The sequence below is a fragment of the Moorena sp. SIO3I6 genome, assembly GCF_010672095.1.
Window position 1 is genome coordinate 1 of the sequence record NZ_JAAHHU010000049.1, and the last position, 42820, is coordinate 42820.

The window sequence follows — 42820 nt, forward strand, 5'->3', positions numbered from 1 at the left end:
AGCGACTGGTTATCAAGGCAATCATTAACACCAGATAAACCTTGTCTGCTAGCTGAGAGAAGACTTGACCACTCCATAGGGCTAAGAAGTTGGAATTTTTTAGAACTGGTATAAATCCTTTATCCGGCGATGAATCCAGTTCCTGATCGCTTAGCTCATCACTGCTCGATGAGGGTTTTGCCACCAAATCAGACTTGGTGAAATCAGACGTGGGGTCTGGGGAGTGTTTTTGGTTTTTTCCAGTCTCCGATGATTGCATTCTGGCTTTTCTTGGATAGGCTTTTTTTTTACCAATAACAACTTTTGTCCATCGTCATACTGTTACTATGAATGGATTATTAAATCGGTAATTGGTAATTATTAACTGGTAATTGGTAATTGATAATTTAAGACCTTACTATTGCTGCTGTTCAACACCACAATTAGATTTTAATTATCCATTAACTATTATTTATTACCCATTATATATCACCTATTACCTATTAACTATTACCTATTAACTATTAACAGACACTCATTATTAGTATTAATTAACAGACGACAACGCATCCACTAAAGCCGCTGAGCGAATTGAGCGACCAAAGTGATACTGAGCGTAGTCTCTTAAAATTCGCTCCAACTTCACCCATAGTGAATCTACAGACTCAGCCGCCTTCCACCCTCCCAATTGGTCTTTTAATAGTGTAGTCAGCTGAGGTAATTCAGCAGCTGCCAGTTGTTGAAGCAGGGTTAACTCCAGAGCATTCAGCTGATGATTTACTCGTGGAGGAGGGGGTAGAATGACATCAGTATCAGGGTTGCCAGTGGTTTGAGTCAAGCTGTTTGCTTTATTCGGAATAGTTCGATTAGGTAAATGCTTCCTATTGGACTCATGACTGACTAAACTAATGGTGCCACCTGCTTCTACGCTAAAACCAACCCGCCAATTCGGATCAGTTAAATCTGGCCTTAAACTGTGTTGTGTGATACAACACAGTTGCACTTGAGGTGCTATACCGGCCAGGGCAAGCAGGTGAAAGACGCCGTGGGACAAATGAGCTAACACTAAAGACAACCCTGAGGGATTAGCCGTAATTTTAGGTAACTGCTCAAGACGCCGTAGATGTTCATTAAGTAGTTCGTAGAGTTCTTCCTGAGGCTGCTCACTCAAAGCATGACAGAGAACTAATTCTGCCAGATACTGGCTAGCTGCCAGTTTACTGAGATCCTGACTCAATCCTGGGTAAGATTCGGTAGTTTCTGCTTGGATAATTTTATCTAGCGATCGCCCTTTTGCCAGCAGTAGTTGATTGACCACAAACAAGCCACTCCTACCACCTAACTTCGATTTCTGCTTCCTTGCCCCTGGTGCCACTACCCGAATCAGACCCAACTCCCTAGTTAAAATTGTCACCAACCTGTCCGCTTCCCCCAGCGGTATACTTTTCAGATTAATTCCAGTGGCTTTGTAGGTTTGACTCATTAGTCATTATTACTTGCTAATTTTTAAGTTTAATTTTTAATTCTTAATTCTTAATTTTTAATTTTTAATTCTTAATTCTTAATTTTTAATTTTTAATTCTTAATTCTTAATTTTTAATTTCCAGGTTATCCCGTTGTCGCAGCAAGTCAGGACCACGGGAGGTGCCTAATCTAGTTGCTCCAGCAATGACTAAATCGAAAGCTTGCTCGATGGTTCGGATACCTCCTGATGCCTTGATTCCAACTTGTCCCTTAGTCACTTTTTTCAACAATCGGACATCATCAACTGTGGCACCACCATTCCAGCCAGTGCTGGTTTTGATAAATTGCGCCCCAGCATCCATACAGATTTCCGCAGCAAGACGTTTTTCCGTATCACTGAGCAGAGTGGTTTCCAGGATGACTTTGACGGTTTTACCCGTTTCTTCACAGATTTGGGCAATTTCTTGGTAAAGTTCCTCTGTTTTGCCCGCTTTCAAGCCACCGAGGTGAATCATTACATCTAGCTCTGTCGCTCCATTTTCCACTGCCTCTTGGGCTTCGTAAAGCTTAGCAGTGGGGGTTGTGGCACCAATAGGAAAACCAATTACAGTACAAACCTTTGGTAATCTACTGTGGAGGAGTTCAGCCGCTTGTTTGACGTAAACTGGCGGGACACACACTGTAGCAAACTTATATTGGTCTGCCTCTTGACACAATTTTTCCACCTGCTCTGGTGTAGCCATGGGAATAAGCAGGGCATGGTCGATTAGGGGAGCAATATCAATGTCTGGATAGTCTATATCCATCGCTAGGCTTTATTTGAGACTCCTATATCATTATTTATCAAAATTTATCAAAAAATTAAGATACTTAAGGAAAAATCAACCGTAAGTATTCAGCGGTCAGCGGTCAGCCGTTGGCCAAGACCACGCTACGCGGCTGATAGCTGATAGCACCATCTGTAACGGATAAGCTGATATCTGAATCCTGAATGCTGATAGCTGAATGCTTACAATCAACCAAAGCACAACTCTAACAGTTAACCGTCAACGGTCAACTGTCCCCAACCTGATTCAACCGTCCCTTCTTGATGCAGCATTGCTGCATGCCTAACAAGGCTGCTGTCACCCCGTCAGATTAAAAACTTATCCGTTGCTTCGATCAAAGCACTGCGAATACCTGGTTCTGCCATGGAATGACCGGCATCAGGTACCACAATCAACTCAGCTTCTGGCCAAGCCCGATGTAATTCCCAAGCTGATACCATCGGACAAACCACATCATAGCGTCCTTGGACAATCACTCCAGGGATAGATTTAATCCGATCTACATTCCTCAGTAACTGGTCTTCTCGTTCAAAAAAGCCTTTATTGACAAAGTAATGACACTCAATTCTGGCAAAGGCATCAGCAAATTCACCCTCACCAAACTTTTGGATTAGGGTTGGGTCTTGGAAGAGTTTACTAGTACTTGCTTCCCAAATTGACCAAGCCCGAGCTGCTGAATTGCGGGTTTGAGGATCCGGACTGGTCAACCGTCGATAGTAAGCAGAAATTAGATCATGGCGTTCTGCTTCTGGAATCGGCTTGATATAGTCTTCCCAAGCATCAGGAAAAATATAGCTTGTTCCCTCCTGATAGAACCAACGAATTTCCTTTTGCCTGAGCATAAAAATGCCGCGCAATATCAGTCCTAGACAGCGTTCAGGATGGGTTTGACTATAGGCTAAAGACAGAGTACTACCCCAACTACCCCCAAAAACTACCCACTGCTCAATACCCAGTTTTACTCGCAGTTTTTCGATATCACTAACTAAATCCCAGGTAGTGTTCTGCTCAAGTTCAGCATGGGGGATACTTTTACCACAACCCCGTTGATCAAACATCACAATTCGCCATTTCTGTGGGTCAAAGTATTGGCGATAAACCGGTTGGCTACCACCTCCTGGTCCTCCGTGTAACACCACTACTGGCTGACCTTGTGGGTTACCCGACTCTTCAAAATAAATGGTGTGTAGGTTAGAAACTGTTAGGGTTTGCTGGTTGTAAGGTTCGATGGGGGGATAGAGTTCTCGCATAGTTGTGCCTTGGGGTTACAGTTACGATTACATAAAGTACATACAAAAGCAATGATCTCCAAACCTCTATGGTGAAAGTAATATGCTATTAATCCGGCTTAGCTGAGTGTTAGCTGTTCACAGTCAACCGTCAACCGTCAACCGTCAACCATCAAATGATCAAAGAGTTTCTCAAGCGGAACAAATCCCTTCATCGCAGGGTTAAGCTCTATAAGCGTAGACAGCGCATTATTCGAGATCAGCCAAGGTGGGATTTGGTCTTGAAAGGGTCTCTAAACCAATGGCAAAATGCCCTAAAGGCTGCCCAAACTGGCACTAAGATTCTGGTAGCTACTAGTGTGGGTGGGGAAATTCATTCCATCACTTTAGAAAGTCTACTAGCAGTAGGGTTAACCCTCAGGGGTGCTCAAGTTCACATTTTGCTCTGTGATGGTATTTTACCAGCTTGTTTTTGGTGTGATGTCAGTTTTTATCCCAAACAGGACTTGTTTGTAAACTATGGTCCTAAACGTGACTTGTGTAACGACTGCTTTCCCCTAGCCGATGGGATCTATAAGCCCCTAGGATTAACTATCCATCGCTACAGTGACTTTCTCACAGATACAGATTACCAACAGGCCAAGGATATAGCTAGCAGTCTCACCATTGCTGAAATTGAAAAGTACACCCTAAATGGGGTAGCTGTGGGGGAACACGCTTTAGCAGGAGCTCTGCGATTTTATGCTCGTGCTTCCCTGGAAGGGGAACCCAATGCTGAGCCGATTCTCAAGCGTTACTTCCAAGCGGCAATCCTGACCACTTGGGCGACCCGTCGGCTGCTGCAAACCGTTAAGGTTGAGTGTGCTGTATTTAACCATGGGATTTATGTTCCTCAGGGGTTGACTGGTGAAGTAGCCCGTCAAGAAGGGGTGCGGGTGGTCAACTGGAATCCTGCTTATCGCAAACAGTGCTTTATCTTTAGTCACCATGAAACCTATCATCACCAGCTGATGTGGGAGCCAGTAAGTAATTGGGAAACTATACCGTGGACTTCCCAGATGGAACAGCAGTTGATGGACTATTTGAAAAGTCGCTGGCAAGGAACTCAGGATTGGATTTGGTTCCATGAAAGTCCTCAATTTGACCTGACCAAAATTACTGATGCGGTAGGAGTAGACTTTTCTCGTCCTTGTATTGGGTTACTGACTAATGTGATGTGGGATGCTCAACTCCATTACCCAGTTAATGCTTTTCCTAATATGCTGGAATGGGTATTGACAACTATTCGGTATTTTGCTAAAAGACCAGAGTTACAGTTGTTAATTCGGATCCACCCAGCAGAAATTCGAGGGACTTTGCGATCGCGTCAACCCTTGTTTGAAGAAATTCGTCAGGTTTTCCCCACTCTCCCTCCAAATGTGTTTGTGATTCCCCCAGAAAGTCCCGTTAGCACCTATGCTGCTATCCTCCAATGTAATGCTGCTCTAATCTACGGCACTAAAATGGGTGTAGAGTTGACTAGCATGGGCATACCTGTAATTGTTGCAGGAGAAGCGTGGATTCGTAATAAAGGCATCACTATGGATGCCAGTTCTGTAGAGGAGTATGTTCAGTATTTAGATCAGTTACCCCTAGGGGATGGCTTACCTGAGGCAATCATAAAACGAGCAAGAAAGTATGCCTATCACTTTTTCTTCCGCCGCATGATTCCTCTAGAGATGACCACCGAAGCTAGTAATCCATCGGAATTTAAACTTCAGGTATCTGATGTCAATGAATTAATTCCTGGTAAAAGTAAAGGATTAGATGTTATCTGTGACGGCATCTTGACCGGAACAGAGTTTATATATACTAATTAGTTAATTACCAAGTACAAATTATAATTCTACTTGGTAATTAACTAATGATTACACTATGATCAAAATTGCTGTTGATGCTACACCAATCCGCCATAGGTTAAGTGGCATTGGGATGTATGCCTTAAATTTAATTCAGGCACTCCATAAGCTACAAGGTCAGGAAGACTTTCAGTTAAGCCTCGCCTATCAACCAAGTGTAAGAAAATGGTTATCTCGTGATTGGTCATTTCTTGAAGTGCTAACTAGGCATTTAGAGATTCAAAATCTAGAGATTAAAACTATACCGTTACCGGTTACCCTCTCTAGTTTACTAGCTACTATACCTAATCCCATCTTACCTTATTGTGAGCAATACTTAGGCAATCCTGATATCGTCCATGGTACTGACCATGTCGTTTATCCCTGTCAAAAAAGCTTGCGGTTGATGACGATTCATGACCTAACCTTTATTAAATATCCTCAGTATGTTAACTCAATTGTTAAAAGCTATACTGCTCGGGTAAAACAATGTTTAAGGTGGACTGATTTAGTAATTACTGTTTCCCAGTCTACTAAACAAGATATCGTCAATTACTTAGGAGTGAATCCTGACAACATCCAAGTTATTCCTCAAGCTAGCCGTTACTCTACTCTAGATTTACCGAATACACTAGATTTACCGAATACCAAGGTGGAGTCTTTGGTGACATCAGTTAATTACGACTTCGCCCAACCCTATATTTTATTTGTGAGTACTCTTGAGCCCAGGAAAAATATTAATACTCTGATTGCAGCATTTAATTATTTAAAACAACGGCATCAAATTGAGCATCAGTTAGTACTGATTGGGCAAAAAGGATGGTCTTATGAATCTATTTTTGCCGATATTGCTAGCTCCCCTTGGAAACACCATATTCATCATCTGGGCTACTTATCGGATCAACTGGTAGCCTGGTTTTACTCAAATGCAGATGTTTTTGTGTATCCTTCCTACTATGAAGGGTTTGGTCTACCTGTCTTAGAAGCGATGACTTTGGGTGCCCCTGTGATTACCTCTAATACTTCATCCCTGCCTGAAGTAGCGGGAGATGCCGCAATTTTAATTGACCCTAATCAGCCTATTGAATTAGCAGATGCTATGGTCAAGGTGATCAGTAATTCTCAATTGCGGGAGGAATTGATTAGAAAGGGTAAGGAAAGAGCAATGCTATTCTCTTGGGAGAGAACGGCAAGGGAAACTCTAGCAGCCTATAAATTTTTGGTAGGAAAGGGAAGAGGCAGAGGAGTACTTTAGGGATCGAGCTTTGTAGATAATTGTAAGAGGATGTTTGAAAAGTGATGAGAGGTCAAATTTTATGCCAAGCGGCGAACCATGATCCGTATCATGGCAAGATTTATGAATGTCTCTGATGTTTCAGGCAACAACTCATAGTCTCTGACCAATCGACGGCATCCCATCAGCCAACCAAAAGTGCGCTCCACTACCCAACGCTTTTTAAGCAGTACGAAGCCAATGGTTATGTTGGGGTCGGAGCACGACTTGTACAATCCAACCCCAGACATCCATGACCCACATGATGAAAGGCTCACAACTATTGCCTCCATCAACCCAAATCAGATACAACCGTGAGACCGCTTTGCCCATCTGTTTGACCTTGTGGAGCACTCGTTTACCCCCAAATCGTTCCGTCGTACTTGCTGCAGTGACCCAAACACGCAGCGATTTTTCCCAAAGTATCCACTGTGATAAACCGCTTACGACCTTTGATTTTCTTGCCTGCATCAAATCCCACAGCTTGAGTGACCATTGCTGCACTCAAGACACTTTGACTATCAACTGCCGCTTCCGATGGACTTGGCTGTCGTTCCTGTTCGATTCTCGTCCACTCTCGCAAACGGTCGTGGATTTGTAACCACGTCCCATCACGCACGCCAGTTGCGGAAATAGGTATACACTGTCTGCCACGGAGGAAAGTCTTTCGGTAAACCTCGCCATCTGACCCCTTCAACTGGACCAATGAAAATTCCGTTGAGCACTTGCCATATATTGACGCGGGCGGTGGCGACCACCAGGTTTGGCTGGAGGATAATGGTCACTAAGGAATTCATACTGGATGCGGTAATGGTCACTAGGCTAAACTTTAGTCATGTGTCTCTCTCGGTGCTTGTATTTTGATAATTTTTACACTCAGAGAGTTTTTTTACTGCCCAACCGACTTTTCAAACATCCTCTGAGACAAGTTTACCAGGAGGCGGCTCTAGACCTTGCGATTGATTATTCAGTGCAGCCTGTTCCAGCGCTGAGTGAGAGTGATTTTCAGTGGGTGCGATCGTTGATGGAATCGTAGGACAGGCTCTCTATATTGCTAATTGCTAGACTCAGTATAAAGCAGTTTTTTGTTGACGCTGTTGACGCTTTGGATAGTCTTTGCCATACCCCTTTACGTTGGATTTTATTTATATTTCTTAATTTCAACCATTGGTAACAATAAAGTATCTTGTATCCTTTTTCGTACTTCAAGACTCACGTAAAAATCGCTGTTCAAGCACTCTAATAAAAACAAATTGGCATTGTAATACTGCTTCAGTACTTTTTCCTGTTGCTTAGTAAACACCCAAGTTTGACCAATAGAATACTGATTCATCACCGCTTTTAATTGGGTAGCCCAAGCACTACCCTGAGTTCTCCACCATTGATTCCATATATCCTTAGTCTCAGTGATATCTGGCATTTGTGCTTTAAGCTGCTGAAGTAATTGTTTTAGTTTAGGTTCAAGGTTAAGATTCAAGGCACGATTTAGGAAAAGAGTAATATCAGTCTCAATGTCAATGTCTGTGGTAAGCAAAACACGGTTGAGAGTGCGGTCAAAGGCACGATTAAGAACATGATTGAGTAGACGGTCAATGTCGAAGTCTTCATTTAATTGAAACTCTTTGCAAAGAAGAAAGCTCAAATCTTGGTCAATGCTAAGTTCATTAGCCAAAAAAAAGGCACGCATAACTACTGGTTTGTATGAACCCTGAATCAAGATAGCTCTACGGTTTACTGATTTGAGGAATTTCTGCAAGTTGTGACTGCGAGCTACAAGCTTATCAACCTGCTGTTTCATCAATTGCAGCAGACTGTCAGCACTTGGCAATATCCCAAGCGCTAACAAAAAGACTTCGCGCCATCGTACCTCAGTTATATGAGTAGCAAGATTTTGCATAGCTTGCTCTAGTACCTCTGGATTAGAAGTAGTGACAATTTTTCTTGCTGTAAAATATTCTTGAAATGTTAGGTGAGAAAAAGAGTAAATACCTCGCGCTCGTTCCACCAGTAACCCATGCTGTGCCTCAATCGATTTTAGCACTGCTTCACTATCTAGCTGTAGTGCCTCTGGATCAGTTTTGGCATCAGGTAAATTACAGATGTAATCGGCAATATACTGCTCAACTTCGGTCTGCCTAAAAAAATAGTTCTTGCGCTCAAATGTAGTAAGGGCAATTTGGCTGAGTAAATCTTCCTTACGTGGAGAGGATAGCTTTTTGTAGACCTGATCTCGCTTAATAAGGCGCTGCCCATCCCATTTTTTCAATAATATTGCTATACCTTCTTTATATAGTTCTGAACGGTTAGAGGGGAATTCAGCTATTTCTTGAAATACTAAACATAACAAAGTCAGTAGCAGAGGATTTGTCGCGAGTTCTGCTATCGGTGGAGCTGATTTGAGCTGTTGCATGAAGATTTGAGATGGATTTGGTTCTCTATCCTGAAACCATTTATGTACGAAGGTTTCAATTTGCTTTTCATCAAAATCAGCAACTTCGACTTCTACGAATTTCTCAAACTTTTCTTCCCTGGCAGCAATTCTACAAGTAATAACGAAGCTATTTGCATAACACCTTTCTGGATACTGATAATGAAATAATTCTACATAATCTTCAGGTGGTGATTTTTTCAGTAAATTTGAAAGTAATTGCATTAACTCAGAAACGCGCTTATCTTGATAATGGTAAAATAATTTCCTTAGATTTTTGCTGAGTTTACAAGTATTTGGAAAAGTATCAAAAATCCATTTAAGATAACTGTCAATAAATATTCGATTAGAATAAAGATTAGATAAGAGCGAATTTTTAAATACAATAGCATCGTATTTTACCTCTTTATTTATGAATTGTTGTAATGATTTATCAAATGAATTTCTCAAGTTTTTGTGTTCTTCATTGGGGTGCTTACCAAGGAAAGATTTGATGTATTTAAGAAGTTTATTTTTTTTGCGGAAATTTTCACTTTCGAGCCATTCTAGATATTCATAACGACGCAAATTCTGGAATTGCTCCAAAAGTGATTTCTTTAATTGAATAAAGTATGTTGTTAAGTTGGTATCTTTAAGTTCATCTATATCTAGGTTTTGGATATGAGTATTTAAGATTTCAAGTGAATAATTATTTTCTTCACTCAAGAAAACTTTTAATAATGACCTAAGTTTATTTAGAGTAGAAGTCCTATCAGCTAAATCATTATTGAAACTATTGAGGCATTTTAAATAAGTATCGCAAAATAACTCTTTGAACTTGTCTAAAAGATTCTTTATCAATTTATCAGAGTCTTCTTTTAAAAAACGAGAATAGGAAAACCGATTTGTAAATTCACTAATTTGTCGGATAACTCTTTCACTATCTTCTTCTTTTACTTCATCTAATCCATCTAGTAAAAATAATAATCTTCCATAAATTAATAGCTGAGAAATTTGTTCATGAGTCACTCCTTGTTCAGCTATAAAGGAAGATATGAATGTCATTATATCTTCCTGACTATAATCTTCTGCAAACTGTTTTAAAGTAATAAAAATAGGCACTCTATTAGCTTGAAAATCACCGTCAATACACTGAATGGCTAAATATTTTAAAAAGGTTGTTTTTCCAGCCCCTGGTTTACCTAAAATCATTAGTTTAGAGTAACGCTTTACAGCTTTGATTCCTGGAACTCGCTTTTCAGTCACTTGTCCTAGCCCATAGCGGTTAAAGTCTTCTGAGTTTGGATCAAATCTTTGCACAAGTTCAGGAAGATCTATCCTCCTACGACCAGTAATTTTCTCCAGAATATTAACGTCAGTGTAAATATCGTTAAGTCCGATAGGTTGGGTCATATCTAACACACGCATCGTGCCACAGCGCTTTTTAATAGTGTCGCGTATTTTCTCGCGTATATCTTGCACCAATACATCAATATCTGTACTTAAGTCCTGCTCCTCAAAACCTTGCTCTTGTAGCTTATTATCTGCTGTTTCAACTAAATCGCTTGGCTCAGCAATATCTTGCCAATTTAACTTTAGGTTGTCACAAATTTTTTTAAAGGAATCATACTCAAGAGGTTGCTTGTTAAAGAACTTTGTAACTGTAGTGCGACCTAAACCTACAGATTTTGCAAAGTTAGCTTTTGAACCATATCCCATTCTTAAGATGGCTTTTTTAGCTTTGCTCACCCCTTGAAGACTGGCTTTGATAGTTAACCTTTCCTTGCTCATATTTTAAAGACACATCTTGATATAAAGTATCAGCAGATGCACCGACTGAAAACTTTGGAACACCCAGCTTAGAGACATCACTGGAAATGCACTAATTCATACATTGCAGACATACTGCCCGTAAAGCGACAAGTCTCATGTCAAAAGCATCGGTTTGAAAGAATGGGCAACCACCCCCCCCTCCAAACACCTTTGGGTGCAAAAGCCCCACCAGTAGGCAGATGTCCAATTGGTGCACGACGTTCAAATATGAGGTCATTGTGATTGACCCATATCTCATTATTTCTTTCCGAGACGTTCAGCCAACCGATGTGAGATACAAAATCTTCCAGATCTACTTGTCCTGTTTTCCAAAGTCGCGTCTGGGCGCTGAATCCAAAACGCCCATTGCTATGTTGCATCCATAGTGTATCTATGGTACGGAGGTCAGTGCAGGAGAACCGCTTCACACTCTCTGGATTAAGCGTTCCCTCCTTTTCACGATTGGCTGCCCATAACAACAGGTGCGTGGTTTCGATATCAGCCTCTTTGAATTTTCCAGAGACTAGCAAATACTGGAGTTTATTGTAATCGGCACCGTAATCTGTCTTTAAAGTGACAGATAAAGGATGACTTGATGGTTCTAAGCCAGTTAAATTTCTAATCTCTGAAGTCATTACACCCACCCCAATGCCAGCAACAGCTACTAGCACTCCAACAATACCAATTATATCTGAACGACTCAGGTTGTTGCTCTGCTTACTCATATTAGGTCTCCTCAATTGACTCTTTCAGTATCAAGCCAAGTTTTGGAAACCTTGATTACACGATGATTTTGCAATGACTGTTTTATGTATAACCTTTGATTGTGTAGATAATTGTAAGAGGATGTTTGAAAAGTGATGAGAGGTCAAATTTTATGCCAAGCGGCGAACCATGATCCATATCATGGCAAGATTTATGAATGTCTCTGATGTTTCAGGCAACAACTCATAGTCTCTGAGCAATCGACGGCATCCCATCAGCCAACCAAAAGTGCGCTCCATGGCACTGGTTCCGCCGAGTGAGAAGCGAAAAGTTTTGCCATTAGTTGTTTACAGAGCATATCGAATCGTGAATAACTCGGACCAAGAGATGCCTACCTGGATGCGGTAATGGTCACTCGGGTAAACTTTACTCATGTGTCTCTCTCGGTGCTTGTATTTTGATAATTTTTACACTCAGAGAGTTTTTTTACTGCCCAACCGACTTTTCAAACATCCTCTTAGATCATTAATTAAAACATTAATCAGAATGCGATTGACCTGCATGTCACGCTATGCGAATGCATTTCTGTTGAACCTGATTACTCCAGAAGCTCCGGGTCAATGCCCATCGCCCTTAACCGCTCTGCTAGCCGCTGTGACCGTTGCCGTTCTTGTTCTAATAACAACCGTGCCTGTTGGGCTTCTTGAGCTTCCCTTTCCGTCGAGGTCGGAATCCAGTTGTCTTGAGCATCATACCAACGCAACCATAACCGCTCAATCCCCTGGAAGAAACCAAGCCATACTCCCAACCCCAACTCTAGAGTTGGCATCCATACCCTCGGTTGATTCAGACTCATTTCCCGATAGTAACCGTCAACCCATTCAAAAGCTCGCAGTTGGTCTGTATAACGGTCAAAAACTACATAGTAAGGCACTCTCAGAATCTGCTCGTAAACCTGCCACTTCGTCGGAGGCTCATTAAGTTCCTGTCGTGTCTGCCCTAAATCCTCTTTTTCCGTACCTGGTGACAGCAGTTCTACCACCACACTAGGGATTACCCCTTCTTGCCAGATCACATAACTTAAGCGTAAATCCCGCTGCTGATATAACTGAGGCACACCCACCACCCCAAACCAGTCGGGACGTTTATACCACAACGGATGACTCACATCATAGTAAAGGTTCATGTCACTAGCCATAAATACCCATTCTGGTGAGTAAGTCGGCGGACAAAATGTGTCGCGCAACAGTTGTGGTTGTAGCTCGTGGAATTGGTCGGGCAAGCCCGGTTCCTCCGGATCTTCACTCTTGAGATCATACATCGTCGGGAGGTACTCTTTTGGTGAACGGGTTGGGTCAGTTTGGTACATAGAATGTGAAGTCTCAAGTGTGAAATGTGAAGGTTGGGTTGTTTATTTGTTCACCTTTGGCCTCCCTGATCCTTCACAAGAATGAAACAGCCCTAGAGGCTTCAGCCGTGGGAGGATGTCAAATACCCATGTTCTAGGAGAAATTCCGGGGACATTTCATCCATCGCTTCAGCAGCTGGTACTCGATTACCCAGCAACTTATCGACATATTTCCCTAAAATGTCACTTTCAATATTCACCCAATTGCCAGTCCGTAAGTGGCTAAGATTGGTATGGGTGTAACTATGGGGAATCACCGCTACTTTGAACCAACTGCCGTTGGGGTCACACTCAGCAATCGTTAGGCTGACCCCATTGACAGCAATGCTACCCTTAGGAACAAGATAACGGGCTATCTTATGCTGCCACACATCCGTCAAAGAAGCTGGTGCTGTAAAGCACATTTCCCAGGAGTTTGGTGTTTGTAAAGATTGCGTTAAGCAGCCAATACCGTCAATGTGACCCGTGACAAAATGACCCCCTAGCTTGCTACCCACACGCAAAGACGTTTCCAAATTAACGTAGGAGGTTGTCTGTAGCCGTTGTCCGAGGGTGGTGCGCCCCTGAGTTTCATCAGAAGCAGTGGTCGAGAAGCCTGTGGGCAAAACTTTCTCTACCGTTAGGCAAATTCCGTCCACTGCTACACTATCACCAGGTTCTAAATCCTGTAAGATAACATCCATAGCATCAGAGGTACCGGAGACAATAAAGCGATCGCTTCCGATTGGTCCAATTGTGCCGAGGGCTTGAATTAATCCTGTAAACACTGTTGTTTATACTGTTCTTCTGTAAGCGGATGAACTGGTGCAACTAGAATGTTAGTAGGAAAAGAGCTGGCATAGGTTTGTGTTTTTTTAGTGAAGTGGCCAAACAAATTTCCTGAGACTAAGGCATACTTGGAGAATACAATCTTGTTGATCTCACCGAATTGGATTCTCAAGGGCTGATCTTACCGTTGACCGGTAACATGACAAGAACAGATCTGGCAAGCGCAAGTTTCGGTGCCCGTCTGTACAGTACTAGTTTACCGCTTCGCTTTGATGCCCCTGATGCTGACCGTATTCTAGAGGCTAAGCTGATGATTGAAATGAGAGTTGCTGGCATTGCAGTAGATACTGTAACACGTAGCCCCATCGTGTTACTGAAAGATGTCTTAGATCGGCGTGCTCTGCCAATCTATATTGGGCAAGATCAAGCAAAGGCAATTATCAGTGCTTTGGAAAGACAAACACCACCGCGTCCCCTGACCCATGACCTCATGGTCAATTTTCTAGAGGAGTGGAACATAACACTCGATCGTGTTATAATACACTCCCTCCAGGATAACACGTTCTATGCCAGCCTCTGTGTTAGTCAGGGTGAGACAAAGAAAGAAATTGATGCTCGACCAAGTGATGCCATCTCTATCGCCCTGCGTACTGGCAGTCCGATTTGGGTGATGGAAGAAGTTATTGCCGATGCTTCGATACCTGTAGACCAAGATAAGGACGAAGAGGAGCGTCGAGCTTTTCGGGAATTTGTCTCTAATATCCGCCCAGAAGATTTTCTCCACCGTGGAGGATATAGCCGTGGTACCTAAAGCCAAAATAATGGGATTAAACGGGATTTAACAGCAACAATATTTCAATTTCTCTGAAAAAAATTATTGAGATGTTTCTGAAAGCCTTACCATTTAGCTGTTGGTGAGATTTTTTCTGATACTCTAATCCCGATGCTCTACCGCAAGTGAGCGTTGGCATAAATTGATATATCCCAAGCTATACCCCAAGCTATACCCGAAGCTATAACCGAATACAATCGATGGCCATCAACTGAGTTTTTTGCGCAACTGTTTTTTGGGCAACGTTTTAACCAAAGATTTGATTATTTCAGCAGTTGGGGAACATGCGTTATCGGCGGTTTGGTAAAACTAATCTCCAGCTTTCAGTATTTTCTTGCGGCACCATGCGTTGCTTAGCATCTGAGTCAAATGCTCAGAAGACAGTGCAACAGGCAATCGATCAAGGAATTAACCACTTGGAAACTGCCAGGGGTTACGGCAAGAGTGAAGAATACCTTGGTAATATCCTGAAAGCTGGATTGTCAGTACCACGAGACCAGCTATACATCACCACCAAGATTCCACCAACCCCTGATGCTGATTTGATGAGTCAGTGGATTAATGATTCCTTAGAACGTCTACAGCTCGACTATATCGATTGTTTAGCAATTCATGGCATTAACACTGAGGAGCATCTGTCCTGGGTAAAGTCCGACAGCGGCTGTATGGCAGCTGTCCAAAAAGCCGTAGCCCAGGGACGTATAAACCATGTTGGTTTCTCAACCCACGGTTCAATAGAAGTGATTCTAGGGGCAATTCAGACAGATTTTTTTGAATTCATCAACCTGCATTACTATTACTTCTTTCAACGCAATGCTGCGGCGATTGAATTGGCTAATCAGAAGGATATGGGGATATTCATCATATCTCCTGCTGATAAAGGAGGCAAACTCTACACCCCACCACCAAAGTTAGAGAAACTGTGCCATCCCTTCTCGCCACTGGAACTGAACTATCGGTTTTTATTAAGCGATCGCCGCATTACCACCCTTAGTATTGGACCGGCTAACCCAGATGAGCTGACCCTGCCTTTGAGTGTGGCTAACCGAGATGAGTCTTTGAGCCCAATGGAAGTGGCAGCATTCTCTCGTTTGGAAACCCAATTGAACAATGCTCTAGGAACTGACCGCTGTAGTCAATGCTATGCTTGTCTACCTTGCCCAGAAACCATTAACATTCCAGAAGTCTTGCGGCTGCGCAATCTTGCTTTGGCTTACGACATGACCGAGTTTGGTCAATATCGCTATCAAATGTTTGAAAATGCTGGTCATTGGTTTAGGGGGATGAAGGGAAACCGTTGTAGCCAGTGTGGTGAGTGTCTTCCCCGTTGCCCGGAACAACTGGATATTCCTTCCTTACTCTCTGATACCCACCAGCGTCTTAATGGTTCTCCTAGGCGTCGTCTGTGGGGATAAGGTTAGTTGGTTGTTCGCCCAAGGCAATTCGGTGTAGGGTAGGTTGAAGGTTGTTCGCGTAGCGTGGCCATTCGCGTAGCGTGGCCAATAGGCCAAGGCCAAGGTTGAAGGTTGAAGGTTGTTCGCGTAGCGTGGCCATTCGCGTAGCGTGGCCAATAGGCCAAGGCCAAGGTTAGTTGGTTGTTCGCCTTTGGCGTTCGGTGAAGGGTAGGTTATTTGGTTGTTCGCGTAGCGTGGCCATTCGCGTAGCGTGGCCAATAGGCCAAGGCCAAGGTTAATGGGTATCACTATTGATTTGACTGATGCTTTAGTGCATTCCTATGGATAAAAGAAACAACGTTACTAAAATAAATCCGTTTTACCTTGTGCCTTGTGTGTTGTGCCTTGTGTTTCTAGAGAGCTGTTTTCTGGTTGGTTGGAAGCCTAAACCAGTTTTAGCTCAAAAGACTGTAGGAGTGCAGCCGGACACAGAAGCTGTGAATTTAAATGTCCTGCAGCCAGAGAATCTTCCTACTGATGGCTCTGTGATTACTGCTGATACTATCTCTCAAACTAAGCTCACTACTCCGAGTTTCTGGTGGGCTGATGAACAGTTTGGCGGTAAGCTACTGGATAATTGGTTAGCTTATCCGAGTAAACGCCGGGTAGATTTGGTAGTGAATCGCCAACTCTGGAGTCTGCTTAACTATCTCGGTAGGTATGCTTTTATTAACAAAATGGGAAACGTTGCCAGAGAGTATGACTACAATACCAGAGTATTTAACCAGCGAGGAAAGCCTTTAGGAGCTTATACCTGTGATGGTAATTCCATGTGCCAGGTGGAGGTATGTATTCCTGGTCAAGTACCTTTAGCTGGCAAAGTCTCCGCCTTTTGCCAGTTATCACAAAACTAGAATAGGTAATTGTCAAGTACTTCGCATTTCTTTCCACAAGGATTCATACTGCTTTTCTGTAGACTCTGGTAAGGGATGGAGAAATTCACACTTGTCCAGAATTGCTGCTTCTGGCAGCAGTAGAGGATTAGATTGGATATCTTGTGGCAGCGTATTTCTTGGCATCTTAACCAGAATCGGGGAAGCAGCATTAGTCAGTAGAGAAATTTGGTTGGCTGATTTGCTATCCCAGCAAAATTCAATCCACTTGTTGCTTAAATCCGACCCAGAGTTACTTTCTGAGGACTCAGAAGCAGAGCTTACTGATACGGGTTTTACCCATACATCTGACCACAGGGCTGTTCCTGACTGAGGTACCACTGCCTCAATTTGGCGATCGCGTGTTCTTAGTGCCAGGATATCGGTAGACCAACCCACTGCAACCCAGGTATCCCCCAAAACTAGAGGTTTTAGGTAGTGATCCGAACTGTAGAATTTAACCTGTTTAGCCAGTTGTCGAAGTGCTGGTTTCAAGTCTTTGACTTGATTTAAATTCTGTTGATTATAGGATAAGCCTAGGTGTTTCAAGGTTAAACCAATCACTTCTCGGTGGTGGTCTAATACAGAAATGCGATCGCGTAAAGACTCACGCCACAAGTCACTCCAATCGGTAGGAGTCCAGCCTAAGGCTTTGAACTTGTCACGGCGATAGGCAATGACGGTAGCACCCCAGCGATAAGGAGCACCCCAAACTTTTCCTGAATTGTCTAGCTGACCAGTTTGGTCACGTTTGACGAGTTTCTGAGACTCTAGCGGCAGTTGTTTCCATCCTGACAACGTTTCTATGTTCAAAGGTTGGATCAATTCCTGCTCAATGGCTAACTTTAGCCAATAATCTCCTAAGGTAACTAAATCAGTACTTATCGGTTTCCTAAACCTAATCGGGAGCAAATCTAGGAGGGAGCGACCTTGGTTATTGTTGGGTTTGTCTTGCTCTTTCAAGGTTGTCAGGAGTTGGAATAAAGCAGATAGTTGTTTCTCCGGGTCAAAATTTAGGGTAGGCCGTGATTTTAACGTCTTACGAAATTCACCCAACAGCTGAACTGGGATTGAATTTTGCAACAGCCTTACCTTTAAAGAGGCTTGTTGTCCAGTACAACCAGATGCTAACTGACTAAGGGCTATGGTACTAGCACCTAGTATCAAGGAGCGTCGCTTCATAAGTATTTCTGAATTTCCTCTGGTTACCAACTATTTGACCTTAATTTACATTGGCTCAATAGCAACTACCATAGCTATTACCAATTAACTGACTTTTGTGACCTGTTAGGCCAACAACCATCTGCTAGATATGATAAATCTAATCAATTAACAACTACTCATAGTCTGGTTAACAAAACTAATCCAAGTCAAGGGCTAAGGCATCTGAATCTAATTTTACATCAATGTAACCTTACTTGATATCAATAATAGTTATACTGTTATTAATTTAAGTTTATTAAGAGTAAGCACGATCAAAAGAACGAAAACACCAGCTTGGTCTCCCTTTTCCTGCCTCTCCTCCCCCTGAACACACAGTCCTGTTTCAGAGCTAACTGTGACATACTCCCGACGTTGCCCTAACGGGACAACGCGGGCTTCTTGCCAACACCAGGTATCCCTTCGGTTGCTCGGCAAGCTTTACTACTGACGGAATGCCCTACCGCCAAATTTAATACATTGATCGCCGCATTCACATCCCTATCTGCTGTGTATCCACAATGAGGACAAGAATGAATGCGGTCTTTCAGTTTCTTTGGTACCTTTTTCCCACAATTGGAACAGTTTTGGCTAGTATTTCGAGGATTCACTGCAACTGTAAGTAACCCAGCATTTATGGCCGTAGGCCACGCTACGCGAACGGCTTTGGTTGACAGTATAGACAGGAATTGACCCCAGCCAGCGTCTAGTACAGACTTGGCGATTTTAGTCTTAGCCAAACCCTTAATATTTAACTTCTCATGAACAACTAGGTCGTGATTGTCTAGTAAGTTTTTCGCTGTTTTGAAGTGAAAATATTTTCTAGTATCGGCCACTTTTTTATGAGCTTTCCCTAGTTTAATAACAGCCTTTTTTCTGTTGTTGCTACCTTTTTTGGATCTGCTAACGGCTTTTTGAATCTTCTTTAGTAGTTTTTGAGCTTTCCGATAGTATTGAGGAATTGGCACCTCAGAGCCATCCGACTTAACCAGAAAGGACTTAAGACCCATATCTATCCCAACAGGACTAGAGGCGCTATCTACTGGGATAATATTTGGAACAGAATCATCCTGAATAGATAGTGTGACGTAGTACCCGTCAGCTTTTCGGGTTATGGTAGCCGTTTTGACTTTAAACCCTTCGGGGATAGGCCGATGGTAAATCATTTTGACCTTCCCAAATTTAGGAAGAGTCAAAATACTCCCAGTTATCGGGTTCTTAGAAAGAGCGGGGAAAGTCAACGATTTGTATCTATTTTTACTTTTAAATCTTGGCCTGCCACTTTTCTTTCCGTTACTGTCTCCTTTCAGGAAACGTTTAAAGGCTAGGTCTACCAGTTTAACGCAATCTTGCAAAACTTGAGACTGAACTGCCCCGTACCAATGTCTATCCTTTTTTAGTTGAGGTAAAGTCTTTTTCTGAGAAAAGTAATCAGGATTATTTCTTAGTTCTGGCAAGTGACACACCAAAGGACAGGAGTTTATAGAACAACGATTTTGCTCATACCAGCTAAACCTATCAGCCAATAAGTAGTTATATTGATGACGGAGCATATCCAACCATCTTTCTACTTCCGCTTCTTGTGGCTTTGTTAATCTTAACCGGTACTGATCAGCTGACCTCATTGTTGCTATCTCCTATTTTTCGACCTACTATAAAGGTAACAAATGTTGTAACAGGTGTCAATTCAAAAATCAAATATCAACGATTTGTAATCAGAATGACTAATTTTGAAAAACAGCAGTTAAAACAGGAAGCCGACCGAAGGGGGATGACTTCATCTGAGTTGCTAAGAAGTTTAATAGCTCGTTTCCCTGAGCCAAAAAATACCTAGTCGGCAATTCCGTTTCACTTCATTGCCCCGCTATCATCCCGACGCTCACCTTATCAGGTAGAGCGCGGGGCTTCTCGCGGACTAGCTAAAAAATCTAGATCTGTAAGATAGAGTGATCGGGAGATAGAAATATCCAGATCAAGCAGTTAATGCACTGATTGGTTATCTTGTCAACTTCGATTACTTGACCATCTCTCTAGGAGTTAGATCAGGTAATGACATGGGCAAAAATATCCGTACGTTATGTATTAAAAATCACTAATGCCAAGGAATTAATTCCGAAAAAACCGATTGTGCTAATTGTGGTGCGGAACTTGGGATAAAAGACAATTATTAATTAAGGTTGAATTAATCAGGGTAAATATCAAGATATACAGCGGCTATCTGGCATTTTTGAAAAAATTACTCTGGAAAACAGACTCTAAGGAGTTTAGAACTGATTTTTGACAGATTTTTGGCAATAGTTAAATAAATCAGCAATTCATCGGATTTTCATCGTTAAGTGACTAGGATAAAAAAGAACTAAGTTATGGCAGTTTAAAATCCTATGGATGAATATCAAAATCAAATCATGGCTCTAAGTCATAGAGTAGATACGCTGTGCGAAGCCATCGAAAAACTCAGTTTGAAGGTTTCAGAAGGTCTTTCTGAACTCAAAAATAGTTCAAGGCAGGAAACTGAGCAATCTCAGCCAACTGGGCAACCGATACCCCGGACCCACGAAAGTCAAAGTGCCATTAACCTACTGACCCAACATAAAGATGTGCTGATTGATAGTAACTCTGGGCTAGGTAGTTTCTCTAGCAATAGCAACAATAATATCTCTGCCGATATTCAAGTCCAACGCTTAACTGCCCAACTTACAGCAGCCTACAATCGGATTGCTGCCTTAGAAGAACAACTCCTAGCACAGCGAATTCATTCCTAATTGCCAGTCTTCTCCAGATTAGCCTCAGGGTTCAAGGTTAATAGCTAAAACAAATCAGTGCCTCTGCCAAGGATTTTCTAACTAACTTGGTCAGACTGTAAAGTGTTTTTTAACTGGCTCCAACAACAATCACCTCAGAGAAAGACCATATTGCTCCACCAAGTTTTCAATGGCTTGAAGTAATTCAGCCGAGTTCCAACCCTTATAAAGGTGGGCTGCGATCGCACATCCTCCAGCACCCACACCTTCCTTGACATATCCTTGCTCATATGCCTGTAGCTGAGGATAACGAGACTGGGTAAAACTCAATTGTGTTGCCAAAAGGGGTACACTCCCAATATCTTGTGCTAATCCAACCGTGTCACCAGTCGAGTCTTCTGCCACCCAGCGAGTTGTTCCCACAACTACTTGTGCTGGTTGCCATGCTAGGGAATTACCCTCAGTAATACTGGGGTAAGCTAAAACCGACTCTGCCAATGCCTGTGCTAAGGTATAAACCGCTAGCATTTGGGTACCACCAGCGAGTAAAACGCCACAGCGACGACTAGCTGCCATTGCCATACCTGCTGCGGCAATTTGCATCGGATCTCCCACCGCTGCCACTAGCTTTAAGTGATCAAGTGGTGAGGGGGTGAGGGGGTGAGAGGATGAGGAGGTGACGGAGTATAAAGGTGCGGGGTGGTAGGGGTGAAACGGTGAATTTTTCTTCCTAGGTTCGCTTTCAGGAAGCTCCCCGGCTCCCCTACCCCCTAACCCAGCTCGTTGTAACCCCAGCTGCACCACGTCCCATTTTTGACCATGATTGCACTGGGGATGGCTACTGTTAACCTTGCCAGCTGCATCAATCCCCAAGCCAGTGAGCAGGCTAAGTGCGGTGGTAGTTCCCCCAACCACACACTCACTAATAATCAGATAGCTATCACCAACCACACTTGCTAGCTTTTCTCCCCACTGTAAACCTTGCTCAAATAGTCGTTTGACTGTTTCCAGGGGCAAGGCATTGCCAGAAGTTAGGCAGTTAGCAGGAATACCACCTAAGTCAATCGCTGGTACTGTCGGAGGGTGAGGTAAACCAGCATTGAACAGATAGATCGGTAGGTTAAATGCCTCAACTACAGCACGGGAAATAAAGACAGGGGATACTCCCACAGTTAGAGGAGGAAGGGGATATTGAGGTTGGCGAGTAACTCCATTGACCAAAAACTCAGCATCTGCGATCGCAGTATACTGACGATCATCTGGGGTAGCACCAGCAGCAGAAATGCCTGGAATCAACCCAGTAGCAGTGAATCCTAAAATACAAGCAAATACCGGTGAGCATCCCTGATACTGCTGTAACCACCGTTTTCCCTTTACCTGCTGGGTATAAACTCGGATCATTAGTCCTTAATCCTTAGTCCTTAGTTCTTATATGAAATAGAAAAAACATACTACACTACAGATTAATTGTGGTTAAAGGTAACAGTTAACTTTGGATAAGTTAACAGAAGAATTTCCAAAAAGTAGCAAATAAAGTAGTAAATATTTAACTATTTAATAGTAATACTTTTTATTTCACAAAAAAATAAAATTAGCAATATAATTCCATAAATTTAGATTAAATAAAAGAACGATTGCCATACTTCCCACGGGCATAAACTGAGCTAAAGGTAATCAATCAAGCTTAAGCTGTAAGCTCCAAAGGCTCAGAGCTGATAACTGTTTGCGTAAAGCGTAGCCCCCAAGTAGCGCTTAATCTGACCGTTGAAAGTATAACAAACAGTCTCTTCGCAATTACAAGTGACCAATGACTAATAGCTCAATCGTAATCCAGCAAAACTTTTACCCAGTTTGGTGGTCTAGGAATCGGGTTTCCTAATCGGTCGAGCATTAGTAAAGCTACAATATGCACTACAAATAAATAAATGGCATTGTTAATAATAATCATTACTATAGCCAAAGTTTGAACTAGAAATAGACTGGGCTGAAATAGCAACCCCAGCTTGACAAACCACCAATCCAATAATCCTGTCACCTGGGTCATCACGTAAACCCATAGGTCTTCCCCCAATAGAATTGAGAACAACCAAAACCGAAAAAAGAAGCCTATTGTACCAATTAGCGTACCCATGCTAATGGAAAGCAGCCAGCTAGCTCGACGTTTCCACAAAGCTCCCAGTTGCACCCCCATCAGACCATAAGGGACCAAAAAGATAATACTGCGAGTTACTCCCATAAGCACTGATAGTAACAACCCCGAAACCAGTGCTGCCATCCAGGATGCCCTACTGCCCCTCCTTAGGTAGACTAAAGCAATCGGCACTGGGAAAAACATTTTGAGTATTGGTCCTAGAGGAAAGTAATAATTAATCAGCCAAATCAAGCTGGCGGTACTGGCCAGAAACGCTGTTTCTACCATGGTTATAGGTGTTTTAGGTCTAGGATTTAGACCATTAATCAGGTTAGGGGAGTTCGCAGAAGTGGATTGTTTGTAGACTGCCCTAGGTTCCCTCTTCTCTATTGGGTAATTTGGCTCCCCAGTTAATTGATCCCCGATCTCAGTTACATCAGCATTGCTCTTAGGGGATTCCATTGTTGATTTTGTGGGTTTGTGTTTAGATTGGGCAAAGAGATCTGGTGAAGCAGCTTGACCATCATCAAAAGAATCACTCATGCAAATTTAGGAACCTCTTGAGGAAAGGGACAGATGATAACAGAAGAGATACTGTTAAAGTACCCTTGCATCTTAGCCCATCTCAAATTTCTCCTCATTTGGAGATACCTTATATCTCAAGACTAGATAATCATCTTTTCTAGAGCAGGCAGATCACAGATAAAAAGGGTATCCTGATCCCGCATGATCAAGCCTTTCTTCTCCAGCTTTGTCAGGACTCGTGTGACCGTCTCCCGCGCCAATCCACTAAGGCTACTTATCTCTCGATGAGGTAAGTTAGGAATCTCAGTTCCTCTTTGTTTCAATTTGCCTTGTCCTTCAGCTAGAAACAACAAGGTGTCTGCCACTCGTGAGGTACTATCTGACTCCCGCAAGCGTAGGCGTCGGTTAACCTGACGCAGACGCTTTGCCATCAACTGAGCTAAGTGGACACCAGCCAAAGGTTCCGTATGAATTAACTGGGTAAAATCCTGAGCGGGTATACTACCAATGGTTGTAGGGGTTAAGGTAATCACATCTGTTGAACGAGGTACTTCTTCTAACGCTGCCATTTCACCAAAGATTTCTCCTTTCCCAAGAATATTGAGGGTCACTTCCTTCCCATCCATGTTATAGGTGCGAATCTTTGCCCAACCATCTAAGATGAAATAGACAGACCCCCCCCAGTCATTCTCAAGTAAAATCACTCGATTTGCAGGATGGCTACGGGTAACCATATTAATAATGGCTTTTTTGACACTAGAATCTGGTAAGCCAGCAAAAAAAGGAGTGCTAGCCATCGAATCATGAACATTAGAGTTAACTTCAGATGAATTGTATCGGTCTTCCATGGGATCATGAGCGCTTCGTAAACACCTTGAATAGATAAATGATCCGCTGTCAAATCAAGTGAGTCAGGGAGTTTGCCTGTGTCAACTAAAAGAAGCCAATGAAGCAGATCTGCTTAACCTCACCACCTTTGGTAGACCAACGAAAATGACTGATGTGAGTGAAATTGCCTTGACAAACAAAGATTCTACTGGAGCTAAACTACTTGCAGTGAGCTGAGGTAGGCTAATTCTGGTAGAGGGCTTGGCAATAATCACATCGGGTAAGTACAGTTATTATGCTCCATGATGAACAATTTGTAATAGTTTGGTGACTCTGGCAATTTAACATTAGACACAGGGGGCTGACTCTCACTCCTGTATGACTCAATTTGTTCTCGTCAAGGGTTTCAAAGTGACTGCTCAAACCGACATTCAATCTCTGATTGCTGATATTGACCACATCCTCCATAAGCCTGACTTTCCTCTACCATGGTTCAAGTCTGGTGACCTAGCGGCTGCACACCAGGTTTTGCGGAAAGTTCGTAGCTACCTAGTTTCCCAACAGCAAAAGCTAGGGGTGGAATCGGACAATACAACTACTACAGTAACCCCATCTCAGACGGGAGTACCCACATCTGTTCAGGAGGGAGTGCAGCAAATCCTGCAAGCGGTTACTCAAGAAATGAACCTTCTACGTACCGATTTCACGAAACCATTGCAGGTAGAGTTGGAGGCTCTACAGCAACAGCGGGAGTCTCTGGTACGAGAAATTCAGCATTTGGAGAGTACCAAGCAGCAGCTGGATTACTATACCAAACAACAAACTGCAAATGTGCAGTTTGCTTCAGACTACTTATCACAAGGGCTAATCAACCGCCTTGTCGAAAGCTTGACCCAAAAGCTATCTCAAATTTTAGCGAATTGGGAAGCTCACTTAAAACAGAATCCCACTAGTGATGACTCAATCAACCGATTGCCTTCAAATCAGGACGAGATTGTTGCTGTAGCCCAAAGACAAAAGGTCATTGAGCAACTACAGCAGCTTCAAAAACAATCTGATCAACTCATACAGAATATAGATGTTAACCAGCGGTTGATTTTTGAGACCCTACACAGAGATCTTCAAGGTTACCAGGAGTCTTTATCTGAGGAACTTGAAAAAATGCACAGCTTAGGCATGCAGGGAGAAATGTTGTTTGCTGCCTTTGTGAATCGTCTAGCTCAGCAGTTAGGACGAGAAGCTTCAAGCGTATGGTCTTCCTCACAACAACCACCGGATGTACAGGTTCAAGTTGAGGATAAAGATAGCTTTCAATTACATCCGGAAACCTTATTGTCCAAAAACTCTCTGACTATGACTGAGGTGGTGTCTGACCGTTCGCGTAGCGTGGCCAAAGGCCAATCAGATTTGAATCAGGAACCACCAATGGATTGGTTAACAGGAGAGTTGCCTCAATCGTGGGGTATAGGATTGTCTGAAGAAAATACACCATTGCGTTCGCGTAGCGGCTCGTACCGAGCATCGCGTAGCGTGGCCTACGGCCAATCGCACTTAGCCGATGGTACCCCAGAGTCCCAGAAGACATCTCGAACCAATGACTCCCTTGACCATTCAGAAGCCATTGCTACTATTAATGCGTTGACAGATTTGTGTGAACAGATGGTTGACACTCCCCGGTCATTAGACGCGGGGATTAGTTAAGAATCCATAAACGAATCTTACAGGCGTAGTCAAAGCGCCCCTACTGAGTTCTGTCAGTCACTTCAATCCCAACAGTTCCCGCTACTTTTCTTGCAAAAATTATGCTTTCGAGGTACTACCACGCTTGCCAGTTCGGTACGCTCTGCGATCTGCAATTATTTACCCGTTCACAAGAGGATTAGCGCAATGTAATCGTTGTTCGCGTAGCGTGGCCTTTTGGCCAGGGTCGGTATCTTTCCGGTACTAGAGTCGCTTCATCACGTAGGCGTCTGCCTTTACTCACATCATCATTATTATACATTTTTTTTGACGGCAGTGCGAGGGATTGCTCGCACTGCCGTGTCGCGTTTCCTCCCCGCTTTAAAAAGACGGGGCTACCACGAGGGGCGCGTATTTCCTTGTTCGCGCAGCGGGGCGTCAGCCCTTAGCAATCCGTGGGACGCTGTTAATAGACTCGGATGAAGCGCGTCTGTTCTGTTTTCGGTAAATTATTGAAAATTACTGCCAAGCTGGCAACATGGCTAAGCTATAGCCGTGTTTACTTATCTGTGATCTGAAATCCGCTTTTATAGCCCCTTTTTAGCCCAGTCAAGAGGGAAGTTGCGGCTAGATAAGTTTGGGTTTACCTGCCTTTCACCTAAGGCTTCGCCCCATGACTTGATTATAAAGGAGGTTTTTAACCTGGATTTGGTCTCAGAGGTAGTCTTGACGGATGTCTACCTAGCAACTTAACATCAATTGGATTATCTTTACCTCTAATCATTTCCATTCATTGCTTGATTCATAATAGTGAACTATTATTACCAAAATTCAGACAGGAAGTCAATTAATTCAACCCCAATTCACAATTCCTTCACGAATTCGTCCCTAAAATGTTAAATTTCAATGAAATGATACAAAATATACTACTCCTTTTTTGACAAACCAAAATACTATAATCAGAGGCTTCGATTAAAAATTATTAATAAGGCGGTCAATAAAAATGACAAGGTCATCTACCTATATATAATTTACTTTTTTTGAAAAAATATCGACATTAGCGGGAACTTTTAAAGTTTTCAGCGGTCTGGTTAATAGACTATTTAGTTTACAACAAAGACTTTAGGGTTAGTGGGTGCCTACCAAATATTTTAAAAAATGGCAGGAGACTCTTCCGTAAAGTTTGGGCAAAAACTACCTAAGCAAGTTAGCTTACTTGAGCATAACTGTTCTATCAGCCTGGGGATTTCAAGCAATTATTCCGTCGTTTAATCAACTTTAGATAACTAATATAAAGCCGTGATTATCTCCAAGTCTTCTGCTTATACCTCGGTTGATTCACAAATTTGGGATAAGAGAATCCCAAGTTGTTTATTTAAGCAAGAGGTTCATCAGTCTGCCAACAGTAATATCAAACGATTAATTGATATTATTGGAGCTTTGGTTGGATTATTAATTACCGTGAGCATTGCAATTCCCATTGCGATCGCTATCTCGATATTCGATCCCGGCCCATTATTTTATAGTCAGATCCGTTGTGGTCTAAATGGGAAACCCTTCCGAATCTGGAAATTCCGCTCAATGATTGTGGGTGCAGACAAACTCAAGCACTTAGTAGAAAACCAAGCTAAAGGTCATATATTCAAAAATGAAAATGATACCCGTATCAGTCGGATCGGAGGCTTTCTACGCCGCACCAGTCTTGATGAATTTCCCCAATTCTGGAACGTCTTGATCGGAGAGATGAGCCTAGTCGGAACTCGTCCTCCTACCTTTGATGAAGTCATGGGCTACAACCGCCATCACTACAAGCGTTTAAGAGTTAAACCTGGAATCACCGGTGAATGGCAAGTCAATGGTCGTTCAAAGGTGACTGACTTTGAAGATGTGGTTCTTATGGACTTGGATTACCAACATAAGTGGTCTATCGGCTACGACCTGAAGCTGATTCTGAAAACTATGATGGTAATCTTGAATAGGCATGGTGCTTATTAAGCTCAGTTTATAAGCTGTTAACCTAATACTACTAAATCTGGAGTATTAAATCGGGGTTGAACAGAATGCTTAAGCTAACCCAATCTACAATGTTTGATTGAGAATGTTTGATTGAGGTGGGGTTAGCTTAAGCCAATAAATACGTATCCTTAACATATTAATTAATTAATAACAGGATAACCACTGCTATTTTTAGCAGTCAAATTAATCCTATTTTGCCAAGATTTACCGAACCATGTTGATAACTGCTATAAACAGACCAATAAATACAGTGGAAGTATTGAATGGTGAGACAAGTTGAGGAATAATCACTTTCATGCTCCCTAGGAGAATAAAAATTAACGTTGATGTACCGGGATAAATCCAGGAAATCAATCTTAATAGGTCATATTTATTTTTTAATGGAGCCTACGGGAATTGAACCCGTGTCCGCCCTGGTTATTTACTTATCGCTCATTCACAGGCATAGCCCCTTTAACCCTCGGAGCGGGGATCATCCCTTATCCCGGATGACAGGATGCTTTGGTGAAGTCTTAGCTAGCAAACCGACCAAAGACAGCTTACTAGAGCATCCGTTGGGGTTAAGTCCGTAGTCCTTAACGGAGTCAAACTACAGACGCTCGAACCTGTTTATAGGTGTTTAGGCAACAGCAGGTGCAGCCTTACGAGCAAAAGGAACGATGTTGTTCGCAGTTACAATTTTTTTGAGTCCGGTATTTGCGAGAGAAGACTCACTCTCGACCTGAATCACGGGTCAGCTTTCACCAACACGTCGAAACCATTAAGGCCCCTTGCAGTTATCTGTTTTCTCTATTATAGTCAATATTTCAAAGTAGCAACTACCAAATACACATGATCCTCTTGTGTGATCCCCAATTGCAAAATTTCTTTAACACTGTTTAGCTGGGTAAATCCCCGCCTTGTATCAGGACGGGGGTTTACGTGAACCTCTTAACTCTTGCTGCTTAGGATTTCTTCGATCGCTTGTCGTTCTGCTGGTTCAGTGACAGGCAAACTCTGGCGGGTATCAGTAATCAGCCAATCTAGGGCTGCCGCCTGAACATCAATAGCCGCACCAGTCTTATCAACACAATAGCGTCCAAACACTAGCTTATCCACTAGACGTACTCCGGCTCCAAGGCGAGAATATTCAAAAATTACGCTATTCTCAACGGTTGCTCCGCTACAGATCCAGCAATTGGGACCAATCATAGTTGGTCCGATAATCTTTGCCCCATCTTCGATGTGGGTCATAGCACCAATGTAAACCGGACCTTTGATATCTACTTTGTCCCAATTCACCGCCACATTTAAGCCAGTATAGATTCCGGGAGCGACTTCTTTGCCGGGAATCGGTACATTGTTGATTTCTCCAAGCAGTACACCTCGAACAGCTCGCCAGTAATCTGGCACTTTACCAATATCAACCCACTGGAAATCCATTGGCACCGCATAGAAAGGAGCCCCCGTTTCCACAAGTTTGGGAAACAGTTCGCCGCCAATGTCATATTCCTGACCAGAGGGGATATATTTAAAGATTTCTGGCTCAAAAATGTAAATTCCTGTGTTGATATTGGTACTGAGGGCTTCCTCCACTGAGGGTTTTTCTTGGAAAGCTTTGATTCGACCACTTTCATCTGTAACTACGACACCGTAGCTAGAAACCTGTTCTCGTGGTACAGGTTTTGCCACTAGGGTAGCAATTGCTCCCTTTTCTTTATGGAACTTAAGTGCTTCGGTCAAGTCCAGGTCAATCAGGGCATCACCACAGAGCACCACAAATGTATCATCAAAGAAGGGATAAAAGTCCTGGATCTTACGCATGCCACCAGCTGAGCCGAGGGCTTCCCCAACCAGTTGACCATCGACAATGCGACCTTCAAAGGAATAAGAAATTTCAACGCCAAAGCGTTGCCCATCTCGGAAATAGCTTTCAATTTCGTTAGCCAAGTGAGAGACGTTGACCACAATTTGGTTGAAGCCATGTTGTCGTAATAGTTCTAGTAAAAACTCCATTACTGGTTTTTGCAGGATGGGAATCAATGGCTTGGGAATAGTGTAAGTGATAGGGCGAACGCGAGTTCCCTTGCCAGCTGCCAGAATCATGGCTTTCATGTATCTTTTCTCCTTAAACTAAATCCATAGAGGTTGATGTGGGCAATTGAGTACGATTCTAACTAGTCCTTGAACTCTCACCCACTATTAGCACAAGGCACTAAAGTCCCTAACTTGTTTTCATCCTTGCTGCTATTACACAGCGGACTTGCAAGCTGCGATTTTCTTTAACCTATGCTTTGAGTGATGCTTTAAGTGACCCCAGCTGAGAATTCCTGGTTTCCTGACAAGGCTAGTTGATTTTACAACCCCCCGCTTTTAAGCGTGGGGTTCATGACTCCAATTTACGGATTTTTAGATCTTGGTAGAATTCCTCTTGGCATAACTCAACCTTAGACTGAGCAGATAACAATAGCAGTCCCCAGAAAACACTAACTCTGTCCCCTATTGGTGATTCAATAGGAGTGATTGCTGTTTCTGTGTCAGCTTTTCCCGACATCTTGGCTGTTCCGAGTTTATCCTCCTGGTAAGAAGAACCAACGGAAGTTGATGCAACAGATGATGGGGATAACGTCCACCACTCTAACAACTGATTTAAATTCAGCCAATCTTTGTCTGCCGCTAGCTCATACCAGTAGCGGCATAGAAATTCCTCCAGCCGTGTGGCAATCTCGGTCAGGTTTTCATCGTGAGCTAGATGGGCAATACGAGCTGCCTGACTACGGGCACTAGAGCGAGTCCCTTTTTTAGGGGAAGGTAAGGGGTTTTCACCCAGTTGGGCTGCCATCTCCTGCAACTGTTGAATTAGCTCTGGCAGGGTTACTGGGCGTCTTTTAGGGGGTCGGGCAGCAGAGCGACGGCGTAGATGACGTTCTAGATTGCGAGGCAAACCTCTATCTCCCCTGCCACCAATTTCCTCGGACTCATCGAGTTCTTCGGATTCCTCTAACTCCTCCGGTTCTTCTAAACGTTCCAAGGTATCGGCTTTCAGTAGAACTAGCATGGATGCCCATAGAAACGCTTGCCCAGACTGAGACAAGTCCGTGTCACGGTATCCAAGTTCTGGATCACTGTCTAATGCCAGTGTACTTAGATAGCGGTCAATGACATCAATTACCTGAACATCCCATGGGTCAATTTCTCCCCGCTGTGCCACATCAATGAGAATAGCGATCGCTTCGGTAGCAGGTGTTGTAGTCATCTATAGGATCAAGTCAATAGACTAAAGATATATAGCCATGTCTTGTTTGATACTGTTGGTCAATTAACTGACAGCAGGACTTACACAAAACTGGGCACCAAACGCTATAAGCTATAAGTAGTAGGGTGACTCTACAAGTAAAGTTATTCCGGAAGTCCTGTAAGGGGTGACATCAAGTCCGGTAGCATCGATATTGTTATGATTTGGAGGGAGGACAAATAGGAGAACGAAAATCAGGAAGCGTAAATTTTACCTCTTGAATTTTCACTGTTGTAGAGACCTTGAATACAACCTCTGAAACAAACAGGATTTATCTGAACAGACACCATAAATTGGCTATTTTTCGGCATTATTAAATGGTAGCAGTTATATTCGTCTATGGGCAGTAAAGTTTACTGATCAAATAGAGCAACTTACTGGCGCTGTTGGTCTTGTATGTACTTCTTAATAACTTCGATAGACCCACCGAAACGGGACAAACGCTCATAGCTTTTATTCCAAAGCGTAGGCAGTCTAGAGCGAAGTTGGGGGAATTATTTTCTGAGATATATAGAAGACATCCCTTTAATGTTTGACTGCTTTATAAACTCCAAACTCAGGGTTAACTTCCATAGCCAGATGTACATGGTCGGCCATTACTTCCATCTCTATAATTTCAAGGTCCATGTTCCTGCAAGCTTCTCTAATTAACTCTTTGAGCCTGGTCTCAAGGTTGCCTGTAAGAACTTTTCGTATGTTGTACTTAGGGCACCATAAAACATGGTAATTACAAGAGTAAACAACATTGTTGTTAGACTTATATTGCTTAGGCATTGAATCCTATAGCCTATAGGGGAGATTCAGTTCCTTGACATTTTCCCAATCCCCAATGGCAATCCCAAAATTAGTCTAATAGTGGATTATCTGACAATGGGTCAGATGCCGATAAAAGCAACTGTTTCTGTTCAATCTCAATTTTGTATTGTTGAATGTCGTCTTCTAATTGTCTAATCTGTTCATCCTTCGAGCGTATCTGCCCAACCATCTTACGAGTTCCTATAAAATTGATAAATCGCGTCCACAAGTTGAATAACCAGGCTATTACTGCTCCAAGCCACATGGATAGAATCAGTGCAATCGCCAAGGGAGCCTTAACCTGGATACCATCAATAATCCTAATGGAAACAGATTGGGTATTTTCCAAGCCAAATAAGACTAGTGCCAGACATAGAGCGAAAATCAGCAAAAAATTAATCTGTCGCATCAGCTTAATCCAAAACCGTTGCAGTTGCTTCCTACTTCTACAACAGATAACACGAAAAATCGGCTTTTTTAACTTGCCGATTACTGGAACGTGCACAGGTGTCCCAACGCCCACAGGTCAAGGACATCTACTTGGCACGGTGATCAACTGAACTTTTTATCTGTTCTCCCCCCGCTGTTTTGGGGGCTGGGGGGATCTTCCATTAGCTCAAGTTATGACTTTGTGCAGTATAGCAGCAGTTGGAGTTCCCTTCAAGCCTACACCTGCTTGGTAGGGAGATATCAAAGATGCCACCAAAACTGGTCAATTGTAAGGCAAGAAACATGAATACTAGAGTAGCTGATTTACGTAAGGATTACACATTGAAGGGTTTGAGTGAAACCGATGTCCACCCAAATCCTTTCGAGCAATTCAAAATTTGGTTTGACCAGGCAGTGGCTGCCCAATTGCCAGAACCGAATGCCATGACTATAGCTACAGCAACACCCGATGGCAAACCTTCCGCCCGGATGGTACTTCTGAAAGGCTACGATCAGCGGGGGTTTGTCTTTTACACTAATTACGACAGTAACAAGGGGCAGCAGTTAATCGAGAATCCTTGGGCTGCCATCACCTTTTGGTGGGCTGAGTTAGAACGACAGGTAAGGATTGAGGGGCGAGTCGATAAGCTAACAGCCGCTGAGTCTGATGCTTATTTTAACAGCCGTCCCAAGGGTTCTCAGCTGGGTGCTTGGGTGTCGGATCAAAGCCAAGTCATCCCTAGTCGCGAGGTGTTAGAGCAACGGCTACAGCAACTGAAGCAGGACTATGAAAATAAAGAGGTACCTCGTCCACCCCACTGGGGAGGGTTCCGGGTGATTCCATCAGAAATTGAGTTTTGGCAGGGGCGTCCCAGTCGGCTGCACGATCGGTTGCTGTACAATGATGGTGAAGATGGGGATTGGGTGATTAAACGATTGTCCCCTTAGTATGAAGGATTAAGGATTAAGTATGAAGTATGAAGGATTAAGGATTAAGGTGGATGGGCTAATTAGATGTGGCTAGCAACTATGGGTAATTGGGTAGTGGTAAAGATGTAGTGATTGTGCTAGGGTCTGGTCAAGGTAACGGGAGCTAAAATCACTACTTGTGTACCACTACCCTCAAAGGGAGGATATTGACGAGATCTGTCCGGCACTTTGTCCGCCAGGTTTTAAGTCATTAGCTGAGTACTCTCAGTCAACATGCTCTCCTTGGGATACGGAAGAGAACCGGAAGTATAGGGTAGGACGTTAACTAGGGTAATGGTCAGAAGGAAAAATGAACAAATGACTGTTATTGATTCTCCTCAACAGCTCAACAATGCTGAAGCTGCCATAACCGCTTTGAAGAACAGTGACGATAGCGGAATTCGCTATTATGCTGCTTGGTGGTTGGGGAAAAATCGTATTCAGGAGGCTATTCCTCTGCTGTGTGAATGTCTTAAAGACGAGCGAGATAGAACTGCTCTAGGGGGTTATCCCCTTCGCCGTCAGGCAGCTCGTTCGTTAGGAATGTTAAAAGATCCACAGGCAGTCCCAGCATTGATTGAAGCTTTAGAGTGCTCTGACCTCAAACTGCAAGAAGCTGTGATTCTGGCATTGAAGGATATTGGCGCTCGCGCTGCAGTCCCTGCATTACTTGATCTCCTTAATGCACAGAAAGAGGATAAGCCAACAGAAGCCTTAATTGAGGCGTTTACAGCGTTCAAAGTTTGGGAAGTCCAGGATCAATTTGAACCTTTTTTAGAGCACTCGTCTGAACGGGTAAAATGTGCGGCCGCTCAATATTTTTATGCCCTAACCCTTGAACCTCGTTACCTAGAGATGATTTTTCAAACTCTCGGTCATGAGAATCGGTTTTTGCGATATGCGGCAGCATTTGATCTTTCAGCCCTTGGTCGGTTCGAAACTGCTCCGGCGATTATTAAGGCACAAATTCCTAACAATATTAAATTAGCAACTCTGAAGTGCATCTTGGAATCACTTTTACTGGATCAAGCAGAGACAGAAGTTAGACGGCAAGAACAATCGAATTTTTTATTCCAAACAATTGACGAGCTTCTGCTGGATGCGATTGAAGGGAACATTCCCAGAGCGAATACAGTGGAGTCAAATCAGGAAGTTGAGAAAATCATGGGATTGGTGGCTCAACCAATCCCAACTTCTCAACAAATGCCTGAAAGCCCTATCTCAGTATTGTTCGAAGCCTTGAAATCTCCTTATCCCAAAGTTAAAGCTGCTGCAATCAAGGGATTAGTTCAATTGGCACCTGCCAGTGTTGATTCGATAATTCAGATATTTGATACTGATGAAGATCAAGACTTGAGGGCTGGACTAACTCAAGCCCTGATGCACATTGGCGCTCCTCGAACACTGTCCCTGTTGGAAAAGGTGATTGGTTTTGAGATAGCTGATCATTGTCAAGGGAAGATTCGCCGAGTTGCAGCTCGGGGTTTAGGTAAAATCGGTCGTCAAGCTTGCGCTCCAGAAGTCATCTCACGAGCGATTGAAAAGCTAAAGTGGACCATTAGCCAGCCTGATGATTGGGGGCTTCGTTATAGTGCTGCTGTCTCACTTGAAGAAATTGGGAATAGTGATGCGATTCTAGTGTTGCAGGCTGCATCTGAGAGCGAATCCGATCTAGTTGTACAAACGAGGATTGAACGAGCTTTAGCAGCAATTGCTTGGTAGCTTATGATACTTGATATGGGTCAAGTCCCCTAACTTGCAACGCTTAAGTTAGGGCTTCCAAGAAACTCTAAGGCGTTGCTGAATCGGGGTATGATTTTAGGAACAAGCGATCTCTAAGAAGAGGCAAAATTTAAAAAAAAGTTAGTAGATATTCCTAAGGAATGGGGCAGAAAATTATTAGATAAACTTCGTTATAAACTGGGATGTATGTGTCATAAAATTAGTTATATTCATTTCCCCTAACGTTTACGCCGAGCTTTTGAGTGCTTTGATTTTGGAGTTTGGATAATGGGAACAGTAAAGTAAAACTGAGAACCTTGGTCTTTGCCAGCTGAATTTGCCCAAATTTTACCGCCCCAGCCTTTGACAATTTGGCGACAAATTGCTAAACCTAGCCCTGTTCCCCCAGTAGTTCGCCGCAGAGCACCTTCTTCTTGATAGAAGCGGTCAAAAACAGCTTCCAGCCGATTGGGTTCAATACCACGTCCAGAATCTTCGATAATAACTACTATCATGGAATTGTCCAGTGTTTGGATACTTATAGTTACTTCTCCTTGTGGGCTGGTAAATTTGCAGGCATTATCGAGAAGTCTAGCTAGAGTTTCAACTAGCCACTCCCCGTCGGCTTTGACTAATGGAAGGTTCTCTGGAACTTGAACCGATAAACTAGGTCGTTCATCTTCAGAACGGCGAGCGCAAACATTACTCAGGGAAAGGTCAATGCACTCTCTTAGGGAGAGGGATTCTGGGTGCCATTCCACACGACCACTTTCTAAGCGAGAAAGAGTAAGGAAGTCCTGAATCAGTTTCCGCATTCGTTCGGCGTCAGCGAGGGCAGTATTGAGCATCACCTGACGCAATTCTAGGGACATATCTGGCTCACTAGCTAGACTCTCAAGACATACTTGAATTGTGGAGAGAGGAGTGCGCAGTTCATGACCTGTAATCGCTACTAAATTGCTACGGGTGCGGTCAAGAGCTTCTAGCTGCTGATTCAAATCTTCTAGGTTGGCGTAGGCTTCGGCTTGAATCAAAGCTACACCGACTTGAGTTGCGATCGCATCCACTAAGGCTAACTCATCCTTTTCCCATTGATAAGGTTGGGAACCACAATGATGTATATCTAACATGCCCAATAACTGACCCTGATACAGCACTGGTACTTTCAGCCAAGAGCGAATGGCAAGCTCTTGGACTAGATTGTGCAAGGTTTTTGATCGTCGATTACCAGTTTTATTTGTGGAATTAGTACCGTTAATCCGAGGATCTGTCTGGGTGTCTTCTACATAAATCCGTTCTCCACTCTGGACAACCTCTTGGAATAGGCAATTGTCTTGCAATGGCCATATTTTTCCTAGTGTGGGCACTAATGGTTCATCCCCCTGACTAGAGGGCTTTAAGAACTCATGATTGATGATAGTAGTGGTATCTGTTGCTTTACAGCGATAAATCAGACACCGTGATGCATCAAGGGCTTTACCCAACTCCTGCACAGCGACTTCAAGAATGGCATTGGGATCAAGGGATCGCCTAATGGCGTTGGAAATAGAATTGATCAGAGATTCTTTCTTGCCCTGAGCAGCAATGGAGCGATAGGCTTTGAGCAATTTATACTGACCTGCCTGTAGGTAAGTCACCAAACGCTGGACAAAAGGATCAGAATTGGCGGAACTTTGAGCTTGGTCGAGAAGGGATAGATTACTGGTGGAGTTTTGGGTTAATCGAGCACTAACTACTAATGAATCGTCTAAATACTGAGATTTGGCCTGTTCAATCTTAGCGCCTAGTTCAGGTCGGTAAATTTGAATGCGATTGAGTAATATCTCAGCTGCTTTTTGACTCACCGTCCGGTCAAATGTCCAGATTCCTTCAAAACGTCGGGATGAGTCCATTTCCCCATTGGTAACCTCTAGTATTGGTGAGGGTCGTTCTTGACAAATCAAACAGTTTGTGTATGTTTTCCCAATAACTACCAAATGCCATTCTTGAGAGAGGGTATCGTTGGGTTCAAATGCCACGGTTTCGTGATACTCTGAACTACTCTTAAATTCTGTTTCCGGTGCTGCTAGTACATAGACTTGGGGGGTCTGTTGAGCAATGCGTCGATATCGATGAGCTTCCTGACGGTAGAAACGCTCTCGCTGGAAGCTAGCAATGACCAACGGCTGCTCTGAGCCAGCTAATACCTGATCTTCCATGGCATGGGAAAGTGCGGTCAAAGAAGACTTAAAGTACACCTGTGACCGCAGTATAGGTATAGCTTGCAGTAAGCTTTGCAGCACGGAAGTCGTAATAATCATTAATAAATTTTCATCACAAATGCTAGGTATTGTAGAAACCCCAGCTATGGGCGACGGGGAACGAAAAACCAGTCAGGCTCTTTAGTCCCAGTCAGGGTATGGGGTGCTGACAACCTATAGACTTTTTATGTGTACCTTTCTCAATTTATCTTATACACAGGGGATTGAACACAGCGAATGTTGAAGCCTCACTCTGTTTCAGATGTATCGGGTTAATTCAACCCGATATCTTTGTTTTTTAGTAATAGAGACATCCCCAACCTCCAAGCGTCCTTTACCGCGAATGGCAATCAAATCTCCAGATTTGACTGTATAGCTAGATTGTTTGACCTCTTTCCAGTTAACCCGCACATCCCCAGTGGTAATGAAATCAACCATCTTGCTGCGGGACATACCAAACCCAGCCGATGCGATCGCATCTAGACGCATGGAAGCTTCTGTTGTTGTTCTGAGTTTCTTTTTCGGCTCCTTAACCTTGAGTTCACTCAAATCAATCCTTTGAGTTTTGACAGGTACCGAACGCACCTGATTTAAATTCAGCTCCAGAAACTCTACCAACTCTGGTACGACAATCACCTGAGCACCTCGCTCTCCCAAGACAATAATGTCCCCAATCTTCTCTCGCACCAATCCAGTTCCCAGAATTGCCCCCAAGAAATCCCGGTGAGTTGCCGTATCAAACAAAAAATTCCCAGCAATATCCAAACCCACCACTTCTACCTGAGATTTATCCAGAGGCAATTCCTCACGGGCGATCCCTAACCGTTGTCGTTCTGCCTGAGGATATCCTCCCCAAGCCAGCAATTGCACCTCTGTCAACCGTTCAAACTGCTGAGCAACCTCTACCAAAACTGGCGGTGATAGAAAATCAGTCAATACCACCTCCCAAGTCTTAATTGCTTGATCAGCTTGGTCAATCACACGAGCCACATCCTCTCGATTCTCTACACCTTTTAAAAGTTCTTCTCTAGGTAGCATTCCTAATAGCTTGTTAAAGACTTTTGATTTTAAATAATTATTTCCTCAAATTGTAATTAGGATTTAGCAATAGGTAATTCGTTTCTTTTACCATCTATTTCCCATTACTAACTATACAATTTATCTTTATTAACTTTTATTAATTTTTATTTACATTTAGGCTTAGTTACTTCCCACTTTTTGTCCCTTTGGGATTTTTACCACCAAAATAATTGCGCAACCCTTAAATAGTCTAGAGGAACTCATACCTTTGAATAGTCTCCGGCTGAAACTGACGCATAATTTTAGTCCCTAGCTCTGTCAAACTCTCGGATCCCTGAACAACAATTAAGTATTTTCCCTGATTCAGACGGTTCCGATAAGGCAGTGCATCACCACTACCAACACTCAAACCAACCCCACCTCCAACGAAAACGCTACCCATTGCTGCTGCGATCGCACCAAATACCCCTCCCAGGAGATGATTGCCAATTTCGCTAGAGAAGCCAAACAGTTTTATTTCAGTTAGCATATTGAACAGATAACCCGCCGCAAATCCAAAGGGAACCAACCAATATGCCATTCGTCGGGCTCCCTTGATTCCCTGTTGTTTGGGGTCAATGAATCCAAACTCATCAGCACTCTTATATCCTCTACCCAAGATACTTACTCGATCCATAGGTAATTCTTCTTTTTCCAAAGCAGTATAAGCTTCTTCTGCCTTAATGCGGTTGGGGAATACAGCAATCACATATTTCATCGCCACTTGTGCTGATTATGTACATGTAAAGTTTACTTGAACTCTTGCTTGAGCTCCTTTTGATCCCCCGCCTCAAGCACAGGGGTTTTCAACAGTTAGAGTTTTGAGAAATTTTCCATCAAAGATGGGGGAAACTTAAAATCTTTTAGATCACTAGCGATCCAGGGATACCTTTGCCGTTAAGATAGCATACTGCGGTCAGAGCTACTGAATGTGAACAAATCGACCTGTTCAACTACATTTCCTTGTAGTTAAGTGCTATTTGATGATGGTTCATCTCTAGTACTCTTGGGGTTGATCTGAGTTTCTCATGGCATAGCTCCAGCACCGTGTGTATAGCCCATTAACCTATCTCCTGGTCATGTCTAAGGTTCTTGTTTCTGACTCAATTGATCAAGCTGGTATTGATATCCTTTCCCAAGTTGCTCAGGTTGATTTCAATCCGAATCTATCACCGGAAGAACTATTGACAATTATTCCAGACTATGATGCTCTGATGATTCGCTCTGGCACCCGCGTTACCCAAGAGGTAATTGAGGCGGGCAAGCAACTCAAGATCATCGGTCGTGCTGGTGTTGGGGTTGATAATGTCGATATCCCAGCAGCAACTCGTCATGGGATTGTAGTGGTTAACTCTCCGGAAGGGAATACTATAGCCGCAGCCGAACATGCCCTGGCAATGATGCTAGCCCTATCTCGCCATATCTCCGATGCCAATCAGTCAGTTAAAAGCAATAAGTGGCAGCGTAAGCTTTTTATTGGCACAGAAGTTTACAAAAAAACCCTTGGTGTAGTTGGCTTGGGTAAAATTGGCTCCCATGTAGCAACTGTCGCCCGAGCAATGGGAATGAAGTTGCTGGGCTATGACCCCTTCATTTCGGTAGAACGGGCCGAACAGCTAGGCTGTCGTTTAGTCGAGATGGATTTGCTGTTGCGCGAGTCTGATTACATCACACTCCATATCCCGAAAACTCCAGAAACCGCTCATCTGATTAATGACGAAGCCATTGCTAAGATGAAGCCGACTGCCCGAATTATCAACTGTGCCAGAGGAGGCATTATTGATGAAGAAGCCCTGGCTAAGGCACTCAAAGAGGGTAAGATTGCTGGTGCAGCATTGGATGTTTATGAATCAGAACCACTAGGAGAATCCCCCTTGCGTGAATTGGGGAAAGAAATCGTTCTGACCCCCCACCTAGGGGCATCTACCACAGAAGCCCAAGTTAATGTTGCTGTTGATGTAGCCGAACAAATTCGGGATGTCCTCTTAGGCTTACCCGCCCGTTCAGCAGTTAATATTCCTGGATTGTCACCCAATGTGATTGAAAAACTCAGACCATACATGGAGTTGGCAGAAACTCTGGGTAACCTAGTTGCTCAACTGGCGGGGGGACGCATTGAATTACTTGATGTCCGATTACAGGGAGAGTTAGCTACCAACGAAAGCCAGCCCTTAGTGGTTGCTGCCCTCAAAGGCTTACTTTCCCAGGCACTGCGAGAGCGGGTAAACTATGTCAATGCATCCATTGAAGCAAAAGAGCGGGGCATTCGGGTAATTGAAACCAGGGATGCTTCGATGCGAGACTATTCTGGGTCCCTAGATCTATCAGCTACCGGTTCCATGGGGAAACATTCTGTAACGGGTGCTTTGTTAAATGATGGGGAAATCTACATTACCAGTATCGACGAATTCCCGATTAATGTTCCTCCCACTCACTATATGCTGTTTACCCTACACCGGGATATGCCGGGAATTATTGGTAAAATTGGCTCTCTACTGGGTAGTTTTAATGTCAATATTGCCAGTATGCAGGTGGGCCGCAAAATTGTGCGGGGTGACGCAGTTATGGTGCTTAGTCTAGATGACCCCTTACCGGAGGGAGTTTTGACAGAGATTATGAAGGTGCCAGGGATTAGGGATGCTCACACGGTAACTTTATAAGTTCAGTACTGAATATATTCAGTACTGAGTGCTGAGTGCTGAGTGCTGAATATGGGGAAAAGGTTATAGGTACAAACAATCTTGATCCTTAACGAAGGAGCGTGTATCTCCCCCTGCTGACTCCCCACTCTTAAACTCAGCACTCTTGACCTCGGAACTAAGATATGGCAAACAGCTGGTGGGAAATTCAAATTTTGTGCGACTCTGCCTTAGAGGATTTAATCTTCTGGCGATTGGAGAAGTTTGGTTGTCGAGGAATGTCCAGCCAGCTTAAGGGACATTCTCAACTAGTGCTGGCTCACTTACCCCAAATACAAGCACAGCTGTTGGATTTGGCAGCCCTTGCCCTTTGGGTAAGTCAGGACGCCCTTACTGTAGGGCTGCCAGTACCGATAACTCGGTGGCACCTGATTGATGAGGAAGATTGGGCAAGTAGTTGGAAACAATACTGGGAACCCCAAGAAATTGGCGATCGCTTTTTGATCTATCCCGCCTGGCTACCCTTACCAGACCCTTCCGAACGGATCTTGTTACGCCTTGATCCTGGAGCAGCATTTGGCACAGGTACCCATCCCACCACTCAGTTATGCATGGAAGCATTAGAGATGCGTCTAGGCTACAGTGATCAGGAGAATGTGGTAGTGGATATTGGCTGTGGTTCGGGCATTCTTTCCATTGCCTCGGTGTTGTTAGGGGCTAAAAAGGTCTATGGCGTGGATATTGACCCATTAGCCGTGGGTGCTGCCCGCAACAACCGCTCTCTTAACAACATGTCTGAGCAGGATCTGGTAATAGAACAGGGTAGTCTAGAAACCTTGTCTAAGCTTACTAATGGTGAACCAGTAGATGGAATCCTCTGCAATATTCTGGCAGAGGTGATTATTGATTTAATTCCACTAATGAATGCTATTGTGAAACCCACCAGCTGGGGAGTTATCAGTGGTGTGTTATTAGATCAGGTGAAACCGATTGCTGATACCCTAGAACAAAATAACTGGATTGTCGCCACCCTCTGGAAGCGTCAAGATTGGTGTTGTTTTAATATTCGGCGTTCCTGATTACTGATTAGTCATTCATGCAAGTTGTTGGATAGCCAGTTGGATACGGGTGCCCACTGTTACATCGGTTTCAGTCTTGAACATTTGCGCTAAATGAGTTTTGATAGTCTCGCAATCAAACCCTAATAAATAGGGATAAAACAGTATTTAACGGTATAAAACCGACATTGACATTTTTATAGCACTAGAGTATACTGAGGAAAGAAGACACCCTAGTTGATGATGCCCAAAAAAGTAGGAGTAACAAAGAAGATATCAACTCAGATTGTCCCAGTAGTAGGGATGACTGAATCGGTTGAGGCTGAGTTACTATCTACTATGAAAAAGCTGGGCATTGTTCGGGCTGAGTCTTACAACAAGCTAGGAAGCATCAACTATTGGGGATTAGACTGGAAAAAGGCTATTCCGGAAGTAAAAAGTTTTAGAACTCCCGATACCTTGGGGCTGCCTGCCAAATTAATGGACTGGGTGCGACTCGTTGACTAGAAACCTTATCCGAAAAGATATGGGGGATTAGTCGCAAGGTAATAAACCTTGACAACTTGATAACCATGTTGGTGAGACACCAACCCTCGTGAAATCCGAG

General features: G+C 43.3%; 34 protein-coding genes, 1 other RNA gene and 5 pseudogenes. 14 read left to right on the forward strand and 26 right to left on the reverse strand.

Translation table 11 applies throughout. The features are described 5' to 3' along the window. The 4 genes and pseudogenes from F6K49_RS16015 to pip all read right to left on the reverse strand — a co-directional run. A pseudogene (locus F6K49_RS16015) lies at positions 1-259 on the reverse strand (arabinose efflux permease); the annotation flags it as partial. 267 nt (positions 260-526) lie between these two features. Continuing rightward, a complete protein-coding gene (recO, locus tag F6K49_RS16020; protein WP_293098208.1) occupies positions 527-1462 on the reverse strand; it encodes a DNA repair protein RecO in 936 nt (311 codons plus the stop codon). A 106-nt stretch (positions 1463-1568) separates the two neighbouring features. Further along, positions 1569-2249, reverse strand: a complete 681-nt coding sequence (gene deoC / locus F6K49_RS16025; RefSeq protein ID WP_293098211.1) for a deoxyribose-phosphate aldolase — start codon at positions 2247-2249, stop codon at positions 1569-1571. Positions 2250-2575: 326 nt separating this feature from the next. After that, positions 2576-3520, reverse strand: a complete 945-nt coding sequence (pip, locus tag F6K49_RS16030; protein ID WP_293098214.1) for a prolyl aminopeptidase — start codon at positions 3518-3520, stop codon at positions 2576-2578. 155 nt (positions 3521-3675) lie between these two features. On the opposite strand from pip, the gene F6K49_RS16035 reads away from it, so the two are divergent. Together F6K49_RS16035 and F6K49_RS16040 are read left to right on the forward strand one after the other, a co-directional pair. After that, positions 3676-5358, forward strand: coding sequence for a capsule biosynthesis protein (locus F6K49_RS16035; protein WP_293098217.1), 1683 nt, complete (start codon positions 3676-3678; stop codon positions 5356-5358). Between the two features lie 55 nt (positions 5359-5413). After that, entirely contained in the window at positions 5414-6631 is a 1218-nt protein-coding gene (locus F6K49_RS16040; RefSeq protein WP_293098220.1) for a glycosyltransferase family 1 protein, read from the forward strand. A 59-nt stretch (positions 6632-6690) separates the two neighbouring features. Here the strand turns inward: F6K49_RS16040 and F6K49_RS16045 are convergent. Continuing rightward, positions 6691-7453 (reverse strand): annotated as a pseudogene (locus tag F6K49_RS16045) (IS5 family transposase). A 31-nt stretch (positions 7454-7484) separates the two neighbouring features. On the opposite strand from F6K49_RS16045, the gene F6K49_RS16050 reads away from it, so the two are divergent. Then, positions 7485-7685 (forward strand): DUF4058 family protein, encoded by a 201-nt coding sequence (locus F6K49_RS16050; RefSeq protein ID WP_293031508.1) that lies wholly within the window; start codon positions 7485-7487, stop codon positions 7683-7685. Positions 7686-7790: 105 nt separating this feature from the next. Here F6K49_RS16050 and F6K49_RS16055 read toward each other — a convergent pair whose 3' ends face one another. From F6K49_RS16055 to F6K49_RS16080, 6 genes and pseudogenes are all read right to left on the reverse strand, one after another. Beyond that, entirely contained in the window at positions 7791-10847 is a 3057-nt protein-coding gene (locus F6K49_RS16055; RefSeq protein ID WP_293098223.1) for an NACHT domain-containing protein, read from the reverse strand. A 140-nt stretch (positions 10848-10987) separates the two neighbouring features. After that, entirely contained in the window at positions 10988-11593 is a 606-nt protein-coding gene (locus F6K49_RS16060) for a GUN4 domain-containing protein (RefSeq protein ID WP_293031213.1), read from the reverse strand. 150 nt (positions 11594-11743) lie between these two features. Beyond that, positions 11744-11872 (reverse strand): annotated as a pseudogene (locus F6K49_RS16065) (transposase); the annotation flags it as partial. A 299-nt stretch (positions 11873-12171) separates the two neighbouring features. Next, positions 12172-12942, reverse strand: a complete 771-nt coding sequence (locus tag F6K49_RS16070; RefSeq protein ID WP_293098226.1) for a Uma2 family endonuclease — start codon at positions 12940-12942, stop codon at positions 12172-12174. 101 nt (positions 12943-13043) lie between these two features. Then, positions 13044-13748, reverse strand: coding sequence for a riboflavin synthase (locus F6K49_RS16075; protein ID WP_293025188.1), 705 nt, complete (start codon positions 13746-13748; stop codon positions 13044-13046). Then, positions 13733-13921 carry a hypothetical protein gene (locus F6K49_RS16080; RefSeq protein WP_293047503.1) on the reverse strand — a complete coding sequence of 63 codons (189 nt, stop codon included), beginning with the start codon at positions 13919-13921 and terminating at the stop codon, positions 13733-13735. Before F6K49_RS16080 ends, F6K49_RS16075 begins: the two co-directional genes overlap by 16 nt. Positions 13922-14059: 138 nt before the next feature. On the opposite strand from F6K49_RS16080, the gene F6K49_RS16085 reads away from it, so the two are divergent. Then, positions 14060-14560: a bifunctional nuclease family protein gene (locus F6K49_RS16085; protein WP_071108071.1), complete on the forward strand. Its 501-nt coding sequence runs from the start codon at positions 14060-14062 to the stop codon at positions 14558-14560. Between the two features lie 305 nt (positions 14561-14865). After that, complete coding sequence (locus tag F6K49_RS16090; protein WP_293098229.1) at positions 14866-15996, forward strand: aldo/keto reductase; 1131 nt, start codon at positions 14866-14868, stop codon at positions 15994-15996. On the opposite strand, the gene F6K49_RS16095 is transcribed toward F6K49_RS16090, so the two are convergent. Then, complete coding sequence (locus tag F6K49_RS16095; RefSeq protein WP_293098232.1) at positions 15937-16284, reverse strand: hypothetical protein; 348 nt, start codon at positions 16282-16284, stop codon at positions 15937-15939. The two genes, F6K49_RS16090 and F6K49_RS16095, sit on opposite strands and share 60 nt — an antisense overlap. A 32-nt stretch (positions 16285-16316) precedes the next feature. Here F6K49_RS16095 and F6K49_RS16100 point away from each other — a divergent pair, with 32 nt between their 5' ends. Beyond that, positions 16317-16889: a hypothetical protein gene (locus F6K49_RS16100; protein ID WP_293047932.1), complete on the forward strand. Its 573-nt coding sequence runs from the start codon at positions 16317-16319 to the stop codon at positions 16887-16889. 12 nt (positions 16890-16901) lie between these two features. Here the strand turns inward: F6K49_RS16100 and F6K49_RS16105 are convergent, their stop codons facing one another. Both F6K49_RS16105 and F6K49_RS16110 read right to left on the reverse strand, forming a co-directional pair. After that, positions 16902-18089, reverse strand: coding sequence for an extracellular solute-binding protein (locus F6K49_RS16105; RefSeq protein WP_293098235.1), 1188 nt, complete (start codon positions 18087-18089; stop codon positions 16902-16904). Positions 18090-18487: 398 nt separating this feature from the next. Further along, a complete protein-coding gene (locus F6K49_RS16110) occupies positions 18488-19732 on the reverse strand; it encodes a transposase (RefSeq protein WP_293098238.1) in 1245 nt (414 codons plus the stop codon). A gap of 756 nt (positions 19733-20488) precedes the next feature. Between F6K49_RS16110 and F6K49_RS16115 the strand changes: the two genes are divergently transcribed. Beyond that, positions 20489-20869, forward strand: coding sequence for a hypothetical protein (locus F6K49_RS16115; protein ID WP_293070395.1), 381 nt, complete (start codon positions 20489-20491; stop codon positions 20867-20869). A 129-nt stretch (positions 20870-20998) separates the two neighbouring features. Here F6K49_RS16115 and F6K49_RS16120 read toward each other — a convergent pair whose 3' ends face one another. The 3 genes from F6K49_RS16120 to F6K49_RS16130 all read right to left on the reverse strand — a co-directional run bounded on the left by F6K49_RS16120 (position 20999) and on the right by F6K49_RS16130 (position 24352). Further along, the gene (locus tag F6K49_RS16120; RefSeq protein WP_293025176.1) at positions 20999-22249 is read right to left on the reverse strand and encodes a nicotinate-nucleotide--dimethylbenzimidazole phosphoribosyltransferase; all 1251 of its coding nucleotides are present in this window, start codon (positions 22247-22249) and stop codon (positions 20999-21001) included. Positions 22250-22667: 418 nt separating this feature from the next. Next, positions 22668-23522, reverse strand: a complete 855-nt coding sequence (locus F6K49_RS16125) for a DUF2232 domain-containing protein (protein ID WP_293098242.1) — start codon at positions 23520-23522, stop codon at positions 22668-22670. Between the two features lie 122 nt (positions 23523-23644). Beyond that, positions 23645-24352 carry a Crp/Fnr family transcriptional regulator gene (locus F6K49_RS16130; protein ID WP_293038833.1) on the reverse strand — a complete coding sequence of 236 codons (708 nt, stop codon included), beginning with the start codon at positions 24350-24352 and terminating at the stop codon, positions 23645-23647. Between the two features lie 391 nt (positions 24353-24743). On the opposite strand from F6K49_RS16130, the gene F6K49_RS16135 reads away from it, so the two are divergent. Beyond that, positions 24744-26033: a hypothetical protein gene (locus F6K49_RS16135; protein ID WP_293098245.1), complete on the forward strand. Its 1290-nt coding sequence runs from the start codon at positions 24744-24746 to the stop codon at positions 26031-26033. Positions 26034-26211: 178 nt separating this feature from the next. Here the strand turns inward: F6K49_RS16135 and F6K49_RS16140 are convergent, their stop codons facing one another. After that, the gene (locus tag F6K49_RS16140; RefSeq protein WP_293025169.1) at positions 26212-26334 is read right to left on the reverse strand and encodes a hypothetical protein; all 123 of its coding nucleotides are present in this window, start codon (positions 26332-26334) and stop codon (positions 26212-26214) included. 1037 nt (positions 26335-27371) lie between these two features. On the opposite strand from F6K49_RS16140, the gene F6K49_RS16145 reads away from it, so the two are divergent. Beyond that, positions 27372-28007 carry a sugar transferase gene (locus F6K49_RS16145; RefSeq protein WP_293072222.1) on the forward strand — a complete coding sequence of 212 codons (636 nt, stop codon included), beginning with the start codon at positions 27372-27374 and terminating at the stop codon, positions 28005-28007. Between the two features lie 399 nt (positions 28008-28406). Here the strand turns inward: F6K49_RS16145 and ssrA are convergent. The 5 genes and pseudogenes from ssrA to F6K49_RS16170 all read right to left on the reverse strand — a co-directional run bounded on the left by ssrA (position 28407) and on the right by F6K49_RS16170 (position 32602). Beyond that, positions 28407-28798, reverse strand: a transfer-messenger RNA (tmRNA) gene (ssrA, locus tag F6K49_RS16150). Between the two features lie 160 nt (positions 28799-28958). Continuing rightward, a complete protein-coding gene (locus tag F6K49_RS16155; protein WP_293025167.1) occupies positions 28959-30122 on the reverse strand; it encodes an NDP-sugar synthase in 1164 nt (387 codons plus the stop codon). A 271-nt stretch (positions 30123-30393) separates the two neighbouring features. Beyond that, positions 30394-31263, reverse strand: a complete 870-nt coding sequence (locus F6K49_RS16160; protein ID WP_293038839.1) for a segregation/condensation protein A — start codon at positions 31261-31263, stop codon at positions 30394-30396. Between the two features lie 413 nt (positions 31264-31676). Then, positions 31677-32076 (reverse strand): annotated as a pseudogene (gene tnpA / locus F6K49_RS16165) (IS200/IS605 family transposase). A 70-nt stretch (positions 32077-32146) separates the two neighbouring features. Further along, entirely contained in the window at positions 32147-32602 is a 456-nt protein-coding gene (locus F6K49_RS16170) for a LapA family protein (RefSeq protein WP_293028319.1), read from the reverse strand. Positions 32603-32829: 227 nt separating this feature from the next. On the opposite strand from F6K49_RS16170, the gene pdxH reads away from it, so the two are divergent. Together pdxH and F6K49_RS16180 are read left to right on the forward strand one after the other, a co-directional pair. Continuing rightward, complete coding sequence (pdxH, locus tag F6K49_RS16175; RefSeq protein ID WP_293028316.1) at positions 32830-33474, forward strand: pyridoxamine 5'-phosphate oxidase; 645 nt, start codon at positions 32830-32832, stop codon at positions 33472-33474. Positions 33475-33813: 339 nt separating this feature from the next. After that, the gene (locus tag F6K49_RS16180) at positions 33814-35217 is read left to right on the forward strand and encodes a HEAT repeat domain-containing protein (RefSeq protein WP_293028312.1); all 1404 of its coding nucleotides are present in this window, start codon (positions 33814-33816) and stop codon (positions 35215-35217) included. Between the two features lie 239 nt (positions 35218-35456). Here the strand turns inward: F6K49_RS16180 and F6K49_RS16185 are convergent, their stop codons facing one another. From F6K49_RS16185 to F6K49_RS16195, 3 genes are all read right to left on the reverse strand, one after another. Continuing rightward, positions 35457-37517, reverse strand: a complete 2061-nt coding sequence (locus F6K49_RS16185) for a DICT sensory domain-containing protein (RefSeq protein WP_293028309.1) — start codon at positions 37515-37517, stop codon at positions 35457-35459. 198 nt (positions 37518-37715) lie between these two features. Next, the gene (locus tag F6K49_RS16190) at positions 37716-38495 is read right to left on the reverse strand and encodes a photosystem II S4 domain protein (protein ID WP_293028305.1); all 780 of its coding nucleotides are present in this window, start codon (positions 38493-38495) and stop codon (positions 37716-37718) included. Positions 38496-38727: 232 nt separating this feature from the next. After that, positions 38728-39234, reverse strand: a complete 507-nt coding sequence (locus tag F6K49_RS16195) for a hypothetical protein (RefSeq protein ID WP_293028324.1) — start codon at positions 39232-39234, stop codon at positions 38728-38730. Between the two features lie 361 nt (positions 39235-39595). Between F6K49_RS16195 and serA the strand changes: the two genes are divergently transcribed. From serA to F6K49_RS16210, 3 genes and pseudogenes are all read left to right on the forward strand, one after another. Then, positions 39596-41176: a phosphoglycerate dehydrogenase gene (serA, locus tag F6K49_RS16200; RefSeq protein ID WP_293028302.1), complete on the forward strand. Its 1581-nt coding sequence runs from the start codon at positions 39596-39598 to the stop codon at positions 41174-41176. Positions 41177-41340: 164 nt separating this feature from the next. Continuing rightward, positions 41341-42234, forward strand: coding sequence for a 50S ribosomal protein L11 methyltransferase (gene prmA / locus F6K49_RS16205; protein ID WP_293028299.1), 894 nt, complete (start codon positions 41341-41343; stop codon positions 42232-42234). Between the two features lie 222 nt (positions 42235-42456). Beyond that, positions 42457-42702: pseudogene (locus F6K49_RS16210) on the forward strand (transposase); the annotation flags it as partial. Positions 42703-42820 lie beyond the last annotated feature (118 nt).

Excerpts from the sequence above, each read along its gene's own strand:
- F6K49_RS16130 (WP_293038833.1), bottom strand. The coding sequence starts at position 24,352 with ATGGAAGACCGATACAATTCATCTGAAGTTAACTCTAATGTTCATGAT.
- recO (WP_293098208.1), bottom strand. The coding sequence starts at position 1,462 with ATGAGTCAAACCTACAAAGCCACTGGAATTAATCTGAAAAGTATACCG.
- F6K49_RS16085 (WP_071108071.1), top strand. The coding sequence starts at position 14,060 with ATGATTGAAATGAGAGTTGCTGGCATTGCAGTAGATACTGTAACACGT.
- F6K49_RS16110 (WP_293098238.1), bottom strand. The coding sequence starts at position 19,732 with ATGAGGTCAGCTGATCAGTACCGGTTAAGATTAACAAAGCCACAAGAA.
- serA (WP_293028302.1), top strand. The coding sequence starts at position 39,596 with ATGTCTAAGGTTCTTGTTTCTGACTCAATTGATCAAGCTGGTATTGAT.
- F6K49_RS16105 (WP_293098235.1), bottom strand. The coding sequence starts at position 18,089 with ATGAAGCGACGCTCCTTGATACTAGGTGCTAGTACCATAGCCCTTAGT.
- F6K49_RS16180 (WP_293028312.1), top strand. The coding sequence starts at position 33,814 with ATGACTGTTATTGATTCTCCTCAACAGCTCAACAATGCTGAAGCTGCC.
- F6K49_RS16115 (WP_293070395.1), top strand. The coding sequence starts at position 20,489 with ATGGATGAATATCAAAATCAAATCATGGCTCTAAGTCATAGAGTAGAT.
- F6K49_RS16185 (WP_293028309.1), bottom strand. The coding sequence starts at position 37,517 with ATGATTATTACGACTTCCGTGCTGCAAAGCTTACTGCAAGCTATACCT.
- F6K49_RS16070 (WP_293098226.1), bottom strand. The coding sequence starts at position 12,942 with ATGTACCAAACTGACCCAACCCGTTCACCAAAAGAGTACCTCCCGACG.
- deoC (WP_293098211.1), bottom strand. The coding sequence starts at position 2,249 with ATGGATATAGACTATCCAGACATTGATATTGCTCCCCTAATCGACCAT.
- F6K49_RS16050 (WP_293031508.1), top strand. The coding sequence starts at position 7,485 with ATGTGTCTCTCTCGGTGCTTGTATTTTGATAATTTTTACACTCAGAGA.
- F6K49_RS16035 (WP_293098217.1), top strand. The coding sequence starts at position 3,676 with ATGATCAAAGAGTTTCTCAAGCGGAACAAATCCCTTCATCGCAGGGTT.
- F6K49_RS16120 (WP_293025176.1), bottom strand. The coding sequence starts at position 22,249 with ATGATCCGAGTTTATACCCAGCAGGTAAAGGGAAAACGGTGGTTACAG.
- F6K49_RS16155 (WP_293025167.1), bottom strand. The coding sequence starts at position 30,122 with ATGAAAGCCATGATTCTGGCAGCTGGCAAGGGAACTCGCGTTCGCCCT.
- F6K49_RS16055 (WP_293098223.1), bottom strand. The coding sequence starts at position 10,847 with ATGAGCAAGGAAAGGTTAACTATCAAAGCCAGTCTTCAAGGGGTGAGC.
- F6K49_RS16125 (WP_293098242.1), bottom strand. The coding sequence starts at position 23,522 with ATGAGTGATTCTTTTGATGATGGTCAAGCTGCTTCACCAGATCTCTTT.
- F6K49_RS16190 (WP_293028305.1), bottom strand. The coding sequence starts at position 38,495 with ATGCTACCTAGAGAAGAACTTTTAAAAGGTGTAGAGAATCGAGAGGAT.
- prmA (WP_293028299.1), top strand. The coding sequence starts at position 41,341 with ATGGCAAACAGCTGGTGGGAAATTCAAATTTTGTGCGACTCTGCCTTA.
- F6K49_RS16090 (WP_293098229.1), top strand. The coding sequence starts at position 14,866 with ATGCGTTATCGGCGGTTTGGTAAAACTAATCTCCAGCTTTCAGTATTT.
- pdxH (WP_293028316.1), top strand. The coding sequence starts at position 32,830 with ATGAATACTAGAGTAGCTGATTTACGTAAGGATTACACATTGAAGGGT.
- pip (WP_293098214.1), bottom strand. The coding sequence starts at position 3,520 with ATGCGAGAACTCTATCCCCCCATCGAACCTTACAACCAGCAAACCCTA.
- F6K49_RS16060 (WP_293031213.1), bottom strand. The coding sequence starts at position 11,593 with ATGAGTAAGCAGAGCAACAACCTGAGTCGTTCAGATATAATTGGTATT.
- F6K49_RS16140 (WP_293025169.1), bottom strand. The coding sequence starts at position 26,334 with ATGTATAATAATGATGATGTGAGTAAAGGCAGACGCCTACGTGATGAA.
- F6K49_RS16040 (WP_293098220.1), top strand. The coding sequence starts at position 5,414 with ATGATCAAAATTGCTGTTGATGCTACACCAATCCGCCATAGGTTAAGT.
- F6K49_RS16160 (WP_293038839.1), bottom strand. The coding sequence starts at position 31,263 with ATGACTACAACACCTGCTACCGAAGCGATCGCTATTCTCATTGATGTG.
- F6K49_RS16195 (WP_293028324.1), bottom strand. The coding sequence starts at position 39,234 with ATGAAATATGTGATTGCTGTATTCCCCAACCGCATTAAGGCAGAAGAA.
- F6K49_RS16100 (WP_293047932.1), top strand. The coding sequence starts at position 16,317 with ATGGATAAAAGAAACAACGTTACTAAAATAAATCCGTTTTACCTTGTG.